Below are 57,671 nucleotides of genomic sequence, written 5' to 3'. Positions count from 1 at the left end.
CTGGCGTTGCGCCGCTACCTGCTGAACCAACTCACAACCGGCCACCTCAAGGGCTCGGACACCGTGCTGGGACGACTACTGGAATACAACACCGAAGGTACCCTCACCGACGACGACCTGTTCCACGTCGCGATGCTCCTGCTCATCGCAGGCAACGAAACCACCACCAACCTGCTCGGCGGGATGTTCCACACCCTCGCGCAGAACCCCGACCAATACGACCTCATCCGCGCCGACCCCGATCTGATTCCGGTCGCCATCGAGGAACACCTGCGGTTCACCAGCCCACTGCAGAACCTCTACCGCTACACCCGCGCCGACTACCAGGTCGGTGATGTCACCATCCCCTCGGGTTCGCGGGTGCTGCTGTCCTTCGGCGCGGCCAACCGCGACCCCCACGCCTTCGAAGCCCCCGACGAATACCGAGCGGACCGAAACCCCCGCGCGCACATCGCGTTCGGATACGGACCACACATGTGCCTGGGAGCCCCGCTCGCCCGCATGGAAGCCCAAGCAGTGCTCCGCGAACTGGTCCAGCGCGTCTCACGCATCTCACCCGCCGGACCCACGACATGGTCCACCAACAGCTCCCTGCGCGGCCCCACCAGCCTGCCGACCCGGCTCACCCCCGCATAGCCCCGCGTGCATGGACACTCACCGACATTGCCCGGCGGCCCTACAGCAGGCATCCGCACTCTCCTGATTTCGACCGCTCCCGACGCCGAGGAACGGACTGGCAGGTCGCCTCACCGATGCACAATGCTGCCAAGGCCGACGAGACCGGCGCCGAACGTGCCGCGACAAGCCGCCTATCCGATAGTGACCCGCAGGTATTCCAGACGTCGGACCAGGATGCTCGGCAGCCACGGGCCGACCTCGGCTGCGTCGAGCCAGGTCGTGTCCTCGAGCAGCATTCCCAGCACGATCCGCGCCTCGAGACGTGCCAGAGCCGCGCCGACGCAGAAGTGGGTGCCGCGGCCGAAAGCCAGGTGGCCTCTGGTCGATCCGCGGTCGAGGCTGAATTCGTGAGGCGAGTCGAAACGCTCGGGGTCTCGGTTGGCGGCTCCCCACAGCAGCAGCAGGTGCGAACCAGCGGCGAGTTCGGTGCCGGCCAAAGTGGTGTCGTGACGCACGTGCCGGTAATGACCGCGGAAAGGCGGCTCGTACCGCAGCACTTCCTCGATGAAGCGCCCGAGCAGGGCCGGATCGTCGCGGAGTCGGCGCTGAATCTCCGGAAAGGCGGTGAGGATCCGCATCGCGCTGCCGAGAAGGGAGGCGGTGGATTCTCCTCCGGCGCTGAACAAGGTCAGCATCATCGCCAATCCGGTCAGCTGGTCCATATCGCCGGAGTTGCAGCGGGTTGCGATGTCGCCCATGAGGTTCGGCTCCGGCACGGCGCCGGCGCGGTTGAAATGCTCTGTGACATAACCGCTCAGCTCCAGGGCCGCGACCCCGGCGGCTTCGAGCCGGTCTTGTGAGGTGATCCCGTCCAGGATGCTGGCGCTGGCGCATCCCCACCGGATCAGCTGGTCGACGTCATCGGCGGGTACACCGATGAGCTCGGCGACCACCATCATGGGGAGCCGATTGGCCAGTGCGCCCATCCATTCGATCGGCTCGTCACCTTTCGCCTGTTCCCACAACCGGTGAGCGGTGTCGGCCGCAAACGATTCCAGTTCGTTGATCCGGCGTGCGGACAGGTGCGGTATCAGCACCTTGCGGTGCACGAGATGTGTCGGGTCGTCAGCGGTGGCCAGCACCTGCGCGGGCGCGTCGAGCGGCAACATATCCAGGGCGGTCACCGCGCCGTCGCGATACACCATCGCGGCCGTGAGATTGGAGGAGAATTCCTCGGTGCGCCCGACCACTTCGATCACCGCGTCCCAGCCGCAGACGGCATAGAACGCCGAATCACCGATACGATGAACTGGCCCACGGCTGCGTAACCGGTCATACAGCGGATAAGGATCCTGCGCACCCTCCACGCTGAACAAGTCGATCGCATCGTTGAGAACTACCACGCATCAAGAGTCTCGGGACATTCCCGGAAAAGTCAACAGCATCCGCAGAAAGTGAAAACCGATATTCTCGCGGGTATTCGAACGCCTCCCATTCCAATGCGTCGACCAGGCGTTATAGCCACACGGATAACCGGCCGGTACCTCATTGTGAGAATTTTGTCCTCGCAGAGCTTTCCGGGAATTGACACCGATCGAACCTTGTCGCGACCCCAACTCCTCCACCGAGACATGGTGTTTCGCACCACGCACCACGGCGACGGGTTGGGTTCAGGGCGTACTCATTGCTCACCGAGGAGACGCGTGCCATCCCCCGGGGCCACAGCAGTGCGGACTGCGGAAATAAATGCATCATGGAATTGCCGGCTGACGTCGGCGTGCTGCGCGACGATGTCGAATCCATGGAATGCGCCGTCGACGACGACCAGCCGGCTGGGAGTACCGGCGGCTCGCAGCGCATGGTGATATCGGACGTCCTGCTCGTACAGCAGGTCACGGCTGCCGACACCGAGCCAGGCCGGCGGCGGACCGTGTAAATCCTGACGGCGTCCCGGAACCGCCTGAGCCGGATCGGCTTTTCCCAGATATCGGGACCATCCGATCGTGTTGCTTCGCGGCCCCCAGACCAGGGGACCCATGTGTGCCCGTATCCGCCCACTCTCTCGAGGCAAGAAAATGAATGCCGCGGCACTCGAGGGTATCCATTCACGCCCACCAGACAAAGCAATTATCGTCTGCGCCCACAGGCTCCTACACTTCATGCCGATATTCGGACCCGCCCAACGGCGGTGTGCCCCATAGGCTGCTGGCATGAGGATCTCCCGCAATACCCCAACGCTTACGCAGCCACCACCTGAGCTCGCTGTCGCAGCTCTCCAGCCCGCATGCCCCGCCGAAACCGACCGAATCCGAGCGAGACTCACCGAACCCCACCGACACATAGCAGCGAACTCGAACACACTCCGCCCGCCCGACTCACCGCTTTGGACCAATACATCTTTGCTGGCAGAACCCATAAAAAGCAGGTCACACCGTTAACCCGGCGGTGTGGCAAAGAGAGTGAATTCAGAGCCGCGAAGCAAAGAATAAACCAGATATTTCCGAGATCTACGAGTGAAGCGCTCTACCGACTGAGCTAAGGCGGCGTACCTTTCGGCTGTGCGAGTCCATCGTCTCGGGGCGGATCGCGAAGACGGGCAGGTCAGCGTTGATAGCGGGGCCACTGGGCAACGGCGTGCGGCTAGTTCTCGGGCGGTGAGCACTTCGCCGGGGCCAGCCCGGCGGGGTAATCCATCGGCACGGAACTTCAGGGCGGGGATCCCTCGGATCCACCGCCCTGAACTTGGCGTATCGGGTTATTCGGCCGTGTCGGTCCAGGTGACCGGCAGTTCGTGCACGCCGTAGATATTCATGTCGGTTCGGAGCTGCACCTCCTCGGCGGGGATGGCCAGCGCGAGGGTGGGGAAGCGGCGCAGCAGCCCCTGGAATCCGGCGCGCATCTCGATGCGGGCCAGCTGCTGCCCGAGGCACTGGTGGACGCCGTGGCCGAAGGACAGGTGACCGCGGGCGGTGCGGTGGATGTCCAGGGTGTCGGGGTTGTCGAAGCGGTGCGGGTCGTGGTTGGCGGCCAGCGTCGAGATGACGACGGTCGATCCCTCGGCGATCGTTTCGCCGCCGAGCTCGATGTCCTCGACGGCGTAGCGGTAGAGGATGTCGACGACGGACAGATAGCGCATGAGCTCCTCGACGGCGCCTGGCATCAGATCCGGGTCGGCGCGAAGTTCGGCGGCCTGCTCGGGGTGCTCCAGGAGCGCAAAGGTGCCCAGCCCCAACATGTTCGCGGTGGTCTCGTGACCCGCGAGCAGCAGCAGGAAGGCGATGCCGGTGAGCTCCTCGATCGACAGGTCGTCCTGGCGGGCCAGATCGGACAGAATATCCTCGCGCGGGTCGGCGCGCTTGCTCACGACCAGTTCGGCGAGATAGGTGGTCAGTGCGCTGTACGCCGCCATCTTCTCCTCGATCGGCTGGTCCTTGACCAGGAACTTGGCCGAATTCGCCTGGAAGGTCTCGCGATCCGCGTAGGGAACACCGAGCAGCTCGCAGATCACCAGCGAAGGCACCGGCAGCGCGAACTCCTCGACCAGGTCGACCGGCGGAGTCAGGCTCGCCAGGTGGTCCAGCTGCCGCTCGACGACCTCGACGATGTGGTCCTCGAGCTGCTTCATGCGCCGGACGGTGAAGGCGCCGGTGAGCTTGCGCCGCAGCCGGGTGTGGTCCGGCGGATCCATGGCGATGAATACCCCCGGGATCTGCGGGGACGGTTCCCGGTCGACGGGCAGGTCGGGCAGGTCCTCCAGCGTGTGGAGAACACCGATGTCCTGGCGGGAGCTGAACCGGGTGTCGGCCATGAGCGTGCGCAGCGCCTCGTACCCGGTGACGATCCAGCCCTGGTGACCGTCGGGGAAGACGATGGGGCTGACGGGGCGGGTCTCGCGCAACCTCGTGGTGCCGCTGGGCGGGTTGAAGGGACCCGCGTCGCGGTCGGTGGCGAGGCCGCGGGGGATCGAATCTGCTTGACTCATCGGGGTTTTCCTTACGTGACGATTATTCGGCGATGGTGATCGCGCCGGACGGGCACACCCGGACGGCCTCGCGGACGGCCTCGGGCTCGGCCGGGTCGCGCAGCAGGATCACCCGGCCGTCCGTGGTGTCCTGGTCGAATGCTCCGGGGGCGGTCAGTACGCACATTCCGGCGCCGATGCAGCGCTCCCGGTCCACCCTGAGTTCCATGGGGTCTCACCCCTTCTCCCCGGCGACCCGGCGCGAGGACGTGCGGCAGATGGCGAGCGCGTCGTTGCGCATCTCCGCGTCGTTGCGGATCATCCTGTGCCCGTACGCCTTCCGCGGCCGGGTCGCCGCGATTGCCGAGCTGTTCATGGGAATACTGTCGCCGGGTCGGCTGACAGCGGCCTGATACGGACCTGACATGCCGGGTGGGGCGATGTTGCCGACGCTGACGTGCGTCGCGCACCCGCGTGCGGAGGTGCCGGGCGCACTAGGCGGCGTGGTGGATGGTGATGTTGCCCATCGCGCTGCGCGCGTACACCTGCACGGTGTCGCCGCCGGCGTCCGCGACCGGTCCCAGCTGGTTCTGCACGCTGCCCTTCATGGTGTTGGTCTGCACGTTCACCGCGCTGCCCGGACGGATGCCGACCTCGAGTTCGCCCATGGAGGTTTCCAGCCGGATGTCTCCCCGCGCGGCCGCGCCGATGCGGATGTCGCCGCAGGAGGTCTTGGCGGTGACCGAGCCGAGCGGGCGGTCGACGAAGATGTCACCCGCGGCGATCTCCAGCCGGCATTCGCCGAATTCGCCGGTGCCCTGCAGGCGGCCCACTCCGGCGTTGCCCGTCAGCTGGGAGCCGGTGGGCACCTCGATGGTCACCTCGATGGTGGGGTTGCCGCCGAAGGGGGAGTAGGTGCGCCAGTCCTTCGGGGTCGTCACGGTCAGGGTGCCCGCGGCGAAGTCGACCCGGGTCTGTGCGGCGGCGCGCACATCGGCCTTCTTGGAGTCGTCGGCGGGGTGGACCTGGACGACGGTGTCGGTGCGGTCCGAAGCGATCACGTTCACGGTTGCGGACAGGACATCGACGACGACGGCGACCGGGTTCGGGGTATGGAAGGTGTTCATGGCGTTTCTCCTTGTGCGAGTAGCGAATTCAGCCGGTGTGCTGGATTGCTGTGTTTCGTTGATGGCACTACTTTCGCCGGGTTGGCTGATACCGGCCTGACATCGTTCTGACATGCCCGCTGACACGGCGTTCGGCCTGGCCGGCACTGTGTTCCGCCTGGTAGACCGCGGTTGCGTGGCCGCCGGAAAGCTGTCGGTGGACGATTTGCCCATTCACGGCAGAATGGCCGGGTGAAGATCGCATTGCTTGGACCGCTCGATATCCGAGCAGATGACGGTGGGGTGATCGAAGTACCGGGTGCGCGGTTGCGGGCGTTGCTGATCGCCCTGGCACTCGAACCCGGCCGCGCGGTCCGGAAATCGACGCTGGTCGACTGGATTTGGGGCGAGCAGCCGCCCGCCGACGCGGCGAATGCGCTGCAGGCGCTGGTTTCCCGGCTGCGCCGGGTGCTGCCGGACGGGTCGCTCGATGTGCAGGCGGGCGGATATCGGCTGATCATCGAGCCACGTGCCGTCGATGCCGTGCGCTTCGAACAGCTGGTGGACCAGGCCGGTGGCGGTGGCGACGCGCATCGCGCCGAACTGCTGCGCGAGGCCGTCGAGCTGTGGCGCGGCGCATTGATGCAGGACGTCGGTACCCAGGACAGCGAGGCCGTCGACGCGGTGGTCACTCGGCTCGAGGGCTTGCGCCTGGCGGCCGCGGAGGATCTGTACGAGGCGGAGATTCGGCTCGGCCGGGGGCCGGAACTGGTCGCCGAGCTGACCGAGTTGGTGGCCCGGAATCCGGTGCGGGAACGGCTGGTTGCCGCGCTGATGCGGGCGCTGGGCGAGGCGGGGCGTGCCGCCGAGGCGCTGACCGTCTACCAACGCGCGCGGGAGGCTCTGGCCGACGCGCTGGGCGCGGACCCCTCACCGGAGCTGTCGGCGCTGCACGTCGCGCTGCTGCGCGGTGAGGTCGGTGCGCGGGAGGAGGCGGAGCGCAAGACGAATCTGCGGGCCGAGCTCACCACGTTCATCGGCACATACGCCGACGTCGCGGCCGTGCGCGCGTTCATCTCGAACCATCGGCTCACCACCCTGACCGGGCCCGGTGGCTCGGGAAAGACCCGGCTGGCGCTCGAGACCGCGCGCAGCATGCTCGACGACCTGCCGGACGGGGCCTGGCTGGTGGAGTTGGTTTCCGTCGGTGCGACCGGTGACGTGGCGCAATCGGCACTGGCTGCGCTGGGACTGCGGGATGCGTTGCTTGCCGTACAGCACGCGGAACCGATGGATCGGCTGGTCGCGGCGCTGCGTGACCGGGAAACGCTGCTCATCCTGGACAACTGCGAGCATGTGATCGATGCCGCGGCGGCATTCGCCCACCGGGTGCTGGGGGAGTGCCGAAAGCTGCGGATCCTGGCTACGAGCCGGGAACCGCTCGGCATCACGGGTGAGGCGCTGTGGCAGGTCGCGCCGCTGACGGTGCCGGCCGAGGGCGCGAGCGCCGGCGAGATCGAATCCTCCCCGGCGGTGCAGTTGCTGCGGGATCGGGCCGGTGCTGTGCGCAAAGATCTCCCGGTCGATGCCCGCACCCTGTCGACGATGGTGCACGTCTGCCGGGCCCTGGACGGAATACCACTGGCGATCGAGCTGGCCGCGGCCCGGCTGCGCACCATGTCCCTCGATCAGCTCGCCACTCGCCTCGATGATCGGTTCCGGCTGCTGACCGGCGGCAGCCGCACCGCGATACCGCAGCATCGGACGCTGCGCGCGGTGGTCGACTGGAGCTGGGAGCTGCTCACCGATGCCGAGCGGATGGTTCTGCGTCGGCTCTCGGTGTTCTCCGGCGGCGTGAGTCTCGAAGCGGCCGAACAGGTTTGCGTGAAAGTCGGGGGTCGCAGCGCAACGGCCGGAACCGATTCGATCCGCGCCCGCGAAGTGCAAGGGGGCGAGCAGGATACGGCGATCGAGCAATGGGAGATACTCGAGCTGCTGACCGCGTTGACCGAGAAATCGCTGCTGCTCATCGCCGACGACAGTGGGCCGCGGTATCGGATGCTCGGCACGATCCAGCAGTACGCGTGGGAACGGCTCGAGGAGTCGGGTGAATCGGAGTCGGCGCGCCGGGCGCATCTGGAGTATTTCACCGAGCTCGCCGAGGCCGCGGAGCCGAATCTGCGCCGCGCAGAGCAGATCCGGTGGCTCGCAACGCTCGAGGCCGAGCACGACAACATCGCGGTGGCGATGCGCGGCGGGCTCGCGGCCGGCGATGCGGGGGCGATGCGGCTCGCGGCGGCCGCGGGCTGGTACTGGTGGCTCGGCGGGCACAAGGCCGAGGGCCTGGAGTTGATCACCGCGGCCGCCGACCTGCCCGGCGAGGTGGACGACGGGACGCGCGCCATGGTGTACGGCTTGGTCGTGCACTTCATGATGTCCGGGCCGACCGATGAGAGCCTGGCGCAGGAATGGATTCACAAGGCATACCGCTTCAGTCAGCACAGTCAGGCTCGCTACCCGCTGCTGGGGTTCGTCGCCGCGCTCGAACGAATGCTGCAGGGGCCGGACGCGCTGCTGACCGCGTTCGAACCGCTGCTCACCGACGACGACCCCTGGGTGCGTGCGTTGGCCCGGTTGCAGCTGGGCAAGATGCGGACGATGGTCGGCCAGCCGGGGCGGGAGGCGGACGAGTATTTCGAGACGGCCCTGGCCGAGTTCCGGGCGATCGGTGAGCGTTGGGGCATTTTCTTCGCGTTGACCGAACTGGCGGATCGCATTGCCATGCGTGGCGAATTCGCCTCTGCCTGTGAGTATTTCGAGCAGGGGATCGCGGTGGTCACCGAGGTCGGCACGCTCGACGATGTTGTTCGATGCCGGTGGCGCCAGGCCCAATTGTATTGGCTGCTGGGTGATTCGGAGGCGAGTGCGTTAGCCGTGGCGGAGGCGCAGCGGTGCGCGGATCAGGCTGCTTGGCCGAGCGCGCTGGCCGGATTGGCCATGGCGAAGGCGGACCTGGCCCGGTGGAGCGGAGACGCGCAGGAGGCCCATCGGCAGATCGATACCGCGACAGCCCTGTTCGGCAGCGACGTCGAGCAGGCGAGCATCAGCGCGGAGATACACAGTCAGCTCGGCTATCTCGCCGACGGTCTCGACGAGGCCCGCGCACAACACACCGTGGCCTTCCGGGCCGCCGCCGAGGCGGGGCACGCGCCCTTCGTCGCCAGGATGCTGGTCGGGATCGCGGATCTGGCCCTGCGTGAGGGCCGGGACGAGCAGGCCGCGCGGCTGCTCGCGGCGGGCGATACGGTCCGCGGACTCCCCGATCATTCCCAGCCGGACGCGGCCCGGATCGGGCAGGCAGCACGAAGTCGCCTCGGTGAAGAACGTTTCACCGAGGCGACCAGGGAGGGCGCGCAGGCGGACTGGCGTGAGCTGGCCGCGGCTACACTCGCTTGTTGAAACTGGCACGTGCCCACAGGTATCCGACGATGGCGAACCCGGCGCACCAGGCCAGCGCAGCCGCGGTGTATCCGCCGGAGGGGTGTCCGGTGAGAAAACCGCGCAGGGATTCGATGATCGGCGTGAACGGCTGGTACTGCGCGAACTGCCGCACGCCCTGGCCCATCTTGTCGGCGGGGACGATCGCGCTGCTCAGGAAAGGCAGCATGATCAGCGGCACGACGCTCATGCCCGCGGATTCCGGAGTCTTCGCCGCCATCCCGAGCGCGACCGTGAGCCAGGAGGCCGCGAACGATGTCGCGGCCATGATGCCGATCGCGCCCAGCCAGTCGAGTGCTGTTGCGGACGAACGGAATCCGAGCGCGAAGCCCATGCCGATGATGGCCGCGATGGCGACCACGTTGGTCGCGATGGTGGCCACGACGTGACCGATCAGGACCGCGCTGCGGGACACGTCCATCACCTTGAAGCGGTTGATGATGCCCTTGGCCATATCGGAACTCACCGATACCGCCGTGCCCGACAAGCCATAGCTGATGGCCAGCAGGATCATTCCCGGCACCGCGTAGTTGATGTAGTGGTCGCCGACATCGAACGCGCTACCGAACACGTACACGAAGATCAGCATCATCACGACCGGCATCAGGGCCGCGTTGAAGATCGTGACCGGGGTCCGGGTGATGTGTTTGATGTTGCGGCGCAACATGATCGAGGAGTCCTCGAGCGGTGCGGTGATGGTGCTCATGATGCTGTGGCCTCCGTGGTCGCGTGACCGGTCAGGGAAAGGAAGACGTCGTCCAGATCGGGAGTGTGGACGGAGACCTCTTCGGCCTCGATCGCGGATTCGGCGAGCCGATCCAGCAGCAGCCGAAGGGATTTCGTGCCGCCGCTATCGGGAACCCGCAGAGTCAGGGCCTCGTCGTCGCGGGTGGATCCGGGCAGCGCCCGTGCGGCCGAATCCAATTCGCCGATCGTGGTGAACCGGAGCCGGATGTGACTGCCGGGCACCTGGCGCTTGAGGTCGTCGGGGGTGCCCTCGGCGACTATGCGGCCCTGATCGAGCACCGCGATCCGGTCGGCCAGCTGATCGGCCTCGTCGAGGTACTGGGTGGTGAGGAAGATCGTCACGCCGCCGGAGGTCAGCTCCCGGACGATTTCCCACATCGTGCGTCGGCTGCGCGGATCCAGGCCCGTGGTCGGCTCGTCCAGGAAGACGATCTGCGGCCGGGTGACCAGCGTCATCGCCAGGTCCAGCTTCCGGCGCATCCCACCGGAATAGGTGGACGACCGCTTCTTCGCCGACTCGGCCAGATCGAATCGTTCCAGCAACTCGCTGACGACACGCTTTCGCTCGCCGCCCTTCAGGCGGTGCAGATCCGCCATCATCCGCAGGTTCTCCTCGCCCGTCAGCAGCTCGTCCACCGCCGCGAACTGTCCGGTCACACCGATCGCCGCGCGCACCGCCTGGGGTGCGGTGGCCAGGTCGTGCCCGGCGACGTGTGCCGTGCCGCCGTCCGCCTTCAACAGCGTGGTCAACACGTTCACCGTCGTCGTCTTGCCCGCCCCGTTCGGTCCGAGCAACGAAAAAATCGTTCCGGCACCGATACTCAGGTCGATGCCATCGAGTACGGCTTTGTCGCCGTACGACTTCCGCAGCCCGGAGGCTGTGATTGCCATGTTCATGGGGATACCGTCGCCGGTCCGGCTGATATGAGCCTGATGTCGGCCTGACACGGCCCCTGACACGGGGTTCGAGCTGGTCATGCCGAGTCGCCGATCGGACCGATCCGGATATCTCGCCGCTGTACGGCGATCTGACGGGGCTTCCGCCGACGTTGCTGATCGTGGGGAGTCGCGACGTCCTGCTCGAGGACAATGTGGCATTGGCCGCGCGACTCGCCGCGGCGGGAAACGACGTGGATATCCAGGTGTATCCGGAGTCATTGCACGCCTTCACTTTTCGGCCGACCGGAATGGCCGGCGCCGCGCTTGCGGACATCGAATCGTGGCTCGGGCAACGCATGGCGGGGAAGTAGCGGCCAACGACCGTCGGCCGGGACGCGACCGGGCTGCCGGTAGGAATTCCTACCGGCAGCCCAGCCGCTCTGGTTGTCAGGCGTAGGTGTACGAGACGCCGTTACTGGTTCCGCCCGCGGTGGTGGCGGTGACCTGCACCGTGCCCGCCGGCTCGGCGGGGGTGATCGCGGTGATCTGGGTGTCGGAGTCGACGTTGAACGAGGCCGCCGGTGTGCCACCGAAATCGACCGCGCTCGCGCCCGTCAGGGCCGTCCCGGTGAGGGTGACGGCGGTTCCGCCGGCCGTCGTGCCCGACGTCGGACTGACCGTGCTGAGGGTGGGAACCGCAGCGTAGGTGAACGAGACACCGTCGACGGTTCCGCCCGCGGTGGTGACGGTGACCAGCACCGTCCCCGCCGACCCGGCCGGGGTGACGGCCGTGATCTGGGTCGGCGAGTTGACGGTGAACGAGGCCGCCGGTGTGCCACCGAAATCGACCGCGCTCGCACCGGTCAGGGCCGTCCCGGTGAGCACGACGGTGGTCCCGCCGGCCACCGGTCCTGAACCGGGAGCGATCGAGGTCAGGGTGGGAACGGCCACGTAAGTGAACGCGACACCGTCCACGGTTCCACCCGCGGTGGTGACGGTGACCAGCACCGTCCCCGCCGACCCGGCCGGAGTGATCGCGGTGATCTGAGTGTCCGAGTCGACGATGAACGAGGCCGCTGGTGTGCCGCCGAAACTCACCGCGCTCGCGCCGGTCAGGGCCGTCCCGGTGAGCACGACGGTGGTCCCGCCGGTCGCCGGTCCTGAACTGGGAGCGATGGCGGTCAGGGTGGGAACCGCGACATAGGTGAACGGGACACCGTTGCTGGTTCCGCCCGCGGTGGTGACGGTGACCAGTACCGCTCCGGCCGCCCCGGCGGGGGTGACCGCCGTGATCTGGGTGGGGGAGTTGACGGCGAACGAGGCCGCGGGTGTGCCGCCGAAACTCACCGAGGTAGCCCCGGTCAGGGCCGTCCCGGTCAGCACGACAACCGTCCCACCCGTCACCGGTCCCGCATTCGGTGCCACCGTGGTCAGGGTGGGAACCGCGGCATAGGTGTAGGCGACGCCGTTGCTGGTTCCGCCCGCGGTGGTGACGGTGACCAGCACCGCTCCGGCCGCCCCGGCGGGGGTGACCGCGGTGATCTGGGTGGGGGAGTTGACGGTGAACGAGGCCGCGGGTGTGCCGCCGAAACTGACCGAGGTGGCGCCCGCCAGCGCAGTTCCGGTGAGGATGACGGTTGTCCCGCCGGTCACCGGTCCCGCATTCGGTGCCACCGTGGTCAGGGTGGGAAGCGCGGCATAGGTGTAGGCGACGCTGTTGCTGGTTCCGCCCGCGGTGGTGACGGTGACCGCCACGGTGCCCGCCGATCCGGCGGGGGTGACCGCGGTGATCTGGGTCGGCGAGTTGACGGTGAACGAGGTCGCCGGTGTGCCGCCGAAACTGACCGCTGTCGCTCCGGTCAGCGCTGTTCCGGTGAGGATGACCGTTGTCCCGCCTGCCACCGGCCCCGAGCTGGGAGTGATGGAGGTCAGGGTGGGAACCGCGACGTAGGTGTATGCGACGCTATTGCTGGTTCCGCCCGCGGTGGTGACGGTGACCGCGACCGTGCCCGCCGATCCGGCGGGGGTGACGGCCGTGATCTGGGTCGGCGAGTTGACGGTGAACGAGGTCGCCGGTGTACCACCGAAACTGACCGAGGTGGCGCTTGTGAGTGCCGTTCCGGTGAGCACGACGGTTGTGCCACCGGTCACGGGCCCTGAGCTGGGACTGATGGCGGTCAGGGTGGGAACGGCGACGTAGGTGTAGGCGACGCCGTTGCTGGTTCCGCCCGCGGTGGTGACCCTGACCAGCACCGTTCCCGCCGTATGGGCAGGCGCCACCGCCGTGATCTGAGTCGCCGAGTTGACCGTGAACGAGGCCGCGGGGGTCCCGCCGAAACTGACCGAGGTGGCACCCGTCAGGGCTGTCCCGGTGAGCACGACCGTCGTTCCACCGGTCACGGGCCCTGAACTGGGAGTGATGTTGGTGAGCACAGGGGTCGCGGCGTAGGTGTAGGGAACGCCGTTGCTGGTTCCGGTGAAGCCGGTGACGGTGACCTGCACCGTGCCGGGTAGACCAGGAGGGGCGACAGCCGTGATCTGCGTGGCGGAATTGACGACGAATACCGTTGGGATGATGCCGAACTGCACCGTGAGAGTTCCGATGAACCCGGTGCCGGTGATCGTGACGCTCGTGCCCCCCGATGTGGGCCCCGAGGTCGGAGAGATGGACGTGATGGTAGGCATTGGTCTTGGCCTCCCCTTGCTGCTGTAGTGATTCCTGCTGTGTGGTAGCGGGCCCGCTCCTTCCAGTAACCTCCTGAGATCGGTTGCCCGGCAAGGCATCTGCAGTCCGTTTTCGTCCACTTTCGTCCGTTTTCGTCCGCTTCGGATTCCGCCGCGTGCCGAGGACGTCTTCCCGACGGGAAATCGTTTGCAACACAACAAAATAAGGTTCGGTGCCGGATATCTATTCGATCAGCAGATGTTCCAGGTGGGCCGTATCGTCGGAGTTCTCACCGACACCGACTACCGCGACGAATTCGCGATCACCGGCGCGTCGCTGTAAGGGAATCCAGAAATTGGCGAGATACCAGCTTGCCCCGGTGGTACCGCGCGGGCCCAAGCCCGCACAGAATATCCAGTACCGGTCGGGATGCAGCTCCGGGCTGGGCCGCACCCGGGCGATGATGCCGATGTCGTGACCCGCGCTCGGGTCGAACCGGCTGCCGTCCGTCAACTCCAGCTGCTCGAAATGTGAATCACCTTCGGCGCCACTGCCGTTGAGCGTGAACAGCGGACGCTCGACGCTTTCGAGGTACATGCGTGTGCAGTCGTTGCAAGTCAGCCCGAAGCTGATATAGGGGCGGTCGCCATGGGCGACGACGTACCGATCGCTCCGTACTTCGGTCAATATTCCGGTGCGACGCTGGAGCGCGGAGAACATGTACAACAGCCCGCGAAATTCCTTCTCCGGCAAAGCGGTCAGTACATCCGAACGGTGGTCGGCCGCGAATGCGCGGACCTTCCTGTCGAATGCGTATCGATAGGGAATCTCGGCCGTCGGAAGTGCGGGCGCGCGTCGCAGCGGCAGTCCGAAGGCCGGGTACACGAGAGTGATCCCGCTGGTGATCATCTCGGCCCCGAGGAATGCCTCCAGCTCGATATCTGTTCCGGGAAGGCCCAATTCGTGGGCTCGAGCGGCGATCGGTATCGCCTCCGTCATCTGAAACAATCGCTCGATCGTCCAGCCGGGGAACATCTTGACCAATACCCGGCAATGGTAGTCGCGGGGAAGTCCGACCATTCTTCCCGAAAGCCACCGATAGAACTGTGTCTTCGCCGGCCCGTATCCCGGAGGAATAGGAGGATCGAGTTGCGCGGCGTGCCTGTCGTATGCGAGTAGAAAATCCGAATGACTCTTGAGATGCCGCTCGGCCAGCAGCATCTTCAGAACAGTAGCCAATGAAACCCCCTTTGCTACCCCTGCGGCCGCTCTGTGATGGCGGCTCGACCTGAAACCGCAGCCCGGACAGGCCATCACGGTGTCCGGGTTCGGAGTACTACTCGGACACGGGGACGGCAGGAGCCTCCGTTGCCGACCCCACCCACTGCGGCGACGGCAGGCTGTGCCGCTTCCAGCTCAGCCGAGGCGACCCGCAACAAGCTCCGTGTCCGGATCGGTGGTGAACGAGGTATCTGAGGTGTTGCCGATGAAAGCTGACGCAGTGGCGGAGCTCGATGCCCGGCACGATGGTCTTCGCGCATCCCGATGCGGGCCCCGAAGTCGGCGAGAGGGAGGTGATGGTGGGCATGACACTGCCTCCTTTGTCGCGATGGTGTTTCCGCTACTGCATCTGGTGGTCGCCCCGACTCGATTAACGGCTAGCTATTTCCATTAAAATCCCCCTACCCTGTTGCAGGGCAACGCATCTCCGATCCGTTTTCGTCCCTTTTCGCATGTCGGCCCGATCGGATCCGGCTGTCACGGTAGCTTTCGCCGGGGATCGCCTGGCCGTTACCGGCATTCAAGAGCATCTTCGGAGCGTTCGCTCGGATCCTGGTCCGAGCGCGTCGCCGGCCTCTCGCCGACTTTGACACGAACCACCTTCTGGCACTGCGTATTCGATGCGTACCGCGCGTCCGTCCGCTGGATGGCGTGCAGGGCGTGATGTTACAGGCGCCAGGTGCCCTGATGGGGCCAGTTGCCGTGCTGTCTGCTCCGGGCTTGCGCCCAGGCGATCACGCTGCCCGCCAGTGGGCCGTTGCCGTCGCGCCGGAAGGTGTGTTTGTCGATGGCGAGGTCGTACTCCACGTTCTCGGTCGGCGGGGTCGCCAGGGACAGCACCTGGACGTGGTAGCCGATCGTGTCGGGGGTTTCCCGGGTTCGGCGGATGGTCAGACGCCACAGGGGCGGGTGGATCTGTCTTCCGTTCGGGCGGAGTCCGTTTCGTTCGGTGGCCGTGTAGTCGTCCGCGACCATATCGATGGACCAGCTGGGATACTCGAGCACCACCGCTGTTCGCGCGTCGATCACCAGGTTCGTCTGGCCGAGGCCCTGGCCTGCCTCGATCTGTTCCGGGGTCAGTTCCGGCTGACAGATCCAGCCGTGCGGGAACTGGTAGATCCGCCATTCCCGATCATCGGCGGGGAATATCTCGGCCAGGTACTCGCGGGTGTGTTCCCGGGTACTGAGGTCGGGCATGTGCGGCTCCTCGTCGGGGTGAGCAGGAATTTCGCCTCCATCGCCATCATGCGGGGTACGGGTGTCAACTGGTGGGGCCGGCCGGTGCGGTTGATCGCCGGGGCGCCAGCAGGTATTCCATATGTGCCGAGCCGTTCACCAGCCAGGCGGGTGGGTGGTCGGAGGTGGCGCCGCTCTGGGGGTCCCACCACACCGGTCCCGGGGTGCGGTTCGGCGCCACGGTCGTCGGGTAGACGATCAGCGTGGCATGGCTGATGTCGCTGAGCACCGGGAACCCGCTCGGGTGGAACAGCGGTTGCTTCGTGATCGGGTCCTGTTTCTGCCAGACGTTGTGGACCAGCGCCGCCGAGCCGGGGCCCTGCTGCTTCATGTGGTCGTGCAGTGCCGCGAACTGCCTGTCCATTCGACCGGCGGAAGGGAAACTCCGGATCGGGGTGCCGAGGAAGGCCTGGGCACGCCGCATTCCGTCTGCCTCACCCCAGCGGTTGTCGAGCCACCGGGGCAGTGCGACCTGCGGGTCGCCCATGAAACTCGTCAGACCGGCCAGCGACGTATCGAGACAGTTGTTGTTGCGGCCCGGTTCGCTGGTGCCGCCGTCGTTGATGAGTGTGCCGTAGTCGTTGTCGCGCGGGTCCGCGCCGATCAGGAATCGGTCGCCGTCGCGCAGAGCGTCCTCGACCTCGTGCTGGAAGCTGGGGTCTTCCAGCGGTTGGAGGTAGTTGAGTCCGTAGTGACGGGTGCCGCCGAGGCCGGTGAGGTGTGACGCGGTGAGTGCTCGGGCCATCGCGGTGCCGAGGTGCCGGATATCGTCCGCGCTCAACCCGTCGGGATCCGAGGGCCGCGGCAGGCCGAGGTGCTCGCGCAGGTTCTCGGTGAAGGATTCGACGGACATGTCGGGATGCCATTGGCCGTGGTCGTGCCCGATGGTGATGTTCAGGTGCGCCGAGGCGATATCCGTTGTGCTCCGTGTGGGCACGAGGTCGACGTGCAGCAGTTGCATCGGCTCCAGAATCTCGCCCCTGCCGAACTCCAGATCCGTTGCCAGCTGGGCTCTTTGCCAGAACTTCTCGGCCTGCTCGGGAAGAATGCCCTGACCGAGCTGGGTATGCATGACGATCCGCGCGACCGCGACCGGCGCTACGAGTTCCTCGCCATCGGCGTGGTCATAGCGGAGGTGATCGAAAGCCGGTGTGGCGCTGCGAGGATTCGCGGCCACCGGCGTGGCCGGTCCCGCGGCCGTCGCCGCCTGGAGCAGTGCACGCCTGTCCCGGGCCTGTTCGATGACTGCTGCCTGGTCCTCGGGCAGGCCGTGGGTGGGCGAGGTGCTGCCGTTGGCGGACTGTGAATCAGGTTGTGGGACTTGCTGATCGGCTGAGGCCGCTGCGGAAGCCGGTGGTTCGGATGTGTGCGAGTCCGGGGTCCCCGGTGTGGTGGTCGACGGCGGTACGACCGTGGGATCGACATCGAGAGCCGGGAAGACCGGTCGTGCGGAGCCGGGTTCGGCCGCGCCTGCGGTGGGCTGCCGACCGGATTCGTTGTCGCGGTCGGTCTCCGGGTGCGATGTGATGTGCTGTTCGAGGTCCGCGAGGGTTTCCGGAACGGTGGACTCGCGGATCACGGCGTCGCGAGGCGCTCGCAGGTGGGTCAGGACCTCCTGGATCAGCATCGGTGACCTGCTCAGGGCCGGGTCGAAGACCTGCCAGGCGGCAATTCCACCCTCGACGGTGTGCACGAGGTTGGCGGTGTACCGGCTGATGGGCACGGAATGCTGGCTGGACACGTTGCGCCGCAAGGCATCCGGCACCGTGGTGGGCGCCCGCATCCCCTCGGCGGTGATGACGAGTTTGCGGGGGAAGGTGCCTTGGCGGATCAGGGTCGACGCCGTCAGGTGGGCGCGTTCGGCGGATCCGACCTCGGTGATGAACGGCAGCTTGCTCAGGGCCCGGATCCAGTCCGTGGCCGTATCTTCCAGGACCGGGGTGGGGTCCGCGTCCGGCGCCGAGATCGCGGCCGGGGGGCGGGCGAAGGCGTGGTCGATGTAGTCGTGTTCGTCGGGCAGGGCGGTGCGCAGGTCGTCGAACAGCTCACGGCCGCCGGTGACGGTCCGGTACGCGGACTGGACGGGCCACAGTGCGCGCAGATCGCGGTCCAGCCGCGTGATCATCGCCAGTGCGGCGAGGGGCTGTCCGGAATCGATCCGGTCTCGTATCGCATCGGTATATGCACGCATCGCCGGGGCGTTCTCCCGGTGCTCGGACGCCGGAGGCGCGGATGCGGGAACTGTCGCGGGTTCCCAGCCCATCAGCTGCCGCACCCGCGATGCCTGCGCGTCGGACAACCGGCCGGTCTCGTGGGCCTGCTGCACCTCGGCGGCCAACGGGGTCGTGTACGCGACCTGGTAGGCGCCCGCCAGGAAGGCGGGATCGCGTTGCGCCGTCGCATGACGCAGCGTCTCCAGCGTCACGGGGAAGTCGACCGGATCGGCGCTCCGCAGGGCCGTGGCGAGCTGGATGGCGTATTCGTGATCGGCGTCCGTGTCCCGATTTCCCACGATGAAGTCGTGGAACTCGGTGCGCAGGTGGGAATTCAGGAATCTCGCGAGTGCGGGGTTGTCGTCGATCAGCCCGACTCGTGCCGGGTTGCCCGCCAAATGTGCACCGATGATGTCGATGATGTCGCTCTCGACCGGCGGTAGGCCGTCAGCCAGGTGTGTGCGCAGGTAGTCCTGTACGGCGTCGCGGATCTGTCCACCGAGGCTCCGGCGCGCCATGATGTTCAGGCCCTGCAGCAGACGTTCGTCGGTGTCGGCGTCCGCCAGGGTCCGGTCGAGTTCGCGCAACGTCTCGGGGCGGTGCACGTCGTTCCCGGTGTCGGGCGGGAGCAGGCGTCCGGGGGCCAGGGCCATCGCGTGCGCGTCCGTGACGACCACCGTCGGATCGCGCAGGTACCCCCCTTGCCTCCAACGCAGCCACGAGCGGCCGGCGGCGTCGTCCTCGGCGCGCTGTGTGGCGAACGTGTCGATGATCTGCTCGGCCGGTCCCTCGACATGCGTGGCCCGGCCGGGGTCGAGGTGCATCTTCGCTAGCCACTCGTTCTTGCTCACCGGTTCGCGGGCGACCGCGGGATCCCAGACCATCCACTCGGCGTGACCGTCCCGGTTGCGGGTGTACACCAGGTTGGCGACGTGGTGACGCCAGTTCAGCAGCTTGGCCGTACCGTCCGGCAGAGTCTGGTTCATCCGCAGATCCTCGCCGTTGACGAGGATCTTGCGCGGCTGGGTGCCGAGTGAAATCAGTTCCAGCGCAACGTGATGCGCCAACTGGACGCATCCGGAGTCGAGGTAGCCGTGCGGCATCGGGTGATCACCGGACCAGTGTTCGAAGGTCATCGTGTCGATGTGCTCGAACCATCCCCGGGCGGTGTCCCACTCCACCGGTACCCGCTCGTCGTCCGGGCCCCACGGCGAATGTCGTTCCGGGGATTCGGCGAAGACGTGGTCGAGATACTCCTTGTCCTCCGGCAGGCCACTGCGTAGATCCGTGGCCAGATCGCGGCCCCGGGTCTCGTTCCGGTAGGCCTCCTGGACCGCCCACAGTTTGCGCGGGTTGCGGTTCAGATGTTCGACGAAGGCCAGTGCGCCGTCGCTGTCACGAACCGACAGAAGCGATTTCACGTACTCGCGCACCGCGGGCAACTCCGCGGGCGATCGGCCCGGACGCGTCGCCGTGCGGGGCGGTGTGACCCCGGCGGGCAGGTCCTGCTTCGGTTGCCAGCCCATCAGGCGGGCGATCCGGCGTTCCTGGGCCGCGGATAGTCGTCCCTGCTGAACTGCTTCGCGGACAACGTCTTTCAGGGGGCGGCCGTGCTCGGCGGCGAATGCGTCGTCGAGCGGGCGGGGGTGGTCGCGCGAGATGTTGGTGTGGCTCAGGAGGGTGAGCACTCGGGCGAAATCGATCGGGTGGTCGCCGGTCAGCGCCGTGCTCAGGGGCTGGGCGTAGGGGTGTGCGGGCGCGGTTTCAGAGGTGAACGCCGCTGGCTCGGTGCTGGGCCCGGCCGTCGATCCGGTGTTGGGCACCGCGGATTCGGCACCGGGCACGATCGTTGATTCGGTGCCGGGCCCGGCCGGTGGTTCGGACCGGATGCCCGGCACGCTGTTCGGGTTGTCGAGCGCCTGGACCTCGGTATGCGGGAGTGCCGAGAGGCCGTGGGCTCCGGGCCCGCTCATGCCGATCGCCAGGAATTTCGGTAAATGGTTGAGGTCGACCGCGAGGATGCCGCCGCGGCGCGGGACGGTGGTGTCGGGTGGGTCCTCGCGGTCGGGGTCGGGGATCCAATCCGAGGTGTCCGGTGCTCTGCGCTCCTTGTCGCCGTTGGGTTCGGTCGAGTACCGGGTGCCGTCGGAGGCTATGCGGAGTCTGCCGCCGTCGGGGTAGGTGTACTGGATCGTGCCGTCGGGGTCGCGGCGGTAGCGGGTGCCGTCTGGTTCGGTGCCGTATTCGGTGCCGTCGGGGTCGCGGCGGTAGCGGGTGCCGTCTGGTTCGGTGCCGTATTCGGTGTCATCGGGGTCGCGGCGGTAGCGGGTGCCGTCTGGTTCGGTGCCGTATTCGGTGCCGTCGGGCTCGCGGCGATACCGGGTGCCGTGGGGATGGGTGCCATATTCGGTGCCTCTGGGGCTCTGGCGGGGCGGGGTGCTCGGTTCGCCGATGTGGTCGGTTCCGCGGGGGTCCAGTCGATATTCGATACCGGCACGTGGCGCGGGGTAGTGGCCGTGATCGCCGTATGGGTCGTCCAGCAGAAGGCGCACCGGGGTGCCGGTGTCGTCGTGTTCGAGCGCCAGGACGGTGTAGACGTGATTCTGGGTCAGGCCCGGCACCGCGCCCGAGCCTCCGAGGGTATCGGTTCCGATGGATACCGTGGTCCCGCGGCGCAGAGCCCATTCGATGCGGCTGCCGATCGCCCGGGCCGCGGTGGCGGCCCTGCTCGACAGCACCCGGTCCTGGGGTCGCCCGTCGTAGATTTCGCTGAAATAGTCTGTGAGAGCCTGTTTTTCGCGCTCCCACTGCTGTGGATGGAGCTGATCCAGATAAGCGCGGAAGTCGGCGGAAGGCGTGGAGTTCTGCGTGCGCAAGAACTCCTGCCATGCGATGGCGAAGGCGTCCGGGTCGTTGTGGTGGCGGGTGGCCAGGCGCGCTCGGGTGGAATTGAACAGCGCCGATTGCCCGGTGTGCCCGTCCCGGAAGGTCTCGGCCAGTTGGCGGGAGAATTCGAGATCTGCTGTGTGGGGCCCGTCGTTCGTTGTGTCCGAGCGCATGTAGTCGCTCACCAGTTCATGCAGCGTGTCGATGTCGAACCGGAGCGGATGCAGGATGTCCACGTTCCTGAACCGAGCGACGGGTTGTGCGAACCAGCCGTCTTCGGCCTGGTGGAACCCCTTGCCGAGGCGCGCGGCCGCGGTGGTCATCGGTGTTCCTTCGATCGCTCGGTACCCGTCGCCGTTGCCGAACCGATGTGCGTATGCCTTCTCGATCATGGTGGCCCAGAGCGGTTCTCCGGGCTCGTGACGGATGAAGTACCCCGTCTCGGTGCCCGGGGTGACGTAGATCGTCTTTTCGACCCGCACCCATTCCAGAGCGGCGTCGCCGTCCTGCCGTTCGGCGAGGAAGCGCACGCTGACAGTGCCGTCGCCGTGGTCGTGCAGTATCTCGGTGATCGCGCCGGGGTTGTATTCGGCGAGTGATTTCAGGTCGGCCAGCAACGAGCAGTCCCCGGCCGAGCCTTGGCGCACCTCTTCGGGTTTGGGTATCCCGCCCGGCCCGAAGAGCGGGTTGTCGTATCGTGCGCGTATCTCGGGCAGCGCCGGAAGCGCACCGCCGGAGGTGTTGACGCGAATCCACGGGAAATTCCCGGGGTACTTCACCCATCGCCACGGCCTGTGGCCCTCCCGCGCCACGAGTGACGCGTCGTACGGCAGATGCGCCGGTTGCCACTGGCCGTGCTGGTCGAAGGCGAGGAATCGGATGCCTCCGCCCGCGACGTTCCAGCTCAGTGTGCCGGTGTCGGTGCCTGCGGTCCGCTCGAAGACGAAGTCCTGCGACAGATCTCGCGGGACGTCGTGCACCTGTCCGTCGGGACCGCTGAACTGATAGCGAGCGGGCACGCCGGGCTCTTCGACGAGGCGTGCCGCTACCTTGGTGCCGGCTGCAGCCAGTCGTTCGACTCGGCCGGTGTGGTCGACGAGGGTGAGGATGTCGGCGTCACCGGCGGGGCGGGTGATCCTGGCCGGAACCGCGGGCATCGGCAGTAGTTGCTCGCGCTGGGCGAGGGTCAACTGCTGTAGCTGCTGGTCGGGGTGCAGTAGCTGTGGGCCCGGGTCGGGGCGTTCCAGTTGTGGTCGTGTGATGTGGGTTTCGCCGTCGAGCTCGGTTTCCAATTGCTGCCGCAGGTTGCGGCCGAAGTAGGTGTCCCCGGCGGCGGGTTCGAAATTCCCGGAGATGCTCGGGGTATCCGATGAGGCCGGGCCGGAGACACGGGCGGGCAGGACCTCCGCGTCCAGGACGAGCATGTCGTTCGCTTCGTCTCGGGTCGCGGCGGTGATGCGGTAGCGGGTGTCGCGGGCGAGCAGGAGTTCGTTGTCGCGAGGGACGCCGCTGCGCGGTCCGATCCACAGGCCCTCGGCGCCGGGCGGAACCGTGAGGTTCACGCGGTATTGGAATCGGCGGCTGTCCGGCATGGTGGCCAGGTCACTACCGACCGAGGTGGACAGGTAGCCGGGCTCCTGCTGCACGGTGCCCACGAGATCGGCGGGGTTCTGGAAGTAGCTCACCGGGTTTCCGTCGCGATCCCGCATGAAGCTGATGCTGGTCAGGCCGCGCACGACCCGGATCGGCTCGGTGTTCGGCAGCGGCCGGGTCGCCTGATCGAGCGTGCGGATTCCGTGCTCGAGCGCCTCGAGGCTCGGTGACGTGCCGAAGTAGCGTTGGAAGAACGGCTGCAGTGTCACCCGGTAGAACTGATCGTCGGCGATCAGCTGCGCGAGCATCGACTCCGGGGCGTTCCGGTTCGAGATCGCGTTGATCAGCCGCCAGGCCGCGTTCGCGCGGTACGGATCCGGAATCACCTGGCGCACATGCGCTTCCCCGGCTTGTCGATGCTCCGTGAGCTCCGCGAGTGAGGGCTCTTGCTGCCCGGTCAGTTCGGTCAGCAGCGCGATGTACTCGGCGGCCGTACGCCCTCGGTCGAGAACCTCCTGCGCCCGGTCGCTGCCCTCGCGCAACAGTGTGTTGTGGATCGCCGAGGCGTGATAGGCCCACGCCGCGTGCTGCTGTTCGGGAGTGAGTCGGTGCCATTGGTTCAGCACGGTCTCGCCGTAGGTCAAGCCCGCGTCGTCGGAATCGAATGTCCGGGTGCCGTTTTCGTCGAGGTGTCCGGCGTCCTGCGTTCCGGTCGGTGTTTCCGGCCGCCACTCGCGTCCGGCGGGCGGTGCGTATGCGGCCGGAGTGTGCAGGTCGTCCGGGTGAAGCCGGAGGGGTGCGCCGTCGGCGGTTCTGGCCACCTGTAGGAGTTCCGGGTGCTCGGCCGAGGCGTACAGCAGGGCGAACGGTGCGTCCGATGGGCTGTGACGGTAGATGTCGCGGGGTGCGTCCGGGTGCAGCACAACGACATTGAGCTCGAGCTCTCGGGCGGCGATGGGCAGGAGATCGATGCTCATCAGGTGGTCGGTGGGCCGGTTCGGGTCACGTACCGCGTCGAGCAGGTACCCCAGCCGGTCCTGCGCGCGTCGGCGAACGGATTCGTCGAATTGCCTTGCCGATTCCTCGAATTGCTCGCGGCGCGAATCTTCCGCCGCGATCTCCTCGGCGGTCCTGGGCAGCGGATCGTCCCGGCCGAGTTCGCCTCTCATGACGAGATCGGAGTGCATGCGGACGCGCCGCCAACGCTCCCCGCTGCGTTCGGCATCCCAGCGGGCGCGGCGGAGCTTCTCGACCTTCAGTTCTTTGAGCCCGTCGGGGGTGTACGTGGGGAGCAGGTCGACATAGTCCTCGAGATGCTCCCGCATGCGCTGGGTGAGCGTGGTGCGCAGCTGCGCCGAGGGGTGACCGGAGAATTGGGCGAGCACGTCCAGCACCTGGTTCCCATCGTGTGGGGAGGGCTCCCAGACCGGTGCGGACGGCCCGGTGTCGTCTTGCCCCGGTTGCCAGTTCACGATGATCCGGCGTCTGATGTCCTCCACCCGGATTCCGGGTTCGGCGTCCTGAAGGTTGTCGGCCTCGAGCCGTAGCTGTACGGCCAGTTCGGGAGGTACTCGAAGCGCTGTCGCCGCGCTGTGGAAGGCGTCCTGCAATTCCGGCCGCAATCGCCGGGCCAGTTCCAGAGCCTCCCACGGTTCGGCGGACTGGATCGCCTCATCGATCCTGCCGAACTCCCGCAGCGCATCGGTCTGCGCGGGGGTCGGATCGCGGAACTCCGGCGTGGGCGTGCGTGCCGCGGCTTCCTCCGTCGGCGGCGCGTCGACATCGTGCGTCGAAAAGTCCTCGGAGGTTTCCGCCTGGAAGTCCGCGCCGCGGTATCCGGCGAAGTCGTCGGCGGCGTCTCCAGCGTTGAATCCGGCGAAGTCGTCCATGGCGCTGAATCCGGCGAAATCGTCCACGAAGGCGTTGCCGAAGTCGTCGGTCGTGCGGGTTTCGTCGCGTGCGACATCTTGCAGGCTCATGCCGAGGTTGTCGGCCCGGCGCTGCCAGTGCACGGCCTTCTGGGTGGTCGTGCCGAGCGCTTGCGCCGCGCCGGCCAGATCGTCGAGCAGGTGCGGTCGGATCTGTTCGATCAGGTGGAAGACATCGTCGTCATCCATACCCGTGAACGAGAGCTTGTCCTGCAGGAGCCGCTGGATGTCGGCGTATCCGCGCAGCGCGTGATCTTCGTCCGGGGTAAGATCGCGAATCTCGTTGTGCGCCTGGGGTGTTGGGGCATCCTCGGAATCGGCGGCCGGATGGTCCGCGGGCGACGCGGTCGGGCGGCCGGGCTGGGAGGTGGTCTCCGATCGTCCGTCGTCGGTGGTGCTCGCTTCGTCGGCGGTGTCGGCGCGCAGGACGGGGCCGGAGTGGCCGGGCAGGTGCAGGTGCGGCTGGTCGGGGTCGATGCCGTTGGCGCGGAACAGGTTTCGCACCTCCGCGTGGAATTCCTCGAAGGTGCCCTCGCCGTGCGTGCCCAGCGCGTCGTGCACCAGTTCGGCCCGTACCTCGCCGAAGCTGTCCACCGGTGGTTCCGCGCCGAAGCCGACACCGGCCAGCACCTGCTCGGCTCCGCGCGGCACGTCCCACTGGAACATCTCGGCGTGGTCGTTCTGGAATTCCCGGAACCAGCCGGTGATTCGATCCACCGCGTCCCGATCGCGAACGTAGATCACGATCCCGTCCGCGCGCTGCTGGAATGCGGTGCCCACCTTCGCCGAATGCACGCCCGGGAAGTCGTGCGGCCGGTCCAGGACGTTGTGCACGAATTCGCCGAAGACGTGCGGTCGCGCGTTGCCGGAGGTGTTCACGAACATCTTGAACCCGACGTCCTGGCTGCGCATCCCATCGGGGCGGTCCACCCGGTGGAAATGCAGGAAGGAAGGATCGTCGATCGCCCAGAAATGCGCCATGGCCGGGGAGAACGGTCGTTCGGCGTCATCGGTGGCGAGCTGCGCGCCGGGGGCGCGGCGTCGCAGGATCTCCACCAGCTGGTTTCGATACAGCTGGGGATCTTCGGCCCGAGCGCCGCCGCCGGGCCGGGAGTACATCGCGTAGACGTTGCCCGAGGTCCGGATCCACGCGCGGTGGTTCCACACCTCGCGCAGGAAGGCGTCGAGGTTCTCCCGCGACACCGGCGGGACGGACAGCCCCTGCTGCTCATAGGACTGTGCCCGCAAGGTCTGCAACTCGTTGAACGAGAGGTCCGGCAGGCGCTGATGCAGCACCGAGTACAGGACCTCCAGCGTGCGCGGTGCGTTCAGGACGGTCGAGAACTCTCGGCGGGCGCGGGTCTGGATCGGAGTCGACGGGTCCGTGGTGGGCGGCACGCTCGGTCGTGCGAGCAGCAGCGGAGGCGGCGCAGGTCTGCGGGGCTGTACCCGTGTGCCGGTCGACTGCTCCGATGCGGGGGTCGAATCCGTTGCGTCGGTGTCGGATTGGGTCGGACGGGTCTGCGGGCCCGACTCGGACTCTTCCGCGCGTTCCTCACCGGTGGGACCGGGGTCGTTGAAGTCGCGAGTATCGCTGCGGCCCTTACCCTTCGGGTCCCAGGATGGATTACGGTCCGGATTGTCCGTGAACGGTCCCGGGTTCGGCCCGAGATCGGACGAGTCGCCCGGTTCCGGCGGCGGCAGCAGCTCGGCGTGCAGAATGGGCAGGCCGCGGGCGGGGCGCTCGATTTCGGTGATCCGGTAACGCGTGTTGCGGGGGAACAGGAGTTCGTTCTGTTTGAGGCCGCCGTCATCGCCGACGTAGAGTCCGTGCGTCCCAGGCGGCACTTCGAGTTGGAGGACGAAGTTGCTGTCGTAACGTGACACCCGGATCGGTTTGGCGGTGACGGAGGCCGCCAGGTAGCCCGGTTCTTGTTGCGGGACACCGAGTATCAGGTCGACGTCTCGTCCATTCAGCGGCCGGCCGTCCTGGGCCGTCATGAAGTCGAGGTGTTCGAGTGTGCGCAGGACGCGGAACGGCTCGGTCGATGGCAGTGGCCTGTCGGTGGCCTGATCAAGCCTTTCGATGTGCTCACCGATGATGTCGGGCCCGAACTCCGCGCCGAAACGATGGAGATATTGCCATCTGGCGTCGTGATAGATGCCGCTGTCGGCGGTGATGGTCTCCCAACTGCGGAATGGGTTTTCGCTGTTCAGGAGGTCGACGAGAGCCTGCAGTTCATTGTTCTCGCGTTCGGTCCGGGTTGCCCTGCCCTGCAGTGTGTCCCGTCGGGCGCGGAGTGTGGCGAAGTCGCGAACGATGCCGGACCCCGAGGTGACCAAGTCGTAGATCTCGGCGTTGCGCTGAATCCGTCCGGCGAGTTCATCGAGTCCTGTTTCCGGAAGCCGTCGCAGGAACTCGTTGACGACCGAATTCTCCCCGTAAGCCTGAACGGCTGTGCGCACCGGATTCTCGAGTTCATGCCAGGTGCGGAGTCGGTGGAAACCGAAACTGGCGCCGGCCGCGTCGGTGTCGAACACGCGCACGCCGTCTGCGCCCACGCGGCCCTGATTCTCGGGATCGCGGTCGGGAGATATTCCGGCGGTCGGCCTTCCTCTTGTGACAGTGGTGAGTCCCGTTGTGCCGGACAGAGGTTCGGATCGCTCGGGTTCGTGGATCGAGGAATCGGCGCTGCGGGTGTCGAATACGCGCGCCCCGTCCTCGAAGTGGCTCTCGTCGTCGGTGTCACTCGCCGCGTGAACGGCCCGCCCGTACGCGGAAATGGTTGCGCGGGGGCCTATTGCGGCTTCGATCCGATATCCGTCACGGTGCCGCCGCACGCCGGTGATGTGCAGTGGTGTGTCGGGCTTCAGCAGGACCTGCGGGTGCGCGGCGTCACCGAACACCAGGCCACGTGCCCCGGGGTGCACAGTCAACGTCAACCGGTGCTCGGCCGCTCCCCGCGGCACCGAATCCGCCGGTGACGCGACGATGTAAGCGCCCTGTGTGACCGTGCTGCCGACGACGTCGCCGTAGGCTTCCGAATCCCATGGCAGAGCAAGGAAGTCGATGTCTTCGAGTTGCTGCACGAGGCGCACCGGCTCGGTGATCGGCAGCGGCTTGTCGGCCAGTGCGCTCAGTTTCCGGCTCTGCTCCCGAAGGGCGTCGATATCGAATTGGCGACCGAGATGCGGGAAACGGGCACCCGTCTCGTCGATGGTGTCGTGATTCGCCACCATCATCGCCCACCTGTCCGATGCGGACACGTAGGGGTGGGAGAAGGCTTCGTTCAGGATCTGGAACTGTTCGGCATCCTCACCGGACAGCGGGCCCTTGGACTCCGCGCTGCGCAACTCGTCGAATATTCGCCGGAGCTGGTTGAAATCGGGCAGATCCCCGTCGGCCGACCGCAGCTTGTTCACCGCCCGATGGTCGTGAGCCATCTCCTCGATGGTCTCGGCCATCTCCTCGGGCCCGCTGAGGAACCGGTTGACCGCTTCGGGGGCGGCGATGTGAGCCAGCACCGCACCCTGCTGATCACGTGGCAATTCCGCCCATTCGCGCAGCAGATCCGCTCGGAGGGTCCCCGAGGGGCGAGGTGCGGTGAGAGCCGTTGTGCCGCCGCTCGGCTGATGCACGGGGCGACGGAAGAGCGTGCGCAGGTGGCGGAATGGCGTGCTCGCTGACGGCCGTGTTCGATTGTCCTGTGCCGCACGGGATGTCGATGCCATGGTGGTCGACGCAGCCGTCTCCCGGCTGCGGAGACGGGACATGAACCCCTGGAGGCGTTGCAATCCGGTTCTGCGGGAGGAGCCCGGCGCGGAGTCGCCCGGATGTGTGCTGCCGTCGAGGTCCGGACCGGCCTCTCGGTGGGATGTCGTGTCGCCGTGCGGAGTTACGGTGCCCACGCGGTCCCGGGGTGCGCCGATGCGGACATCGGACGGGAATCGGGGGACCGTCGCGTCGCGTGGGAGCAGCGGTCGAACCGTATTGCCGTCGGGCCTGTACAGGATGGCGTGCACGGCGGCCGGGCTGCGTTGTCCGGGCAGCGTGTGTGTGGGGTCGGCGCTGTCGTGGACGCGGACCAGGCCGCGGTCGTTGTACATCAGATAGGCATGTGCGCCGATGCCGTTCGCATTCGGGGTGGCGTGCACGGCGACGACGAGTGCCCGTGCACCGGGGCCGTGAATCTGGAGGTTCCGGACGATCGTGCTCTCGTCGGGGTATCCGCGCAGTCTCCCGCGCGCGCCCCACTCGAGGTCCCGTCGCGTGCGACCGGGCAGCGAGGTGGAGCCCTGCGGTACGCGGATTCTGTTGCCGCCCGGGGCATTGTGCAGGGCGGTGAGGGACTGCACGACGCAGTCCGCACTCTGCGAATCCGGCAGGGTCGTGACCGGACGGTTCGTGACCGCCGCGTGGGCGGTGGTGCCGTCGCCGCGGGCGATTCTCGGGATCCGGACCTGGGTGGGCGTCGTCGTATCGCGGCGCAGTCGGTCCAGGGGACGGCGGAACAGGTCGCGGAAGTGGCGGCGCGGGGCGTCTGTGGTCGGATGGGTCGTCGCGGCGTCGGTCGTGCGATCGGATGTGGCGCTTATTCGGGAAGCCCAGCGCCGCAGCCGGTTCCAGGGATTACGCGATCTCCGGGCGGGTGTGGTCGGGTCGCCCGTGCGTGTCGGGGCGCTGCCGTCGGACAGGGGGATCGTGCGGCGCTGCGTTCTCGGAAGTGCCGGGGCATCCTCGGTGGATTCTTCGATGACCTTGGGCGGCTCGATGTCCTGGGCTGCCGATGAGCTCACCTCTTCGGAAGAGGTAGGGTTCTCGGTCGGCGTGACGTCCTTCGGCAGTGCGGCGTCTTCGGTCGGCGTGATCTCCTGGGCCGGATCGACCTTCTCGGCGACGTCCTCGGGAGAGGTGACGCTGTCGAGCGGTGTGATCTCCTCGGAGCCGGTGAGACCGGAAGTCTCTTGCGGTGCAATATCTTCGAGGGATCGTAGCGGACGACGGCTCGTGGTCGTGAAATTCAGGCGCGGATCGAGGCCCTGTGACCCTTCGCCGGACAGCGAGGGGAAGGACATCGTTTCCGAATCCTCGAACGTCCTGGGCGGAACCAACGGGAATACGCGCTGCCCCGTGCTGGGGTTCCGGAACGTCGTGCGGCTGACCGGGCGGCGGGAAAGTTGTTGCGTGACCGGGCTTTCGGAATCGTCGTCCCACCAGCGTATGTTTCGCCTCGTCCTGGTGGTGCCCGGCTGCTGCGATGGTTGGGCGGGCCGGGTTTCGTCCTCGGGCCGGGTCTCGAGCGGTGTGGTATCCAGAAGGTCTGTGGCGGTTATCGATTCGAGTGTTTCGGGGTGCGGCGGCAGGTCCGCGGACTCGGTGCTGTGGACCGATCCGTCCTCGTCGTCGTGGATGCGGAGTGCGCCCCGGATATCGGCGAGCCTGAGCGGGCGGGCCGTCGGTCGGACGGTCGGACTGGTGATCGGTGTGGCCTGAGGGATCACGCCCTCGGTGTTCAGCAGGGATGCCTGCGGTGTCGTGTCGTCGTCCTCGTATTCGGACTCCTGCTCCTCGAGTTCGTCCATCCTTTCCAGGCCCGTCCGGTCGACCGGCTGTCGGGCCGGTTCCTCCGGGACCACGGCGCCCTCGCGTGGCAGAGCGCTCGAACGGAGCTGGGGTGTGGTCGGTTCGAATGCCGTTTCGTGCGCGGTGGTTCGGGGTCCCTGGTCCGGATCCTCTTGCGCCCCTTCGCGCAGGGGTGCGTACCGCATCGTCTCAGTGGACCGCATGATGCGGATCCTCGGGGGAATCGTGCCGCTGTGCTCTTCGTCGTGCTGCTGATTCGACACGTCGACCGTCGAATCCTCTTCCGACACTTCGCGAATCGGTTCATCCCGGGTGGACTCGTCGACTCCGGTCCGGCGAGCCGTGGTGTTGCCCTGCGGTTTCGCGATATCTGCCGCCGAGAGCGGGATGCCCGATCGCTGGTCGTCGCGCTGCTGTTCCAGTGGCGGGGTCCCGCGGGGGGCGTCCTTCTCGGTGGCCTTCTCCTCGTGCTGTCGCTTCGACGAGTCGGCGGCCGAGTCGGGCTTCACTTCCGTCGGCGGGGCGGGCTTACGCTGCGGCCGAGCGGATTCGCTGCCTTCCGATGCCGGTGGTGTGCTCGTCTTCGGCTGGAGGAGTTCGTCTTCCGAGGCGTCGTCGTGGGCAAGGTCTGTCTTCTCCTGCGAGACAGCGGGTTTGCCGACTTCGATGGTCTCTGTGCCGGTGATCGTTTCCTCGACCAGTTCGGTGGCCTCGAGCGGCTTGTCGTCCGAGGTGATTGCCGGGTGCGACTCGTCGAGCTGCGGTATCGGTCGGATATCGGTCTGCGTCGCGGATTCGGGCGGGTGCGGGGTGAAGGAATGATCGCCCAGCCCGGTGTCGAGAGGGTCGAGTTCTTCGTCCGAGTCGAGCTGTTCGAAGTACGTGGTCTTGGGCGTGAGGGACGCCTCGTCCGAAGAGTCGTCGTGGTGTTCGACGGCCTTCGCCAGCGGTGTCGTCGTCGAAGCCGGTTCGAGCGAGGGGGGAAGCAGACCGAAGGGGATGTCCGGGTCGAGCTTCTTCGCCACCGATTGTGTTGTGTCGCTGGTTGATTCGCCGCCGGACCGGACAGCTTTGCTGTCCTCGGCCGAGGAATCGTGAATGATCGTGCCGGTGGGAGACGCGGGCGGGAGGATGAGTTTGCCGTCCGCGTCGTACAGCCCCTTGTCGAGCCCGCTGTCGAAGACGGCCTTCTCCGTCGGCTCGGTGCTGCCTTCTTCCTCGAATTCGGTTGCGGCGGCGGCTACTTCGGCCGCGGACTGGGTGCTCTGGCCGACGGTACCGGGCTTTTCGAGCCCCTCCAGCGACAGGGCGATGGCGGCGGCGAGGTCGGGGTCCTTCTCCTCGGCCTCGACCTTGGCCTTGGCGGCGGCCGCGTGGAACTCGGCCACGGATTCGTCGATGGCGGCGGCGAGCTCCGGGTCGGTCTGCTTCAGGTCCGGCCCGGTGGTTTCCGCTGTCGCGGCGGGTGTGCGCACGACGGTGACGGCGGGGTCGGCGAGCGCCTCGTCGAAGGTGAGATCCACGTGTTGGCTGTGGGCGTCGAGCATTTCGCCGGGTTTGGAACCGGCCGACGGGAACCAGAGGTAGCGGGCGGCCTCGGCGTCGCCGAATATCGTGATCCGGCCCGGACCGGGTGCGGTCTGGGTGTCGTCCTGCGGGTTGTATTCATCGAATTCGAAGGTGAGCAGGCTGGCGAAATCGTCCCAGGGCCTGGTCGGCAGGGTGAGCGTCGGAGTGTGATCGCCGGTCGGTACGGCGAGGTGGTAGTGGTTGAAGGCGACCAGGGTCGCGGCATCGGCCGGTGCCGCGGCATTCGGGCCGAAGGTCTGTCCCCGCCGCATGTCCTGGCCGTATACGCGCACGTTGCGGCTGTTTTCGCTGAGGCGGGCGAGTGCGGCCGCGGCGGCCTGGGGGACGACGTGGAAGACGTCGGTTCGCCAGACGCCGCGCTGTGTCAGCTGTCTGACCTGACGGATGTATTCCGCGAAGTGGGCAATCTGGTCCGCGGCCGAGATCGGGTTCTGCTCCTCGGCGGCGGTGAGTTGTCTGCCCAGGTTCTGGTCCGCGTTCCTGATGGTCGTGAAGTCCAGCAGGTATTCGCGCATCCTGGGCCCGACCAGTTCGGCGGCGGTCATGAGGCGCAGGTCGCGGATCCGGCGGTCGAGTTCGGCCGCCGAGTCGTACGGAGTGCTGTACATGATGCGTTCGAGGGCGTGGAAGAAGCAGTCGCCGTCCGGCGGCATCGATTCCCACACGAATCCCTGTGGGGCCGCGATCCCGTCCACGACGCGCGATCGGGGGCCCGCCTTGCGTCCGACCTTCGGCGACGTACTGCTGCCGCCGAACAGGGTCGAGATGAAACCCTTGGACTTGGTCTTCGGCTTGGACGCCTCGGCACTCGCCTCCGCCTCGGTCCCGGCCTTGGCCGCCTTCAATTCGGCAGCGAGCTTGTCGGCCTCCGCGGTCTGCGCCTCGAGCGCCTCGGGATCGAGTTTCTCGGCACCGCTCGGATCGAACTTCTTGGTATTCGAGGTGGTCGCGTTCGAAGACTTCGTATCCGGTCCGGTCTTGGTGTCGGTCGCGAGCTTCTCGGCTGCGGCCTTCTCGGCTGCGAGTTTCTCGGCTTCGGCTTTCTCGGCTGCGAGTTTCTCAGCCGCGAGTTTCTCAGCCGCAGCTTTCTCGGCTTCGAGTTTCTTCGCTGCCGCCTCGGCCTCGCCGTCTTCTTTGCTCTTGTCGGGGTCCTTGGTCTCGGTGTCGTCGTCCTCGGTATCGCTCGTCGGCTGCTTCTTCTTGGGCCTGTGCTTCTTCTTGGGTGCGGCCTTCTTCGCCCCGGCGTCCTCCTCGGCCTTCGCCTCGGCTTCTTCCTTGGCCTTTTTCTCCGCCGCGGCCTTGTCCTCTGCGGCTTTCTTTTCCGCTGCGGCTTTCTCCTCTGCGGCTTTCTTTTCCGCTGCGGCTTTCTCCTCTGCGGCTTTCTTTTCCGCTGCGGCTTTCTCCTCTGCCGCCTTCTTTTCCGCCGCGGCTTTCTCCTCTGCCGCCCTCTTCTCGTCTGCGGCCTTCTTCGCCGTATCGGTCTCGTCGCCCTTCGGCTTGCTCCCCTTCGGCGGTACGACGGGAGACGAATCATCCTTGGGTGCAATGGCTTTCGGAAGGTTCGCACTGTCCGGCGGCTTCTCGTTGGAACGCAGGATGAGATCACCGGTGACCCAGAGCGTCCCCTTGGGCCCGACGACCTCGACCACGGCCACCGAACGCAGCCGCTGGCCTTCCGGTTTTCCGTCCTTCACGTTGGTGCGGAACAGATTTCGCAACACGCTGCCGATCGCGACGGTGCCGCCCTTACCCGAGACGTCGCCGCCGAGCGGGATGGTGGGCCCACCGCGGTCGTTGGCCTGCTTGGCCCCGAGGTAGCTGAAACTCAGTGCGGTGTTGGTGTTTCTGCTCGACGAGGAGCCCATGTTGTCGACGGAGAATTCGAAGGTGTCGAAGGCGATCTGGTCGTTGCCGTCCTCCTCGCGCGGCGAATACAGGCTCATCTTGACGACGGTGTCGCCGATCTTGACACCCTTCGCATGCTGCTGCGGGGCAGGCATGGCGCCAGTCTGCTCGACGTTCAGGAACGGGCCGGTGGACTGCGGTCCCAACTCGACGAAATCGCCCTTCGCGACCAGCGTGACCAGGCGGTTGTACATACCCTCGGCGACCCGGGTGCTGTCGTTGGTGCGCAGCGACGGATCGACCCGCAACAGCGCCTCGGCGAACTGCTGTGACGCGTCGAATTCGCGAATGTCGAATGCCAGCTTGGGTTTCCAGGAGGGCACGGACAGCAGCTCGCGTACGTCGTCGGGCACCTTTTCGGCCGGTTCGACGGCGACGGCCGCCTCGAGATCGGCGGTCTCGGGAGTCCCGATGGCTTTGGCGGGTTCGAGCTTGCTCTTGGTCGGATCGAAGCCGAATACCTGTGGCTCGGTGCGCGCGACCTCGGCCGCGGGGGCCTGGCCAGACTTCGGGATAGGCTTCGTGTCGGCCTCGTGCACGCGCATGAAGGTGGTGGCCGTGACGGTGTCGGATCTGGACTGACTCGGGGTCGGAATCTCGTCGGGATCCAGCCCCGTCACGACGCCCCGCCACTCGCCGGTCGTCATGCGCGTCCACCCGTTCGCGATCGCGTTGCCGCCCGCGGTCAGGACGTGGCCGGTCCCGACGAGCAAATCGCCGAACTTGTCGAACAGATACCCCGACAGCGTCTCGTCCATCGTCCGCCAGTCGACCGTGACGGTCCATTCGGTGGGGATCTTGAACTCGTACTGACGGGCGGAGCTGCGCTGCCAGGCGCTCAGGTCGCGGGTCGAGTTCTGTACCTCGCTGTGCGTGCCCGTGCGCTGGACCGCGAGCGTCGCCCCGGGACGCTGCTGATTGCTCTGCCCGCCGAGGGTGACGCTGAGCTGGTTGCTCTGACTGTGGCTGCTGCCGACGCTGGTCGCACCGGGCTCCTCCAGGGCGTTGCCGTCGGCGCGGATGTGCCGGTGCACGTTGTCCAGGGCGGCGGTCCGGGGGACCATCTTGCCCTCGATGGTGGCCAGGGTCTGGCCGTCCGGCATGTCCTTGTCCGGTCGGGGACGTTGGGTGAACGTGACGCCGACCATGCGCGGGACGCCGAGGGACCGGTCGACGAAATGGAACGAGTGTTTGCCCTCGGATCCGGCATTGGCGAGGTTGCGCACGCCGTAGCTGGTGGTGTGCTCGTTGATCAGCGGCGCGACGCCGGGGTGGTAGTTGCTGTGGCCGACGATGGTCGCGCCGGGGGAGATCTTCTCCAGCAGAGCCGTGGCGGAGTTCTCGAGCGAGCCGCGACCGTCGTCGAAGATGACCTCGGTCGCGCCGCCGAACGCGGGCAGGGCCTTGGCAGTCTCGGGATCGTCGCGGCGCTTTCCGACGTAGGCGTCCGACAGCAGGCGGGGCTCGATCGGTACATAATTGTCGACCTTCTTCTCGGTGCCGTCCTCCTGGATCTCGGCGATCGGCTGGTTCTCCTGGCCCTCCGGGATGATGTCGACCTTCCAACCCTGCTCTTTGGCCGTCTTCTCGAACAGAGTCTTGTATTCGGGATGATCGTGCAGGTCGTTGTCGGTCAGGAAGAACTCGAGCCGGTCGGGGGCGTCGATGATCCGGCTGCGGGTGCCGTACGGTTTGCCGAGCCCGAAGACGGACAGGGCGAAGTTGCGAAAGCCCGCCTTGACGGTGACCACGTAGTGGCCGTCCGCGGCGAACCGGTACACCTTGCCGCCGTAGTCGGAGGTGACGCGCATGCTGTCGGTGGCGTCACCCTTGGTGACATGGGTGTTGGTGGAGTTGCCGCCCCGCCAGCCGCCGCTGGGCCGGAGGCTGTGATCGGATTCCCGGCCGTAGGTTCCGCCGACGATGAGCGCTCCCTGGTGGCCGCGGTTCACGCCCAGGTTCCGGGTCCTGGCGTTGTTGGCCTCCATCCAGTGTTCGGTGTCGACCGCACTCGGTTTCACCGCCCTGATGTTGTCGAAGAAGCCGCGGATGTCGACGCTGTAATCGGTGCCCGTCACCTTGCCGGGGATTTCGGCCTCGAACTTGTACGAGTCACGGAAGATCAGTGGCGCGTACATGAGCATGTGCTGCGGGGACAGCGAGGCGTGCAGAACCGAGCTGGCCTGGGACGCGGGGTCGGTGGCGGGGTCGCCGAATGCGGTGCGCCAGACCCACTTTCCGACGCCCGTGGCCTTGCTCCATGCCCAGTGACCCCAGGTCTCGTCGTCCTCGGGGGTTGTCGTTCCGGTGTCGTCGCCCTTCGCGGTCTCGTCGGGCCAGGCACCGGGGATCTTCGGTTTCTGCTCGCCCGGTTCGGCGGCCTTCGGGAGCGGCTCGAGTTCTTGCAGCGGCTTCGGGGCCTCCTCGGCGTCGGTTCCGGTGGTGACGGCCTTCTTCGGGATGGTGATGGTCGTGTCGGGAAGAGCCTGCTGGGAGGTTGCGGTGGTGCCGCGTTCGGGGAGATCGATCGATTCCGGCTGGTTGTCCTGCTTGCCGAACCACGGACCGAGGTTCGGTCGCCATCCGCTCAGGTCCGGCACCCAGGAGTGGAAGCCCGCGCGATGGGTGCTCCACCAGGAGGACGAATCCGCGGTCCGCGGCGCGCGTGGTTCGGCGATCGGGAGTATCGGACCGCGATCCTCGGGGAATTTGCCGGGGATCTTCAGTGTGCTGGTGTCGAGGTCGCGCCCCTCGGCCGCCGCCTCGAGTTCGATGGCGTCGATGAGACCGGTCGTCGCCTCGTGGATGATCTCGCTGACCGGGTGGTCGGCGACGACGGCGGTCAGCGGGATCCGGCCGACGCCGTTCTCGATGGATTGTTTCTTGGCCGCGTCGAGTCCCTTGGTGATATCGGCGGGAAGTGGGTCCTTGGGGCCGTGATCCGAGCGGATTTTCGCTGGGACCAGCAGTGCGGTGTTCGGTGTCGCGCTGGTCAGGTATTGCGGGACGGCCAGGCTGACCTTGCCCTTGCCCTCGATCGGCGCCGGGCCGTGGCCGTGGCTGTAGGAGATCTCCGCGACGAACCGGGTGGGCACGCCGAAGATCTCGAGGCCCGCATCGCCTTTGTAGTCGTCCTCCGCGGAATTCTTCGGGCTGAAGGTGTAGTTCTCCTCGGCGTGGTACTGGGCGGCGCCGTCGCCCTTGGACTCGCCGTAGTTGAAGTCGTAGGAGGCGCTCACGCTCGCCAGCCGCTGGGTGCCGATGATGTTGAGTGGATTGGTGAACGACGCGCCGGTGCCGGCGTCCATCGCGAGCGGGGTACTTTCGGTTTCCTCACCGGAGGACAGGATGATGCCGCTGTAGTTCATCGTCTGGAGGATGGGTGTCCGCCAGTCGTGGGTGACGCCCTCGTTCGAATCGGCCTTCGGGTCGTATTTGCCGTCCGGGGTGTTGTATTCCCGGACGGCCTTGATGGTGACGGTGATGCGCGCGGGATCCAGACCCGCGGCGGTGGTGCCGTTGAATTCGGTGCGGAAACCGAGCTGGAGCATTTCGTCGAAGGCCGCGAGCTTGGTCAGCCGGGCTTTCATATGCGAGAGCGTGCGGGCGTTCTCCAGGCGTTCCTCCGCGGTGGAACTCAGGTCGAGGATGTCGTTCGCCTTACTCGCCGAGGGGAGGAAATCCATATCGGAGACGAACTTCTCGATACCGTCGGTGATATTGCCGGGTATTTCGACCTGGAGTGGGGTGGTCAGCAGGTCGAGATTCTGCAGATGCAGCAGGTGTAGCGGGAGGAAGCGTTGTTCACCGGCCTGAGGTTTGCGGCCGAGGGCCGATTTCGACGGCACCAGCATGTTGATCGGGTACCGCTTACCCGTGCGAGTGGTCGACGTGGTGTTGTCGGTTGTGTCCTTGACCGCTTCCGTGTCATCCCCGGCTGGTTTGGTGTCGTTCCCGGCTGGTTTGGTGTCGTCCCCGGCTGGTTTGGTGTCGTTCCCGGCTGGTTTGGTGTCGTTCCCGGCTGGTTTGGTGTCGTTCCCGGCTGGTTTGGTGTCGTCCCCGGCTGGTTTGGTGTCGTCTGTGGCCGTTTTCGTGCCGTCTTCCACCGGGACGGTGTCTTTCGTGGATGTCGCTTTTCCGGGGTTGTTCAGGGGTGTGCCCGGCTTCGGCAGAATAGGGGCCCCGTCGGGGCGGACGAATGTGACCCGGATTTCCATATCGGGTGTGGTGTGCAGCAGACGTGAAACTATGCGCAGCGCGCGGGATACGTAGCCGCGGCCACCGTAGGTCAGCGCATGGCTGTTCTGGTGCGTGACACCGCCCTTGAAGAGGGTTATATTGCCGCCGCGGGTCGCATAGCCGGTCGCCTTGTCGGATTTGCCCTGCGCCAGGCCCAGGGAGAACGACATCGCCGCGCCGAGCCGGTTGGAGATCGCGGCTCGCCCCTGTGTGCGCAGGCCGCGCACCACGTTGTATTCGAGCCGGGACTGGCCTTCCGCGGTGACCGGGCCGGTGAGGGTGTCCCCGCCGTGGAAATCGACGATCTCCACATTGAAGTAGCCGAGCGGTGTACCGGATTCGGTATACATCGTCGGTGATTGCACCGAGCCGCCGTGCATCATCGGGATATTGCCGCGCAGATTATCGCCGAAGAATGTCCGCAGCTGGATCGCCGACGCCTTCGAGATCCGCTTTATCTGGTCGGGGAATCCTTTCATCACATCGGCGAACAATTCGTCGTGCGCCGGGAAATCGAGCGGACCGTAGAAGGGCATCTGATCGACGGAGATGTACGGGTTCGGATTGTCGTCGGACTCCGAATAATCGGCGGCGCGATGGAACGGAATCGGAGTGTACTTGTCGTCCTTTCCCGCCTCCGGAATTTTTATCGTGTTGTCGTGCAGATGGTTGGGGAACCAGGCGGTCAGGAGGTCGGGGGCGGCCTCGTGATCGATTTTCACCCAGTCGTCTTCATGATCGCGGATATCCGGTGACAGCACACCGGCGAGGCCCTCGGGGTTGTACCGCATCTCCCAGTGCATATCGAAGTCGTGCGGCACCGCGTCGGAGTCGGTGCTGCGCTTCTTGATGACCGATTGCACCGATCCGATCACGGCCATGGCCGAGGCCAGCCGATTGTGCATGAAATTGAACTGTGGGGCCAGACCCCAGTTGACCAGTTTGCCTTTGTTCACCTCGAACAGGTGGGTGTACAGGGCACTGAACGATCGCTGGTTCTGCTCGCTCGCGGAACTACCCTTGTCGACGTTTCCGTAGGTCCAGCGCTGGATGCTGACCGCCGGCCCGTCGTTGGGCCGCGAGTGCTCACGCGGCTCCAATCGCAGGCGCAGGAATACCGGGAAAGGGTTGCCGTTGTATTCCGCGGCCAGCGGCATACCGGATCTGCTGAACAGTCGGTACGTATCGGCCGTGGTCAGCCGTGAGGTCAGTTTCTGTTTGACGGCGGCGTGGAACGGGTCTTTCGGGGCCTGGGGGCCCTTCAATGCGTTGGTGAGTGCTCTTTGCCGCCTGGCATCGGGACCGGTGTAGGCCGGCTTCTTACCCTTCGCCGGTTTCCCGACCTCTGCCGGAGTCACTGCCTTCTTGCTGGCGTCGGGGCCTTCGGTGTCCGCTGGTTTCGTGCTGCTCGTGGCATCGGCCGGTCGTTCGGTGCCTTCGATGGCAGCCGGTTTCGTACTGCTCGCGGTGGCGACCGGTTGTTTGGCGGACTCGGTCTCCACGAAGTGGATGACCTGTTGGCGGAGCCACTTGATCGTGTTCTCCGGAACCGCCGCGACCTGAACGAGGTCCTCGGCGCCTTTGAAACGCCTGCCGAAATTCCAGACCGTTCTGCTCAGATTCGAGCCGGCCGGTGGGTCGGTCGGTTCCGAGTCGTCCGAGGACCGCGCACCGATCATGGTCGTCGCCGACAGCTGATCCGCCATCGCGGGATCCATGGTCATCGGGATGCCGTCGGCGGAGTAGAGCACCGCGTGCGTACCCGCCAGCTCCCGCGGCACGTTCGGCGGGAACGACCGGGTATCGGGATCGGACGCATCGTGGACCGCGACGCTGCCGTCATCGTTGACGCGCAACAGATACGCGTGCGCACCGACGCCATGGGCGTTGGCGTAGTCCCGGTAGTCGTCCACCACCAGGGCCACCGCACCCGGGCCGAGCCCCCGCAGTCGCGTCGCGATGTCGGCGTGATCCTGGAACTGCCGCAGCGGCGCACCGGCGTTGTGCGACAACGCATCCGCGGGCATGCCCGTGACACCGGCGAGTGATTCGGGCACCTGCGGACGCGGGCGTCCGGTGAACGTGGACAGCTGTTCCAGCGCCACGACCGCGCAGTTGACCCCGCCCCACACCGCGGCCGGATCCTCCGGGGTGGTGTATTCGGGCACCTGCGGGTATTCGGGCGGTCGGGCGTCTTGTCCGTAGGTCGGCAGCTCTTCACGCGCGGCCGCCACGGCCGCGGCCGGCGCGATCTCGGCGGGCACCCCGGCCCGGGGTCCGGGTTCGGCGATCACCAGATCGCTGATGCCGTGGCGGCGCATCAGTGCTTCCAGCACCGAGATGTGCGATTCCCCGGACCGGCCGGTGTCGGGATCGTAGACCCGGAAGTCGTCGGTATCGCCGATGCGCTGCACCGCGAGCGCGCTGGACCCCTCGGAGTTCAGCATCCACACCCGCGTATCGCTCGCCAAATCCGTCAGCCGGACCGATTCGCGCATTTCGTGCCGGGCATTGCCGCCCAGGCTCAGTTCCGCCCAGCGAATCCAATGGTCGAGAGTGCGATCCCCGCTGCGCGCACGCAGACCGGCGATCACGTTGATCGCATTCTGGCGCTGCCCGGATGTGAGTGTCGTGTAATCGAATTCGCTGGTGCGAGTGGACCCGTGCAGCAGCCAGTCCATCGCCAGCCAGCCGCCGAACCGGCCCACCGTGTGGCCGGAGAGGGCCTGTGCGCGTTGTTCGGGGTAGACCCCCAGCCGTCGGCTGTTCGGCTCGCCGCTCAGATGCAGATAGGGATTGCGCATGGTCGCGGGCGGATGCCACGGCTCTTCGTGCACCATCGTCCGCCGGCCGTCGACCAGCGCCGTCGGCACCCTGCGGGAGAAACCTTGGAACAGCCGCCCGAGCCCGAATCTCGACGATCCGGATCGCGAGCGTTCGTACGGGGCCATCGTCGCGGGGAACTCGCGCGGCGGCGCGGCCTGCGGCTGTTCCGGTGTTTCGGACGGCGGCGCCTTCTCGTGCGGCGCGGTCGAACCGTCGAACGTCGGGGTGCCGTACTGGTACCTCGCCGGTGTCGAGGGGCCCGCCTGCGTCTGTTCGGACTCCTGGAAAGGGTTGTTGTGTTGGGCGGCAAGCGAATTCGAGGGGTGGTAGCTGGCGAAGACCGACCCGGTGCCGGTCGTCGCGGGGATGTCCTCCGGGCGGAAGGTGGGCGATGGGGTCGTCGTGCCGGACCGGTCGTCGTCGCCGAACTCGTGTGCGGTATTCGAGTACGGGCTGTTGCCCTGTTCCGAGCCGAGTGACCCGAATTCCGGGTTGTCGAGCATGGTTTCGATCGTCGGCAGGTTCTGCCGCGGCTGGAACAGGAAGGGGCGCGATCCGGGGGACCGGTCGGTGCCCGGGTGTTCGGCGGGCTGTTGCTCCAGGGGTGGTGCCGCGTGAATATCGTTGCTGCCGTCGGTATTCGGGGCAGGGCGCGTGGGTGTGGCGGTGTCGGCGGATCTGGGCGGCGGAGTGACGGGGTTCTGGGAGTCGGTGCCCTGCTCGAGCGGGGGTGCGCGCGAGGGGTCCGAATCCGCGCGACGCGAATTCAGCAGCTGCTGTTCGACCGCGGCCTTCTGCATGGGGGTGGCCTGGTCGCGCAGGTCCTTCTCGGCCGTGTCCAGCGCATTCCTGGTTTCTTCCAGTTTCGCTTCGGTGGCATCGTTCCGATTGTCCCGGTGCGCCTCGGTGGCCTCCAGGTGCTCTCGCGCCGCCTCCTGGTAGCGCGTGATGAACGTCTTGACGCGCACATTGGGCGCGGCACTGCGGTAGTCCTCGGGCGAGATGTAGTGCACGGCCTCGCCGGGAGTGCCGCCGGTCGCCCAATCCCCGTTCGGGTCGCCGCTGCGCGCCGCGCGGGTCTCGGCCTGATGGTTCACCCGTTCCGAATATGCCGGGCCGCCACTGATTTTGACCTTCAGGCCGCCGTTCGCGATGGCCGTCTTGGACGGGGTGATGTCCACGCCCCGGCCCATCATCTTGTTGCCGAGGATGATTCGGCCCATCTCACCGCCGTTGGCGATGATCTTCTGCAGTTCCTCGTTCGCTCGATCCTTACTGCCGTGCGAATCGACCCATGCGACATCGAGTTTGTCGAACTTCACGTCGAGTCCCCGCTCGGCCGCGGCGTGTTCGAGCGCATCGGACAGCCGCTTGACGTCGGCGTTGTCCATGGCGATGGCCAGCTGCGGGGAACCCTTCTGTTCCCATTCCCCGGTTTTCGAATTCCGCACGAACGCGGTGTCCAGGATGTCGTTCGCCATGGCCGCGAATTTCTGCTCACCGGAGGTGAAATGCCGGGCGTCCGGGGTCTGCAACTGCGATTTGAAGAACCTGTCCACCTTCGAGATCGGCCCGGTCCCGTACTCCTCGTGCATGACGTCCTCGACGCCCCGGGGATTGCCTTCCGTGGGTGTGAGCAGGGTGCCCGACATGCCGGTGATGTGTTCGAAGTGCCCGCCGCTGAAGATCTGCTTCCCGGTGATGCTCAGCGAATGCTCCGAATCCGCCGTGATCTGCAGGCCGTTCTTCGCCTCCAGATATTTGGCGAATCCGTTCCACCGGCTCGAGCTCTGCTTCTCCGGATCGTCCATGACCTGATCGTTGGTCTGCGAGGAGATGATCTTGATCTTCCCATCATCGCTGACGTGGTAGTCCGAATTCCGTTCCGGACCCCATTCCGCCTGTGCCGCATGCGCGAATTCCTCCGCGTCGGCGTCGCTGATGTTCTGGCCGGAGCGCAGCATGATCGCCAGTTTGGCGCGGGCGAAGCGGGTCATCTTCGCGTCGAAGATGCCGCGCTTGTCCGGATCCTTGCCGAAATCCTCGGGGCCGAGCACGCCGCGTTCCTTGGCCTCCTGCAGCGTGTTCCAGACCTCGTGGACGCGGTTCGCGAACGCCTCGTCGGCCGGGCCGGACTTTCCGGGTGACAGGACATAGTGGGTCTGCTCATCGATCAGCTGCGCGTCGATCTCATCGATGATCAGGTCGCCGCCGGGGAACGGCTCGAAACGATCGGGCAATCCACGGCTTTCGGCCGCGGCATCCAGAATCTGCTTGTACTCCTTCATCGACGGCGCCTGTTCCAGCTCCGCGCGCAGCTGCGTCAGTTCCTCGGTCGACATTCCGCTGCCCTTCAGCTTGTCGACCATCGCCTGCGCCTCTTTGACCGCGCGGAATCCGTAATCCTGTGCGGTGCCCAGGACGATCAGTTTGCGGCCCTCCACCCGCTCCGGGAACGGCTGATCCGAATCCAGGTGGTACACATCGATTCCCAGGTCGTGATCGCCCGCGACCAGACTCTCGAATTCGTGCTGCATGTGGACCACCAGCGGATCGCTGCTGGTCATCACGTGGGCGATGCCCTTTTCCAGAACGGTGCGTGTGGCCCGCGAGATGGCGGTCAATTCCTTGCCCTCGCCGGTATCCATTTCGACCGGACCGTGCCGCATCAGAATTTCGGAGCTGAGCTGCGTCCAGCGCAGCACCTTGCCGCCCGGACCGCCGATCTCGCCGCCGGTACCCCGGCGGAACAGTTCGATCTGCGCTGCGCGGGAATCCTTCTCCGAACCGGTGAGGATTCGCTGTTCCAACTCCGCGTTGCTCAGCTTCGCCAGTGGTCCCGACTTGTCCTTTCCGGCCTGGATGTCGTAGTGCTCCAGCAGCGCTTCGGCTGCCGCCTTCGCGGCCGACACCCGCTCCCTGCGGATCAGCGGGAAGGCGTCGTCCTGGCTGATGTGCCCGTCCTGGAACGCTTTCCAGGTGTCCTTGCCCGCTTCACCGGCATCGGACATGAGTTTGTCCACAGCCGTTTCGACCGTCTGGCGATGATCTTCGGCCGCCTGCTCGTAGACCGCGCGAGCGGCTGAGATACGCGAGTCGTCGTGGCTGGCCTCGGCCGTCTCGAGCTCGCGCCGGGCGTCCTCGACGCTGCTGCCGGAGCGTTCGATGGTCTGTTTCACCTGCTGCTGCTGTTGCTCGGCGCGTTCCTGCGCGGCGACGAGGCGCTCGTACACCTCCGAACCATGCTTCGGCGGCGCGGACTCGGCGGGAAAGTCGTTGTGCGACCGGAGATCTTCCGGTTGCCTGGTCGTCGAGCGATCGGAAGTGCCCGGGACCCGGACCTCGGTGATCTTCGGATCAGACAGCACCGTGTCCAACGTTGCCGACCTCGGCGCGGGTCGGCCCTCGGCATCGGTCAATCCGCCCGACCTCGACCAGATGTACCGCGCGCCGGACTCGTCGCCGAGGACCACGAGATCGTGTGTGCCCGAGGAACTCTTGCCGAACGCGGCCTTGGACAGCTGCTGCGGCCGGGAGCCGAGTTCGGTGACCTCGTCCCAGCTGCGCCCCGGCGGGCCGTCGAATTCGTGATCGGTTGCGGCGGCAGGAATATCGTCCGGTGGGGCGGGATCATCACGTGACGAAGTCTCGGTGAGGTGTGCGTCGGTCGCGGTGGACGAGCCGATGCGGACGTTGCCGGTGGCGCGGACGCCGTCGCCGCGGCCGGGAGCGTGGGCCGGATTGCCGTCGGCGGTGTAGAGCACGGCGGTCACGGCGGCGACATCCTCGTGATCGTGGAAGATCAGCGGGGTTTCACGGTTGGTGGCGGGATCCCAGACCCAGGTGTTCTTGTTCCTGACGGTCATCACCACGGCATGTGCGCCGATACCGTGCTGATCGGCCGGGCCGCGGTAGGTTTCGACGACCGCCGCCTTCGCTCCGGGGCCGAGTTCGCGCAGTGCGTCGCCGACCGCTTCGTGGCTCGGGAAGCTCTGAAGTTTTCCCGTGGAGCGGGCCTCGAACTCGATCGAGTCCATGCCGCGCAGGCCGACCGGCTCTCTGGGCGGGAAGATCCTGCGGTTGCCGGGGAAGTCGGAAGCCAAGCGCTGCAACACTTGTCGGCTGCAGTCGTTGACGACGCGCTCGCCGGTGGCGTAGTTGGTGGAGCGGTGCTCGCGCGCGGTACCGGGGAATTCGGCGGACCGATCCGCCGGGGTCGGCCGCTCGGTGGCGTCCTCGGTCGGGGCCCGAGCCGGATCGCGCCGGTCCGCGTTGATTCGTGACGACGGATCGTCGTTGGATTTGATTGCCTGCGAACGGTTTTCGGTATCCGTGCGGCGGAGCGGGCTGCTGCCGCCGGAATTCCGCTCGTTGTCGCCCTTTTCGGCGCCGGACCGGAATGGGTTCGTATTACCCGACCGGGTATCGGAGCCGGCCTCATTGCGCGACAGTCGGTTATCGCCGTCGGTCCTGAGCGGGGTGCTCTGATTCTCGGCCGGTCGCAAGGGAGTGCTGCCGTTGCGGGGGTCCTCGGTCGTGGTGAACCGGGTGTCGGATTCGTCGGGAACTTCTTCGACGGTGGCTCGGAACGGGTTGCGGCCCTGTGGATCTTCGCGAGTGCTGGTTGTGTGCGGCGTCTCCGACTCGTCCGGGACATCCTCGACGGTGGCGTGGTATCGGCTGCGATCCGGGTTGTCCGAGGGAGTGGTGGTTCGGGGCCGGGTGTTCGACTCGTCCGGGGCGTCCTCGACCGTGGTGCGGAACGGGTTGCGGTTCGTGGTCTTGGACGTGGATTCGGTGCTGGGGGTGGCGCGAAGCTGGTCGGTGCCGTTCGCCGTGAGTTTCGTGCCGGGCGTGCGGAACGGATTCTTGCTGCCCAGGGTCGATGCGGGCCTGGGCTGGTCCTGGGTGCCGGTGCGCAACGGGTTGGCGGAACCGTCCGCGACCTTCGTGACCGAGGAGTAGGCGCGGGGCGTCTGGGTCGGCCGCGTCGACGAACCTTCGATATCGGACGAGCCCGGCTGTCGCACAGGGGAATCCGTGCCGCGCGAAATGTTCGTCGAACGTATCGGGGAGCTCTGCGGAGAGTTCGCGGTCCGGTCGGTGTGCTGTGCGAACGGGTTGGTCTGCGAGGATCCGTTCCGGTTGCCGTTCCCCGCGAGGGTGGTGTCCGAATTCCCATCGATCCGCTGATCGGAGGATTCGCGGGTGGGGGACCACTGCGCGGCCGGGGCGTCCTCGGAGGATCGGCCGTTGACCGGTATCTCGTTCGAGGACTCGTTCCCGGTGGGGGTCCGGCTCTGTGTCCCGTTGTCCGTCCTGCTGTTCGCCGCGAGATGAGTGTTGTTGTCGCCGTTGATATTGCGGCTGCTGTGGTCGATGTTCGCGAGGGGATCGTCGCCATTCGAGAAGCCGTTGCGGTTACCGCCGTTGGTTGTGGTGTCGGCGACGTTGCCGCGGTCGGACGTGACGCCGTTGCGGGTACCGCCGTTCGTCGTGCTCCCGTTGACGTCGCCGCGGTTGCTCGTGCTCCCGTTGATGGTGCTGCCGTTGCGGTCGGCGCCGTTCGTGCTGCCGTTTCGCGAGGTCGTGTTCGACGAGTTCTCTTGTGCCCGTGGCGAATTACCGTTGATCGGCGACGAGTTCCCGGTGTTCCCGGCGGCGGGGTTGTCGGTCTTGCTGTCCGATCCCCAGGTTTTGGTGTCGGACAGGAAGGAACTGCCGTCGCTGTATGCCGGTGGCTTGTCGTCGGCGCTGTATGCCGGGAGTGTGTCGTATCCGCCCATGCCGGCGGTGAATTTGCCCTGGAAGTGTCCCATCACCCCGTGCACGCCACCGACGAGGCCACCGCCCACGCCACCGAGCAGGGCGGCGGGGTCGAATTCCCATTGACCGGTCATCGCGCCGTAGGCGACGATGCCCGCGCCCGCGCCGACGACACCGGCGGGGATACCGGATCCGACGGCGACCAAACCGGCCTTCCACCAGTTCATTCCGCCGTTCTTGGCGACCCAGCCCCCGAGGTACTTTCCGCCGAAGTGACCGATCGGTGTGGCCACACCACCGGAGATCGCGCCCACGGCACCGGTGATGAACATCTGTTTGACGTTGAAGCCCTTGCTGTGTCCCTCGCTCAACTCGATGCCCTGCGCGAGCGCGTCGGTCCCGAGCCCGATCGCGCCTTGCTTGAGCACCTGGATCGCGGTGAGCTTCCACAACGGCGTCGCGGCCAGTCGAGAGGCGCGCGCGGCCAGCGCGGTGGCCAGCCGTGAGGCGATCAGGCGCATGATGCCCGCGCCCTCGGCCTCGATGATCGAGACCGCCCACGCTCCCCACAATGTGGCCAGCGCGTAGGCGATTTCGGCGGCCATCACCGCCAGGGTGATGATGATCTGCAACTTCGCGTACTCGGTCTGCTGTCCGCAGTCGAACACCGAATCCGCGAGTTGCTCGAGTCCTTGGACGATCTTCTCGATCGAACTGTCGCCCGAGAAGAACTGGTCGAACTGGGATTTCATCTGGTCCGCGCCGCTACCGCTGTAGTTCTGCGACGCGGTATCGCAGGCATTGTGCAGCGGCGTGAGGATCGCGTTGAGCGCCTCGGCGGCGTCGGTCCAGTCCTGACTCAGCGCGAAGAGGCCGTCCTCATCCCCCTTCGGCCACGACGACCCGGCCAGATATGACAGCCACTGCAAACCGGGCGGGATTTCGATGCTCATCGCTCAGCGGATCTCGTGCGCGCCACCTGAACTCAGCGGCCGGAGGACGCCGAACATCGTGCCGTGCGCAGCCCCGCGGGCGATGCCACAGCAAACTCGATTCTGTGCGCTTCGGCGATCGAACGCCGTCGCGTATGCGTCGAACTCGGTAAATCGGTGGGGTCGAACCCTGCTCCCTCATCCACGATGCGTACTCCTGCCCGGCCCGAATCCGTACATGGACTCCTGGTAAACGGTACCGCAATTCGGTGGGAATGCAGGGCATCTCGGCGCAGGAGCGAGGCGGATGCTGTGGTCAGATCTGAAAGGTATTGCAGCTCAACAGAGCTGGTCGAATCGTCCGATTTGTCAGCGGGCGACGGTAACTCGCGTGGTGGGGCGGGGTGATCCGGCAGGAGGGGTGGCCGGACATGTCGACTCGGGCGATGTCATCAGTGTGATCCGGCCTACATCGACGGGTTTCTGGGTAATGGCTGTCGATCGCCGGAACTCGGTTGTGAGGTTACGAAGACGTGAACCCGGTGTTGCGTCGGCAGGCATCGGACCACGCCTCGGCGGCGTCGCGAATCGCTCTCGGGGACGGGGGTTTCCGGCGGCATACGGCCCGAGCTGGGCGTTTTGGTCTATACCGACCGCATCGATAGCCGATCGATGACTCGAGTAGGCGGTTCGAGCGAGGTAGCCGCACGGGCTTCGAATGTGCTGCCGCTCACATCCCGCTGTAAAGCCCCATACACAACGCCGGTGGCTCCGAATATGTGATGGTGCACGGAAGAGACGAACAGATTCGGGTTCGCCGTGCACTGTCTCGGATACACCCGGCGCCGGTGGATGAACGCAATGAGCCGCTGACAACCACCGGCGTCCGGATCCGTCGAGACGGGCTAGGAAACCAACCCGCGACCGGTGGTCAGCGGGATATCGATGGCGGTGAGCAGGCCCGGACGCGCCTGCACTACCGCGGGGACGGCACTGACCAGGCGGGCGGCGGTGCCCACCAGCCCCGCGCGGGCATGGTCACCGTCGCTGTAGAGCTGTAGATCCAGCCGGTAGTCGGGTTCGCCCTCGACTTCGACTCGGTAACAACCCTTCCCGGTCGGCTGCGGCCACTCCGGCGCGAGGTCCGGATGCAACCGGGTGATGTGCTCGAGCACGAAAACCTCACGTCCCGAACGGATTCCGCTGACCCGGAAGCGCAGCGCCGCGGCGGTCCCGGCGGCCACGGTGCGACCGGCCACCTCGATCGGTCCGGGCGCGGCGATCCGCTCGAAATCCTGTGTCACATCGTCCAATTCGACATCCAGTGCGGCGGCGAGCTGACGCACCACACTGCCCCAGGCCAGCGTGAGCACGCCGGGCTGCAACAGCAGCGGCAGATCCTCCAGCGCGCTGCCGAAACCCATGATCTCGAACAGCACCTTGGGATTGTCGTAGGTGGAGTAGTCCATGAGTTCCGAGCACACGACGCGATCGATGCGTTCGCTGCCGCTGGTCAGCAGCAGTGGAAGCCAGTCGTTGGCCCAGCCGGGATCGATCCCGTTCACCCACAGCGACGCCCCGCCCGCCTCGGCGGCCTCGACGATCGGGTCGATTGCCTCGGAAGGCAGTGTGCCGTATGGAAATTGCAGGAACACCGGGCTGCTCGACACGACATTGATCCCGGCCCGCAGGAATCTCTTCAGATCCTCGACCGCCTCCATCAACCGGTCGTCGGCCATGGCGGTGTGCACGATGCAGTCGGGTTTCAGCGCGAGGAGGGCCTCGGCGTCGGTGGTGGCCGTGATGCCGGTCGGTGTGTCCAGTCCGGCGAGTTCGGCGGCGTCCCTACCGGCCTTGGCCTCGCTCGACACCCAGACGCCGACCAATTCCAACTCGGGCCGGGCGATGATGGACCGCAACGCCCAGTGCCCGACATTGCCCGTGCTCCACTGCACTACGCGATAGGTCATCGCAACTCCTCACAGATCCGGAAGTCCCAGTGCGAGATTCGGGGCCTCGATACCGCCGTCGACCTCGAGCACCTTGCCGGTGACGTAACCGCCCGCGCGGGAGCTCAGGTAGACGACGGCGGCGGCGATCTCCCACGGCTCGCCCAACCGGCCCAGCGGAGTCGCGGCCTCCATGGTCTTCTTGACCTCGGGCTGCTGGGCGACGACCTCCAGCGCGGAGGTGAGCACCGAACCGACCGCGATGGCGTTGACCCGGATGCGGGGTGACAGATCGGTCGCTGCCAGCCGAGTCCAGTGTGCCAGTGCGGCTTTCGCGGTTCCGTAGGCGAGGAAGCCGCGGCCCGGGGAACGGCCCATCATCGAGGTGATGTTGACCACCGAACCGCCGTCGCCACGCAGCATGTGCGGGACCGCGGCCTGGGTGAGCGTGTGCGCGGTGCTGACATTGAAGCGGAACGCCTCCTCGAGGAATTCCGGCGTGGTGGTCATGAAGGTGTTCGGCATGGTGCCGCCGACATTGTTGACCACGATATCGATCCGGCCCAGTTCCGCGGCGGCGGTTTCGGCGAGGGCGGTGACCGCGGTGAGATCGGACAGATCGCAGGGGACGGTGACCGCCTTGCGGCCCAGGGCGCGGATCTTGCCCGCGACGTCGTCGAGCTGGGTGGCGGTGCGGGCCGCGATCGCGACGTCGGCGCCGGCCTCGGCGAGGGCAAGCGCGGTCGCGGCGCCGATACCGCGACCCGCGCCGGTGACGACGGCGACGCGGCCGTCGAGTCGGAAGGTGTCCAGGATCATCTATTTCTCCTTTTGCGGACCGCCGTGCGGCGTATCCGGCGTGGTGGGGATGTCGCGCCGGATCTGCGACCGGACGCGGATAGTGTGGTTCCGGTCACAGAGTCTTAAGAACTAATGCTTAATTGTCAAGCGATTGTTCCGTTCGTCCTGGTGAATGGTTATTCTGCTGCCTGTGGCAGAGATAACAGCGCGCGAGCGGATCCTCCTCGCGGCGGAGCGGCTGATCGCCGAGCGCGGGCAACTGGTGCCGCTGCGCGATATCGCGGCGGCGGCCGGGCAGCGGAACAACTCCGCGGTGCAGTACCACTTCGGCTCCCGGGACGGGCTCATCGAGGCCGTTGTGGAACAGCGGATGGCCACGCTCGAGGTACGTCGTCTGGAACTGCTCGCCGAACGCGCCGCCGACGACGGGCCGGACGGGGTGCACGAGCTGCTCGAGGTGCTGGTCGTGCCCATGTTCGAATTGAGTCCCCGGCACGGAATCGGTTACTACGCAAGGTTTCTCGAACAGATTCGCACTCACCCCGCGGTGACCGACGAGGCCAATCTGCGGGGTACGCGCCGCACCTCGGTCCGGGTGATCATGCACCGCCTCGACCGCAGCCTGCCGGACCTGCCCCCCGCCCTGCGCAGGCGCCGGCTACGGGCCATGCCCACTGTGCTGTTCTCCCTGCTGGCCGACCACGAACGCGCTGTTCAGGACGGCCGCGTCGCCGCCGACGACACCGCGGCCTGGGCCGAACTCATCGACATGCTCGCAGGTGTGCTCACCGCGCCGGTCACCCAGCGAATCGCCGCGCACCACGGTCCACGCCAATAGGATCGTCGAATGCCCGCCCGGATCAGCTTCGCCGCCCCGTGCCCGATTGCCTCCGCTCCGCTCCGGCAGGCCGTGGCCGGCCCCCCAAGGGCCGATTCTTCCCTCCCTCCGCTCCCCCGCTTCGCTCCTCCGCTCCACTCAGTCCAGAATCGACCCGGGCCACGGCCGATCGCCGTCCTGCGCATCTACGACGTCGCCAAGGCATACCAGTTCTATTGCGACTACCTGGGTTTCAGCGTCGACTGGGAACACCGCGTCGACCCCGGAGCACCGCTCTACGCAGGCGGGGATGCGGTGAGGGGCCGGAGCGGCCGCGCGGTCGTCGCGCGGCACGGATGACGTGGCGGATGCCCATGGCGGGCGATTACGGTGGATGACTGTGGATAACGTGCGTGCTCTGCTGATCGGGGCTTCGTCCGGGTGGCGGGGGCTGGGGGTACCGGCGGTGGTCGGGGGTGCGGCGTTGGCGGCCGCGGCGGTGGTGCATTTCTACGATCCACATGTGGAGGGGTCGTACGGTGTCTGCCCGTTCTATGCGTTGACAGGGTGGTGGTGTCCGGGGTGCGGGGGTTTGCGGGGGATGCACGATCTGACCGAGGGGCATGTGCTGGATGCCGTGCACAGCAATGTGTTTCTGTTGCCGCTGATCGTGGGGTTCTCGCTGTGGTGGGGGGAGTGGGTCGTACGGCGTTGGCGCGCGGTGCCGGGGCGGCGGTGGTCGATGAACCGGACGACGCTGTGCATAATTCTGGCCCTGCTCGCGGTTTTCACCGTCGTGCGCAATACGCCCTGGGGTAGCTGGCTCGCGCCGGTGTAGTCGCGGCGTGGACGTGGTGCGGTTGCCGTCCATTCGGCATGCTGGTGGGCATGGCTGATTCTCTGAAGACTCGTATTCGGGACAAGCTCACGCGTCAGCTGAACGAGGACGGCGTGCCCGACAGCGAGCAGGACGACCCACGGCAGATCGCGCTCGAGGCCGATCTCGAGGCCCTCGACACGGTCGCCGAGGACGATCCGCTGTTGGAGGAACTCGCCGCCCGCTATCTCGTGCCTTGAACGAGGGGGCCGGTTCGGCGCGGCGCACCCCTCCCGCACATCCTCGGCCTTGCTGAAAGATGCCGGTTCGAGGGGCGCGCGGCTACGGAACACCGTGACTCGTGAGGTACTCGGCCTTGCCGGAACGCGCGATCGAGAGCCACGTGCCCTCGCATCAGGATGATCGGCACGCCGGAATCGGGTCCTGGAACATGCCGGTTCGACGGGGCGCAGGTCTACGGAACACCCTGGTCCGTGGGGTACTCGGCCTCGCCGGAACGCGCGATCGAGCGTGCCATATGTCTTCGCCGTCAGGATGGCGATCGGCACGCCCGAATCGGCTCGTCGCAGCCCCGTCCCGCGGAGGTCAGAATGTGCAGGGCGCGGCACCTGACGTTCCGCCGAGGCCGGGACGGGTTTCCGGGCTCGGGTTCCACTGGCCGTCGGTGCAGGTGTATTTCCAGTTCGGTCCGTGTGCGACGAGGGCTGCGACGGCTTCGACCAGGCGGTCCACATCGGCTGCGCGAGTGCCCAGGCCGATGCTCGCGCGGATCGCGCCGTCGACGCCGAGACGGGCCAGCAGGGGATGGGCGCAGAATCGGCCGTCGCGGACGCCGATGCCGTGTTCGGCGGACAGGTAGGCCGCGATCTGGCCCGGCGCGAATCCGTCGAGGGTGAAGGCGAGGATGCCGACGCTGTCGGCGCTGTCCGACCAGATGCGCAGGAAGTTCACTCCCGCAATGGTTTTCAGGCCTGCGCGCAGCCGTTCGGTGAGGGCGCGCTCATGTTCGGTCGAGGCCCGCTCGTCGATCGATCCGAGGGTGTCGCAGGCGGCGGCCAGGGCGGCCGCGCCCAGCACGTTCGGTGATCCGCCCTCGTGACGTTGCGGTGCGGGGGCCCACTCGGCATCGGTCGTGGTGACCTGGCGAACCGCCCCGCCGCCGGCCAGATACGGTTCGGCCGCGTCCAGCCAGTCGCGGCGGCCGACCAGCACGCCCGCGCCGAACGGCGCGTACAGCTTGTGGCCGGACAGGGCGAGATAATCGATTCCGTTGTCACGCAGGTCGATTCGACGATGCGGGGCCAGCTGTGCGGCATCGACCAGGATCCGCGCGCCGCACTGGTGGGCGATCTGGGCCAGCCGCCGCAGCGGCAGCACCTCCCCGGTCACGTTCGAGGCGCCGGTGATCGCAAGCAGCGCAGCGGGTTTGGCACACAACTCGGCGACGAGACGGCGGATGGTCTCGTCGATCGTGTCGGCGGCGCGCACCACCCGGCGGCCGTGCCGGGTCCAGGGCAGGAAGTTGGCGTGATGTTCGATATCGAGCACGACGGTGTCCCCGGGGACGCAGGCGGCCAGCAGGTTCAGCGAATCGGTGGTGTTGCGGGTGAATACGACCACCTGATCATCGGCGCAGTTCAGGAAGCGGGACACCGAGGTCCGGGCGTTCTCGTAGCAGTCGGTGGAGATCCGCGAGGCGTAACCCGCGCCGCGATGCACGCTGGCGTAGTAGGGCAGCAACTCGTCGACCCGGTCGCGCACCTGCGCCAGCGCCGGGGCGCTGGCCGCGTAATCGAAATTGGCGTACGCGCGAGTTCCGCCCTGTACCAACGGAACTCGCAGATCGCATCCGGAAACACGGGCGATCGGGGTACAGGTCTGATCGAGTACGGCAGTCATCACACAATTCCTTCGGGACAGGGGACCCCGGGAAAGATGAACGGGAGCCCGCGCTTGCCGCACCCGGTCGGGCTACGGCCCGGTCGTCACCCGGAGCACCCCGCCGCGGAGGAGGGTTGCCGACCAGCTAGCCGGGGCTTGACGCTGGTACTCATGACCTGATCCGAGACTGACAGACATCCGGGGAGCTTGTCAACCTTCGCGTCGACTCATGGAAAGTGGGCGCATCGATCAGGTCGTCGCGTCGAGTGCGGATGCGCCCGTGCGGCGCACCTTCCGGTTGTCGCGTCGACTCGGGAAAAAGCGCGCGCCCGTGATGATGATGCTCCGGCCGCGGGCGTGCGTAATCGGAGGGCGCCCGGATTTTCCCTTGCCCTCGATCCTGAACCGCGCTTTCGTGGTCGGGTGACTGTTTCGCTGCTGCTGGGCTTCCTCGGATTGTGCGTTCTGCTGGCTCTCACGCCGGGGCCCGATACGTTCCTGGTGTTGCGCTACGCGATTGCCGGGCGGCGGCCCGCCGTCGCGGCCGCGGTGGGGTCGGCACTGGGCGGGATCGCCTGGGCCGTTGTCGTCGCGGCGGGCGTCGCGGCACTGCTGGAGCAATCGGCGGCGGCGTATCGCGGGCTGAAGATCGCCGGGGGAATCTACTTGGTGTACTTGGGAATTCGCACGCTGTGCGACCGCCGCCGGGCGCGTGCGGCGGCGGCCGGTGTGCGCACCGACGAGCAGGAGCCCGTTCGCGCGTCGGCGCGTTCCGCGGCCGTCGCGGGGGTGCTGTCGTGCCTGTCCAACCCGAAGGTCGGCCTGTTCTATCTCGCCATCCTCCCGCAGTTCCTGACCCATGTCACATTCGCCGGGACGTTGACCCTGGGTGCGATCGAATCATGCGTCGCCGCAACGGAAATGGTGATTCTCGCGATCGCCGCGGCGGGTGCGGTGCGGCTGCTGAAGCGGCCGCGCGTGCGGGATCGGCTGGAACAGATCAGCGCCGGAGTGCTCGCCGCACTGGGAGTCGGGACGATCGCCTCCGCCGCGTGAGCGCGCGATGCGCTGCGCGAAGCTCGAATCGACCTGTCCCGTAACGGATCTCACTCCAGACTGCGGGGGCGGTGGTAGGAGCCGTTGTAGTACAGCAGCGGTGCGCCGATCGGTTGGTCGTCGGTATTGTCGTGCACCCGGGTCACCAGGCCGATGACCAGGGTGTGGTCGCCGATCGGCAGGAGTTGACGCACGGTGGCACGGACCCAGATCGGCGTGTCGTTCAGGACCGGTTCCCCGGTGTCCAGGGACGTCCACAGCGAATCATCGGCGAATCGTTCCTCGGCGGCGCGGGAAAAGCGTTGTGCCAGATGGTGTTGGTGATCGCCCAGGAAATGAACGACCAGCGAATCGGCGGCCAGCATGGCCTCGATACTCGAGGAGGTCTCCGCGATATTGAACGAGATCAGCGGCGGCTCGGCGGACAGGGAGGCGAACGAGGTCGCGGTGAAACCCACCGGACGCCCGTCGTGCTGAAGTGTGACGATCGTCACCCCAGCCGGATAGTGCCGCATCGCCCGGCGGAACTGCACCGCGGCGATCCCGCCGGGATCGTCCGCCTCTTTCGCCAACTCGTTCACGAACCCCAACTTACGTCGTGATCACGGCGAATGGCCCGGTGTGTCCGACTCAGCGGTCAATCGACGTCGATCGCCAAGCCCGCGGTGATGCGCACCAACTCGCTGAACGAGGTACGGAACACCGTATTGGGATGTCCACCCGCCGCCCACAATTCGCGATGCCGGGACAACGCGTTGTCCACATATGTGGACAGATTCGCCGGGTGTCCGACGGGTGCGACGCCGCCGATGGGCTGGCCGGTGAATTTTCTCACCATCCGCGCGGGCGCCGGGGTGAGCGTGCCCTGCAATCGCTCGCCGGTGCGCGCCAGATCGACCTGATGCGCACCGGAGACCAGTAGCAGCACCGGGTCGTCGTCGAGCAGGAACAGCAGCGATTTGGTGATGGCGCCCACGTCGACGCCGAGTGCCTGGGCGGCCTCGGCGGCGGTGTGGGTCGGTTGGTTCTGGGTGACGATGACGCCGTGATGGCCGCGGGCGATGAGCGTGTCCGATACCCGGGAAGCGACGGTGGGCAACGACCTGGACATGGCACAAGAGTAGAGCCGAAATCGGCTCACCGCCGGACGTTCAGTATTCGGGGAATCCCGCTGCGGGGCCGAGCATGCGGTCGATCCGCTCCCGGGTGACCCGGCACAGCTCCGCCAGGGACCGCTCGGAGAACGTCTCGCGCACAACCGAATCGAAGGCCCGATCCAGATCGACGCTGGACAGCGCGGACAATTCGGTCTCGGCCGCGGTGAACAAGGCCGGATGATCCGCGTACGGGCGTAGATCGGTGAGCTTCTCCGCCCAGGTGACGTTCGGGCAACATTCGAAGAGCGCGTGCACGGCACTGGCACGCGGAAGTTCGTTGAATCGGTCCAAACCGATGCTGGTGTGCATCACTGTGCGGGGCCTCACCTTGTTCGGTCGACGGGCCCGCGGGATTCGCCGGAACGAAGCCCGAGGCGGTCGTCGGTTGTGATCTGCTCCATACTCTGCTGTAGCGAGCTGGGGGGAGACTGTGTCTCCCACCATATTTAGCGCAGGTTTTACACACCTCGCCGGGGCTGTGCGCACGGCCGCTACGCTGGGCGGATGACCGATTGGAAGGCTTTCACAGTCGAGCGCGCGGACAACATTGCCACGGTTACGCTGACCGGCCCCGGCAAGGGCAATGCCATGGGCCCGGACTTCTGGCGTGAGCTGCCGCGGATCTTCGGCGAACTCGACGCCGACCCCGAGGTGCGCGCGGTGGTGGTGACCGGCGCGGGCAAGCACTTCTCGTACGGTCTGGACCTGCCCGCGATGGCCCCGACGTTCGGTCCGCTGCTGGCCGATCGCGCCCAGGCCGCGCCGCGCACCGCCTTCCTGGACGACCTGCGCCGCATGCAGGCCGCGGTCACCGCGGTCGCCGACTGCCGCAAACCCGTCATCGCGGCGGTCAGCGGCTGGTGCATCGGCGGCGGACTGGATCTGATCGCCGCGGTCGACATCCGCTTGGCCAGCGCCGAGGCGAAGTTCAGTCTGCGTGAGGCGAAGGTCGCCATCGTCGCGGACATCGGCTCGCTGCATCGGCTGCCCGGCATCATCGGCGACGGGCATCTGCGCGAACTCGCGTTGACCGCCAAGGACATCGACGCCGCCCGCGCGGAGAAGATCGGCCTGGTCAACGACGTCTACCCGGATCAGGACGCGGTGCTCGAGGCCGCGCACACGATGGCCCGGGAGATCGCCGCCAATCCGCCGCTGGTCGTGCAGGGCGTCAAGGACGTGCTCGATCAGCCGCGGGCCGGTCGGGTGGCCGACGGGTTGCGCTACGTTTCGGCGTGGAATGCGGCGTTCCTGCCCTCGGAGGATCTCGCCGAGGCCATGCAGGCGGTGTTCGAGAAGCGCCCGCCCGAGTTCAAGGGCCGATAGGCGGCCCGGGCGAGGCTGCCGCGAGGAAGAACACGACATGCTCACCTTCGCCGTGCTGGGTGAGGTCCGCGCGTGGCGCGGCGATCACCCGCTCGACCTGGGCCCCAAGCAGCGCCGGGCGGTACTGGCCGCGCTGCTGCTGCGGTGCGGGCGCTCGGCGACGGTGTCGGATCTGGTCGCCGACGTCTGGGGTGAGCAGGCCACCGCCAGCGCCGTCGGCGCACTGCGCAATCACGTGCTGCATCTGCGCAAGGCGCTCGAACCCGAGCGTGCGCCCGGGAGCCCGCCGACGGTGCTGGTCGGATTCGACGGCGGTTATGCCCTGCGGCTGCCGCCCGGCGCGGTCGACACCGAACTGGCCGATCGGTACGCCGCCGAGGCCGAACGCGCCGC

29 protein-coding genes and 1 riboswitch (1 of these 30 running past the window's edge) are annotated in these 57,671 nt (G+C 66.8%); of the genes, 12 read left to right on the top strand and 17 right to left on the bottom strand.

The features are described 5' to 3' along the window. Positions 1-636: the final stretch of a cytochrome P450 gene (locus NM2_RS29435; protein WP_067675374.1), read on the top strand. Its footprint begins 663 nt before the window's first position; the window shows 636 of its 1,299 coding nt (coding positions 664-1,299); its start codon lies off the left edge, out of view; it ends in the stop codon at positions 634-636. 173 nt (positions 637-809) lie between these two features. Here the strand turns inward: NM2_RS29435 and NM2_RS29430 are convergent, their stop codons facing one another. The 4 genes from NM2_RS29430 to NM2_RS29415 form a co-directional block, all read right to left on the bottom strand. Beyond that, positions 810-2,021, bottom strand: coding sequence for a cytochrome P450 (locus NM2_RS29430; protein ID WP_067675372.1), 1,212 nt, complete (start codon positions 2,019-2,021; stop codon positions 810-812). A gap of 278 nt (positions 2,022-2,299) precedes the next feature. Continuing rightward, entirely contained in the window at positions 2,300-2,656 is a 357-nt protein-coding gene (locus NM2_RS51945; protein ID WP_067675369.1) for an alpha/beta hydrolase fold domain-containing protein, read from the bottom strand. Positions 2,657-3,373: 717 nt separating this feature from the next. Further along, complete coding sequence (locus NM2_RS29420) at positions 3,374-4,600, bottom strand: cytochrome P450 (protein ID WP_067675367.1); 1,227 nt, start codon at positions 4,598-4,600, stop codon at positions 3,374-3,376. Between the two features lie 22 nt (positions 4,601-4,622). Continuing rightward, entirely contained in the window at positions 4,623-4,808 is a 186-nt protein-coding gene (locus tag NM2_RS29415) for a ferredoxin (protein ID WP_067675364.1), read from the bottom strand. Here NM2_RS29415 and NM2_RS29410 point away from each other — a divergent pair. Then, the gene (locus NM2_RS29410) at positions 4,807-4,992 is read left to right on the top strand and encodes a hypothetical protein (RefSeq protein ID WP_067675361.1); all 186 of its coding nucleotides are present in this window, start codon (positions 4,807-4,809) and stop codon (positions 4,990-4,992) included. The two genes, NM2_RS29415 and NM2_RS29410, sit on opposite strands and share 2 nt — an antisense overlap. An 81-nt stretch (positions 4,993-5,073) precedes the next feature. Here the strand turns inward: NM2_RS29410 and NM2_RS29405 are convergent, their stop codons facing one another. Next, the gene (locus NM2_RS29405; RefSeq protein WP_067675358.1) at positions 5,074-5,706 is read right to left on the bottom strand and encodes a DUF4097 family beta strand repeat-containing protein; all 633 of its coding nucleotides are present in this window, start codon (positions 5,704-5,706) and stop codon (positions 5,074-5,076) included. 112 nt (positions 5,707-5,818) lie between these two features. Here NM2_RS29405 and NM2_RS52655 point away from each other — a divergent pair, with 112 nt between their 5' ends. Together NM2_RS52655 and NM2_RS29400 are read left to right on the top strand one after the other, a co-directional pair. Further along, positions 5,819-5,941, top strand: a complete 123-nt coding sequence (locus NM2_RS52655) for a hypothetical protein (RefSeq protein WP_281182541.1) — start codon at positions 5,819-5,821, stop codon at positions 5,939-5,941. Continuing rightward, positions 5,938-9,144 (top strand): AfsR/SARP family transcriptional regulator, encoded by a 3,207-nt coding sequence (locus NM2_RS29400; protein ID WP_067675356.1) that lies wholly within the window; start codon positions 5,938-5,940, stop codon positions 9,142-9,144. The genes NM2_RS52655 and NM2_RS29400 overlap by 4 nt, the downstream gene beginning before the upstream one ends. On the opposite strand, the gene NM2_RS29395 is transcribed toward NM2_RS29400, so the two are convergent. Together NM2_RS29395 and NM2_RS29390 are read right to left on the bottom strand one after the other, a co-directional pair. Continuing rightward, positions 9,128-9,889 carry an ABC transporter permease gene (locus NM2_RS29395; protein ID WP_067675354.1) on the bottom strand — a complete coding sequence of 254 codons (762 nt, stop codon included), beginning with the start codon at positions 9,887-9,889 and terminating at the stop codon, positions 9,128-9,130. The genes NM2_RS29400 and NM2_RS29395 overlap by 17 nt on opposite strands. Beyond that, on the bottom strand, positions 9,886-10,827 hold the full coding sequence (locus NM2_RS29390; protein ID WP_067675351.1) for an ATP-binding cassette domain-containing protein: 942 nt from the start codon (positions 10,825-10,827) through the stop codon (positions 9,886-9,888). The genes NM2_RS29395 and NM2_RS29390 overlap by 4 nt, the downstream gene beginning before the upstream one ends. 44 nt (positions 10,828-10,871) lie before the next feature. Between NM2_RS29390 and NM2_RS29385 the strand changes: the two genes are divergently transcribed. Then, on the top strand, positions 10,872-11,180 hold the full coding sequence (locus tag NM2_RS29385; protein ID WP_084531673.1) for an alpha/beta hydrolase: 309 nt from the start codon (positions 10,872-10,874) through the stop codon (positions 11,178-11,180). A gap of 76 nt (positions 11,181-11,256) precedes the next feature. Here NM2_RS29385 and NM2_RS29380 read toward each other — a convergent pair whose 3' ends face one another. From NM2_RS29380 to NM2_RS29355, 6 genes are all read right to left on the bottom strand, one after another. Beyond that, positions 11,257-13,494, bottom strand: coding sequence for a beta strand repeat-containing protein (locus NM2_RS29380; RefSeq protein ID WP_067675345.1), 2,238 nt, complete (start codon positions 13,492-13,494; stop codon positions 11,257-11,259). Between the two features lie 223 nt (positions 13,495-13,717). Beyond that, positions 13,718-14,713: a hypothetical protein gene (locus NM2_RS29375; RefSeq protein ID WP_157121383.1), complete on the bottom strand. Its 996-nt coding sequence runs from the start codon at positions 14,711-14,713 to the stop codon at positions 13,718-13,720. Positions 14,714-15,421: 708 nt separating this feature from the next. After that, positions 15,422-15,952, bottom strand: coding sequence for an SUKH-4 family immunity protein (locus NM2_RS29370; RefSeq protein ID WP_067675339.1), 531 nt, complete (start codon positions 15,950-15,952; stop codon positions 15,422-15,424). Between the two features lie 64 nt (positions 15,953-16,016). After that, positions 16,017-47,474 (bottom strand): toxin glutamine deamidase domain-containing protein, encoded by a 31,458-nt coding sequence (locus NM2_RS29365; protein ID WP_067675336.1) that lies wholly within the window; start codon positions 47,472-47,474, stop codon positions 16,017-16,019. 884 nt (positions 47,475-48,358) lie between these two features. Continuing rightward, positions 48,359-49,423 (bottom strand): NAD(P)H-dependent amine dehydrogenase family protein, encoded by a 1,065-nt coding sequence (locus NM2_RS29360; RefSeq protein WP_067675333.1) that lies wholly within the window; start codon positions 49,421-49,423, stop codon positions 48,359-48,361. A gap of 9 nt (positions 49,424-49,432) precedes the next feature. Further along, on the bottom strand, positions 49,433-50,221 hold the full coding sequence (locus NM2_RS29355) for an SDR family oxidoreductase (protein ID WP_067675330.1): 789 nt from the start codon (positions 50,219-50,221) through the stop codon (positions 49,433-49,435). A gap of 172 nt (positions 50,222-50,393) precedes the next feature. Here NM2_RS29355 and NM2_RS29350 point away from each other — a divergent pair, with 172 nt between their 5' ends. The 4 genes from NM2_RS29350 to NM2_RS29335 are packed head-to-tail and all read left to right on the top strand — an operon-like array spanning position 50,394 to position 52,097. Continuing rightward, entirely contained in the window at positions 50,394-51,041 is a 648-nt protein-coding gene (locus NM2_RS29350) for a TetR/AcrR family transcriptional regulator (RefSeq protein WP_169816253.1), read from the top strand. Between the two features lie 9 nt (positions 51,042-51,050). Next, positions 51,051-51,380: a glyoxalase superfamily protein gene (locus NM2_RS52650; RefSeq protein ID WP_067675324.1), complete on the top strand. Its 330-nt coding sequence runs from the start codon at positions 51,051-51,053 to the stop codon at positions 51,378-51,380. Positions 51,381-51,420: 40 nt separating this feature from the next. Next, a complete protein-coding gene (locus tag NM2_RS29340) occupies positions 51,421-51,858 on the top strand; it encodes a DUF2752 domain-containing protein (protein WP_245718273.1) in 438 nt (145 codons plus the stop codon). 50 nt (positions 51,859-51,908) lie between these two features. Next, positions 51,909-52,097 (top strand): hypothetical protein, encoded by a 189-nt coding sequence (locus NM2_RS29335; protein ID WP_067675449.1) that lies wholly within the window; start codon positions 51,909-51,911, stop codon positions 52,095-52,097. A gap of 346 nt (positions 52,098-52,443) precedes the next feature. Here the strand turns inward: NM2_RS29335 and NM2_RS29330 are convergent, their stop codons facing one another. Continuing rightward, entirely contained in the window at positions 52,444-53,757 is a 1,314-nt protein-coding gene (locus NM2_RS29330) for an aminotransferase class V-fold PLP-dependent enzyme (protein ID WP_067675318.1), read from the bottom strand. Positions 53,758-53,802: 45 nt separating this feature from the next. Beyond that, a riboswitch (SAM riboswitch) is annotated at positions 53,803-53,916 on the bottom strand. Between the two features lie 246 nt (positions 53,917-54,162). On the opposite strand from NM2_RS29330, the gene NM2_RS29320 reads away from it, so the two are divergent. Further along, on the top strand, positions 54,163-54,795 hold the full coding sequence (locus tag NM2_RS29320) for a LysE family translocator (protein ID WP_067675312.1): 633 nt from the start codon (positions 54,163-54,165) through the stop codon (positions 54,793-54,795). Between the two features lie 50 nt (positions 54,796-54,845). On the opposite strand, the gene NM2_RS29315 is transcribed toward NM2_RS29320, so the two are convergent. From NM2_RS29315 to NM2_RS29305, 3 genes are all read right to left on the bottom strand, one after another. Further along, entirely contained in the window at positions 54,846-55,310 is a 465-nt protein-coding gene (locus NM2_RS29315) for a flavin reductase family protein (RefSeq protein ID WP_084531678.1), read from the bottom strand. Between the two features lie 122 nt (positions 55,311-55,432). After that, complete coding sequence (locus NM2_RS29310) at positions 55,433-55,906, bottom strand: YbaK/EbsC family protein (RefSeq protein WP_067675305.1); 474 nt, start codon at positions 55,904-55,906, stop codon at positions 55,433-55,435. 40 nt (positions 55,907-55,946) lie between these two features. Further along, positions 55,947-56,261, bottom strand: coding sequence for a 2-oxo-4-hydroxy-4-carboxy-5-ureidoimidazoline decarboxylase (locus tag NM2_RS29305; RefSeq protein ID WP_067675301.1), 315 nt, complete (start codon positions 56,259-56,261; stop codon positions 55,947-55,949). Between the two features lie 195 nt (positions 56,262-56,456). Here NM2_RS29305 and NM2_RS29300 point away from each other — a divergent pair, with 195 nt between their 5' ends. Next, positions 56,457-57,278: a crotonase/enoyl-CoA hydratase family protein gene (locus NM2_RS29300; protein WP_067675298.1), complete on the top strand. Its 822-nt coding sequence runs from the start codon at positions 56,457-56,459 to the stop codon at positions 57,276-57,278. Positions 57,279-57,315: 37 nt separating this feature from the next. Beyond that, the coding region (locus tag NM2_RS29295; protein WP_169816252.1) for an AfsR/SARP family transcriptional regulator at positions 57,316-57,671 on the top strand (356 nt) is incomplete at its 3' end.

Origin of the sequence: Nocardia miyunensis NBRC 108239 (assembly GCF_001613065.1) — a bacterium.
Classification (GTDB): domain Bacteria; phylum Actinomycetota; class Actinomycetes; order Mycobacteriales; family Mycobacteriaceae; genus Nocardia; species Nocardia miyunensis.
This window is presented reverse-complemented; position numbering and strand designations above follow the sequence as displayed.

What these genes read in the sequence shown, in the direction of transcription:
- NM2_RS52655 (WP_281182541.1), top strand. Translation starts at nt 5,819, where the DNA reads ATGCCCGCTGACACGGCGTTCGGCCTGGCCGGCACTGTGTTCCGCCTG.
- NM2_RS29355 (WP_067675330.1), bottom strand. Translation starts at nt 50,221, where the DNA reads ATGATCCTGGACACCTTCCGACTCGACGGCCGCGTCGCCGTCGTCACC.
- NM2_RS29305 (WP_067675301.1), bottom strand. Translation starts at nt 56,261, where the DNA reads ATGCACACCAGCATCGGTTTGGACCGATTCAACGAACTTCCGCGTGCC.
- NM2_RS29380 (WP_067675345.1), bottom strand. Translation starts at nt 13,494, where the DNA reads ATGCCTACCATCACGTCCATCTCTCCGACCTCGGGGCCCACATCGGGG.
- NM2_RS29365 (WP_067675336.1), bottom strand. Translation starts at nt 47,474, where the DNA reads ATGAGCATCGAAATCCCGCCCGGTTTGCAGTGGCTGTCATATCTGGCC.
- NM2_RS29310 (WP_067675305.1), bottom strand. Translation starts at nt 55,906, where the DNA reads ATGTCCAGGTCGTTGCCCACCGTCGCTTCCCGGGTATCGGACACGCTC.
- NM2_RS51945 (WP_067675369.1), bottom strand. Translation starts at nt 2,656, where the DNA reads ATGGGTCCCCTGGTCTGGGGGCCGCGAAGCAACACGATCGGATGGTCC.
- NM2_RS29415 (WP_067675364.1), bottom strand. Translation starts at nt 4,808, where the DNA reads ATGGAACTCAGGGTGGACCGGGAGCGCTGCATCGGCGCCGGAATGTGC.
- NM2_RS29335 (WP_067675449.1), top strand. Translation starts at nt 51,909, where the DNA reads ATGGCTGATTCTCTGAAGACTCGTATTCGGGACAAGCTCACGCGTCAG.
- NM2_RS29390 (WP_067675351.1), bottom strand. Translation starts at nt 10,827, where the DNA reads ATGAACATGGCAATCACAGCCTCCGGGCTGCGGAAGTCGTACGGCGAC.
- NM2_RS29315 (WP_084531678.1), bottom strand. Translation starts at nt 55,310, where the DNA reads ATGCGGCACTATCCGGCTGGGGTGACGATCGTCACACTTCAGCACGAC.
- NM2_RS52650 (WP_067675324.1), top strand. Translation starts at nt 51,051, where the DNA reads ATGCCCGCCCGGATCAGCTTCGCCGCCCCGTGCCCGATTGCCTCCGCT.
- NM2_RS29405 (WP_067675358.1), bottom strand. Translation starts at nt 5,706, where the DNA reads ATGAACACCTTCCATACCCCGAACCCGGTCGCCGTCGTCGTCGATGTC.
- NM2_RS29360 (WP_067675333.1), bottom strand. Translation starts at nt 49,423, where the DNA reads ATGACCTATCGCGTAGTGCAGTGGAGCACGGGCAATGTCGGGCACTGG.
- NM2_RS29370 (WP_067675339.1), bottom strand. Translation starts at nt 15,952, where the DNA reads ATGCCCGACCTCAGTACCCGGGAACACACCCGCGAGTACCTGGCCGAG.
- NM2_RS29410 (WP_067675361.1), top strand. Translation starts at nt 4,807, where the DNA reads ATGGGGTCTCACCCCTTCTCCCCGGCGACCCGGCGCGAGGACGTGCGG.
- NM2_RS29395 (WP_067675354.1), bottom strand. Translation starts at nt 9,889, where the DNA reads ATGAGCACCATCACCGCACCGCTCGAGGACTCCTCGATCATGTTGCGC.
- NM2_RS29300 (WP_067675298.1), top strand. Translation starts at nt 56,457, where the DNA reads ATGACCGATTGGAAGGCTTTCACAGTCGAGCGCGCGGACAACATTGCC.
- NM2_RS29420 (WP_067675367.1), bottom strand. Translation starts at nt 4,600, where the DNA reads ATGAGTCAAGCAGATTCGATCCCCCGCGGCCTCGCCACCGACCGCGAC.
- NM2_RS29330 (WP_067675318.1), bottom strand. Translation starts at nt 53,757, where the DNA reads ATGACTGCCGTACTCGATCAGACCTGTACCCCGATCGCCCGTGTTTCC.